Here is a 55,089-nt window from a genome sequence, read left to right as displayed (position 1 = left end):
CGTGGGCGACAATGCCCGGTCACACGGGCATTCAGCCCACGGTGAGCGCGGCCAGGGTCTTCTTCCCCCGCCGGATCACCGCGAAGCGGCCGTGCAGGAGATCGTCCACGACGGCTCCCGCGTCGCCCACGGCGACGTTGTTCACGTAGACCCCGCCCTGCGCGATCGCGCGCCGGGCCTCCCCCGCGCTCGAGACGAGCCCGGTGTCGACGAGGGCCTGGATGACGGTGGTGCCGGCGGCGATGTCGGCCGAGGGGAGCTCGCCCAGCGCCGCACGCAGCGTCGACTCGTCGAGCGCACCGAGCTCCCCCTGGCCGAACAACGCCTGCGACGCGGCGATGGCGGACTCGGTGGCGGCCTGACCGTGCACCAGGGTCGTCACCTCCCACGCCAGCTCGCGCTGGGCCTCGCGCCGGAACGGCTCGGTCTCCACGGCGCGCTCCAGCTCCTCGATGCGCGCACGATCGAGGAACGTGAACACGCGGATCCGGTGGATGACGTCAGCGTCCTCCGTGTTGAGCCAGAACTGGTAGAACGCGTACGGGCTCGTGAGCTCGGGGTCGAGCCAGACGGCGTTGCCCTCGCTCTTCCCGAACTTCGTGCCGTCCGCGTTCGTGATGAGCGGGGTGCCGATGGCGTGCACGGTCGCCCGCTCACTGCGGCGGACGAGGTCCGTCCCGCTGGTGAGGTTGCCCCACTGGTCGCTGCCGCCGGTCTGCAGCACGCACCCGTGCGCGCGGTAGAGCTCGCGGTAGTCGAAGCCCTGCAGGATCTGGTAGCTGAACTCGGTGTAGCTGATGCCCTCGTCGGAGTTCAGGCGCGCGCTCACCGCGTCCTTCTTGAGCATCGTGCCCACGCGGAAGTGCTTGCCCACCTCCCGGAGGAAGTCGATGGCGCTGAGCGGCGCCGTCCAGTCCAGGTTGTTGACGATGCGGACGCCGTTGTCCCCCTCCGGGCTGAGGAACCAGGACACCTGCGCCTGCAGGCGACGCACCCAGTCGGCGACCGTCTCCGGCGAGTTGAGCGTGCGCTCCGCGGTGGGCCTCGGGTCGCCGATGAGGCCCGTCGACCCGCCCACGAGACCGAGCGGACGGTGGCCCGCCAGCTGCAGCCGGCGCATCAGCAGCAGCTGCACGAGGTTGCCGAGGTGCAGGCTCGGCGCCGTGGGATCGAATCCGCAGTAGTACGTGATGGACGGCCCGGTGAGGAGGGACTGGAGCGCCTCCGGGTCCGTCGAGACCTGCACGTACCCCCGCCAGACGATCTCCTCCCACACGTCCGGGAAGGACGGGTCGTTGCGCTGGGCGGAGAGGTGGGAGGGGATGGTGTCAGGCACTCGACCACGGTATCAGCGGGGTCGCGTCCGGATCGGGGACCGCGACGCGCGTCCACGCGATCCGTCCGGCGGCGGGCGGTGGAGGACGTGGCGCGGTGTCGGTGGCGGCCCGGAGGATCATGTCATGGGCCGACCACAGCATCAGGCCCTGAGGCTTGATCGGGGGAGATCAAGTGCTTAGCCTTGACGTGCGCCGGCATCTCCGCCGACGTGGAGGGGGTCCCGTGTTCGCCATCACCGCCGACCAGAAGTCGAGCCGCCGCGACGTCGACCGCGCGGGCACCATGCGCGACGACCTGGCCGAGCGCTACGACGGGAGGCTCGTGCTCCCGGTCGACCGCACGTCCGGCGACGAGGTGCAGGCGCTCGTCGCCGACGCCGCCACCGCGCTCGACATCGTGCTGTCGCTCACGCGGGCCGGGCGCTGGAGCGTGGGGCTCGGCATCGGCGGGGTGCGCACGCCCCTCCCCCGTGCCACGCGCGAGGCCACGGGCCCGGCCTTCATCGCCGCCCGGGCGGCCGTGGTCGCGGCGAAGCGCAGCCCGACCCGGTTCGCGCTCGCGGTGGAGCCGTCCGGCGGCTCCCCCCGTGGAGCCGTCGACGCCGCGCCGGGCGGCAGCGCGACCGTCACCCCGACCGGCGACCTCCCCGGGCCCGACGAGGTCGAGGCGCTCATCACCCTCCTGCTGCTCACCCGCGACCGGCGCACACCCCAGGGCTGGGACGTCGTCGACCGCATGGCGCGCGGCGGCACGCAGCGCGACGTCGCCGCGGCGCTCGGGATCACCCCCCAGGCGGTGAGCACGCGGCTGCGCACCAGCGGGTGGCGCGCCGAACGCGCCGCCGTCCCGGGGCTCGAAGCGCTGCTCGCGCACCTGGACGCGGGCGCGACAGCCGCGGATCCGGGCGCGCCCGTCGCCGGAGGCCGCGCGTGATCCCCGTGGGCTCGCCCGCCGAGGTGACGGCCTGGATCGGCCTCTGCCTGCTCGTCACCGCGAGCCTCGTGCTGGCGATCCTGTCCGCGCGCGCACCGCGCACGGGCCCGGTCGCGGCCTCGGCCGGAGCGCTCGCCGCCGCGCTCGTGCTGGCGCTCGCGCTACTCGGTCCGGCATCGCCGCTCGTCGTGGGCTACCTCGGGATCGCCGCGATCGCGCTCGCGGTGCTGGGCGGCGGAAGCGCGTCGACCGTGGTGCTCGCGCTCGCGACGCGCGGATCCGTGCCGCCGGGCGCGTTCGGCGGGATCCTCGTCGCTCCGCGGGGTCACGAGGACGACCCGTCGGCGCTGCGCCGTCCCACCCGCGAGGTGCTGCGCGGAGGCGCGACCATCGGCATGCTCGAGCGGCTCGCCGTCGTGGTCGTGATCCTCGCGGGCTACCCCGAGGCGCTCGCGGTCGTCATCGCCATCAAGGGGGTCGGCCGGTTCAGCGAGCTGGGCGAGGCGGCGGAGGCGCGCGAGCGCTTCATCATCGGCACGCTCGTCAGCTGGCTGTGGGCGGCGAGCTGCGCGGCCGTCGTGCTCATCGTCCGCTGAGGCGGCCCGCACGGCTCACCGGCGCACCCTCGCCACGTGCGCACGGTACGGCGAGACCGTGGCATCGCCCGGGATCCAGAACCGCCAGGGGAAGAGCTCGCCCGATCCGCCGGGTCCCGACACCCCGACGCGCGGGCCCGAGGCCGGGCGCGCCAGCGGGGCATCGGGGAGGACCAGGGCGTAGGGCGGCGCGTCGAGGGCCGCCCCGTCGTCCGCGAGCGGGATGCCGAGCGCCACCGCCAGACGGGCGGGACCGCGCGCGAGATCGCGGTCGCGGACGGTCGCACCCCGGCGGGTCCGCGCGATTTCCGCGCCCTCGATGATCTCGCCGGCGCGGAGCAGGACGCCCGCGCTGGTGCCCTCGGGCCCGCAGACGACGTTCGCGCACGTGTGCATCCCGTACGTGAAGTACGCGTAGAGCCGGCCCGCCGGACCGAACATCGTCGCGTTCCGGGCCCGCTTCCCCCGGAACGAGTGCGATCCGGGATCCTCGCCGACGCCGCGGTACGCCTCCACCTCGGTGAGGCGGACGGAGACGCGGCCCTCCTCCGAGTCGCGCGACAGCACCGCGCCCAGCAGTCCGGGTGCCACCTCGACCGCATCGCCGGCGAGGAACGCGAGGTCGCTCACGCGCGGATCAGAGCAGCTCGCCGTTGAGGCTCGCGACGACCACGACGAAGACGAGCACCGCGACCGCCACGCCCACCACGAGCGGCAGCAGCCAGCGGTGGCGCGGCTCCGGGCGCTCCGAGCGCCCCGGGCGCCCGCCGTTCGAGAGCGTCATGCGGACGCGCTCCCCGAGGCGGTCGCCCGACGCTCGGCCGCCGCATCCGCACGGGAGCGCAGCTCGGCGACGCGGCGCACCAGCTCGGCGCGCTGCTCGTCGACGCGCACGCGCGCGGTGCCGCCCACGCCGTCGCGGCTCGCCACGGATCCCTCGATGACGAGCACCTCGCGGACCTCGGGCACGAGGTGCGGCGAGACACCCCGCAGGTCGTCGTCGGAGAGCTCCTCCAGGCCGACGCCGCGGGATTCGGCCAGCTTCACGAGCTCGCCCGTGATCTCGTGGGCGTCGCGGAACGCCACGCGGTGCTTGACGAGCCACTCGGCGACGTCGGTCGCGAGCGAGAACCCCTGCGGCGCGAGCTCGGCCATGCGGTCGACATCGAAGCGCAGCGTCGCGATCATGCCGGTGAACGCCGGCAGCAGCACCTCGAGGGTCTGCACCGAGTCGAAGACCGGCTCCTTGTCCTCCTGCAGGTCGCGGTTGTAGGCGAGCGGGAGGCCCTTGAGCGTCGCGAGGAGCCCCGCGAGGTTGCCGATGAGCCGCCCGGACTTGCCGCGCGCGAGCTCGGCGATGTCGGGGTTCTTCTTCTGCGGCATGATCGACGACCCGGTCGAGTACGAGTCGCTCAGGGTGACGAAGCCGAACTCGCGCGTGTTCCAGAGGATGATCTCCTCGCTCAGCCGCGAGAGGTCGATGCCGACCTGGGCCAGCACGAACGCGAACTCGGCCACCACGTCACGGCTGGCCGTGCCGTCGATCGAGTTCTCGGAGCTGCGCGCGAAGCCGAGGTCGCGGGCGACCGCACCGGCGTCGAGACCGAGGGTGCTCCCGGCGAGGGCCCCGGATCCGTAGGGCGACACGTCGGCGCGCGCGTCCCAGTCGGCGAGCCGCTCGAGGTCGCGCACGAGCGGCCAGCAGTGCGCGAGCAGGTGGTGCGCGAGGAGCACGGGCTGCGCGTGCTGCAGGTGCGTGCGGCCGGGCATGATCGCGCCGCCCGCCGCCTCCGCCTGCGCGGCCAGCGCATCCACCAGCTGGACGAGCATCGCGTGGATGGTCGCCGCGTGGTCGCGGAGGTACATGCGCACGAGGGTCGCGATCTGGTCGTTGCGGCTCCGGCCGGCGCGGAGCTTGCCGCCGAGCTCGGGACCGGCGATGTCCATCAGGCCGCGCTCGAGGGCGCCGTGGACGTCCTCATCCGCGTCGGATGCGACGAGCGTCCCCGAGCGCACCCGGTCCTCCAGGGTGTCGAGCGCCTGCAGCATGGCGTGCCGCTCGGCGTCCGACAGGTAGCCGGCCGACGCGAGAGCACGGGCGTGCGCCCGGGACCCGGCGATGTCGTACGGCGCCAGCTGCCAGTCGAAGTGCGTCGACCGGCTGAGCGCGACGAGCTCGGGCGACGGACCGCCGGCGAAGCGACCGCCCCAGAGGGCGCCCGCCTCGCCGGCCCGGGAGGACGGATCCGTGCTCTCGGTCATGCGGCTACTCCGCGGCGGGCGAGGACGAGGATGCCGCGTCGTCGGCGCCCAGCGCCGCCTGCTCCACGGCGAGGTCGCGGCGCGCCGAGATCTTGCTCGGCAGGCTCCACAGCTCGATGAACCCCTTGGACAGCGACTGGTCGAACGTGTCGCCGGTGTCGTACGTCGCGAGGTCGAAGTCGTAGAGGCTCGTCTCGCTGCGACGACCGGTGACGACCGCGCGGCCTCCGCGGAGCGTCATGCGGATGTCGCCCGAGACGTGGCGCTGCGAGTCCTCGATGAACGCGTCGAGCGAGCGCTTGAGGCCGGAGAACCAGAGGCCGTCGTAGACGAGGTTCGCCCAGTCCTTCTCGACGCCGCGCTTGTAGCGGCCGAGGTCGCGCTCGATGGTGAGGGACTCGAGCTCCTCGTGCGCCTCGATGAGCGTCATGGCGGCCGGGGCCTCGTAGACCTCGCGACTCTTGATGCCGACGAGGCGGTCCTCCACCACGTCGATGCGGCCGATGCCGTGGGCGCCAGCGGCCGCATTCAGCTCCTGCACGATGCGCAGCGGCGAGTAGCGCACGCCGTCGATGGCGACGGGGACGCCGGCCTCGAACGTGATGGTGACCTCGGTCGCGTCCCGCAGCACGTCGGGGTCCTGCGTGTACTCGTAGAGGTCCTCGATGGGGCCGTTCCACGGGTCCTCGAGGAAGCCCGTCTCGACCGCGCGGCCCCACACGTTCTTGTCGATCGAGTACGGGCTCTTCTTGCTCTGCTCGATGGGCAGGTCGTGCTCGTTCGCGTAGACGATCGCCTTGTCGCGCGTGAGGGCGAGGTCGCGGACGGGCGCGATGGAGGTGAGGTCGGGCGCGAGCGCGGCGACGGCGGCCTCGAAGCGCACCTGGTCGTTGCCCTTGCCGGTGCAGCCGTGCGCGACGCTGTTCGCGCCGAGCTCGTGCGCCACGCGGGCGAGGTGCTTGGCGATCAGGGGGCGGCTGAGGCCCGAGACCAGCGGGTAGCGCTTCTGGTACAGCGCGTTGGCCTTGAGCGCGGGGACGATGTAGTCGTCCGCGAACTCGTCCTTCGCATCCACGACCACGGCCTCGACCGCGCCGCAGTCGAGGGCGCGCTGCCGGATGACCTCCATGTCCTCGCCGCCCTGGCCGACGTCGACCGCGAGGGCCACGACCTCCTTGCCGGTCGCATCCTTGAGCCAGCCGATGCCGACCGAGGTGTCGAGTCCGCCGGAATATGCCAGTACCACGCGTTCGGCCATGCCGTTCTCCGTTTCCGTTGCTGAGATGTCTGAGGTGTGCGGGCGCTACGCCTGGCGCAGGAGCCAGACGAGCAGGGCCTTCTGGGCGTGGAGGCGGTTCTCCGCCTCGTCCCAGACCACCGAGCGCGGGCCGTCGATGACCTCGGAGGCCACCTCGTACTCGCGGTCGGCGGGCAGGCAGTGCAGGAAGATCGCGTCGTCGACCGCGTGCGCCATCAGCTCGGTCGTGACCTGGTACGCGCCGAGCTCGGCGAGCCGCACGGCCTTCTCCTCCTCGCGGCCCATCGACACCCAGGTGTCGGTGACCACGACGTCGGCGCCCGTGACGGCCTCGACCGGATCCGTGAGGACCCGGACGGAGCCGCCGGTGGACGCGGCGATGCGCTCGGCGTCGGCCACGACGGACTCCGACGGCACGTAGCCGGCTGGCGCCGCGATGCGCACGTGCATGCCCGCGGTGGCGCCCGCGAGGAGGTACGACTGCGCCATGTTGCAGGCGCCGTCGCCGAGGAAGGTGAGGGTCTGGCCGGCGGGGTCGCCGCGGTGCTCCCGGATGGTGAGCAGGTCGGCCAGCAGCTGGCAGGGGTGGAAGTCGTCTGACAGCGCGTTGACGACGGGGACCGTCGTGCCCGCGGCCATCTCCTCGAGGCCCGCCTGGCCGTAGGTGCGCCAGACGATGGCGGCGACCTGGCGCTCGAGCACGCGCGCGGTGTCGCTCGCGGTCTCCTTGCCGCCCAGCTGGCTGTTGGCGGTGCTGATGACGAGCGGGACGCCGCCGAGGTCCGCGATGCCGACGGCGAACGAGACGCGGGTGCGGGTCGAGGACTTGTCGAAGATGACGGCGACCGTCTGCGGACCCGCGAGGGGGCGCTCGGACCAGCGCTCGCGCTTCAGCCGCATCGCCAGATCGAGCACCTCGGCCTGCTCGGCCGGGCTCAGGTCGTCGTCGCGCAGGAAGTGGCGGGTCATCGCATCGCTCGCTCTCGGGGGACTCGGGATCGATCAAGCCTAGGGGACGTGCGGGGGCCGTCCGGTCCGGGAGCGGCCCCGCGCGGGGGCGCCGACGGACCGACGACCAGGGGAGGGATCGGGCCGCCCCGCTCCCCCGCGATCAGCGCAGGTGCGCCAGCGCGCGGCCGAACCGCTCGCGGAAGTCGCGCACCTCCGCGTCGCCGACGATGAGCGGGGGTGCGATGCGCAGGCTGCGCGCGTTGGGGGCGTTGATGATGAGCCCCTCGCCGAGCGCGGCGGCCGCGATGCGCCCGCCGTCGTCGTGGTGGAGGCCCACGCCGATGAGGAGGCCGCGACCGCGGACCTCGGCGATGAGCGGGGAGTCGAGGCCGGTGATGGCCGCGCGGATCTCCTCGCCCCGACGCGCGGCGTTCTCCACGAGCCCGGCGTCCTCGATCTCGGCGAGGACGGCGTCCCCGGCCGCGGTGGCCAGCGGGTTGCCGCCGAACGTGGATCCGTGCTGGCCCTTCTGGAGGAGGTCGGCCGCCGCGTCGAAGGCCACGAGCGCCCCGATGGGGACGCCGCCCGCGATGCCCTTGGCGATGGTGACCGCGTCCGGCCGGACGCCCTCGTGCTCGTAGGCGAACCAGCGGCCGGTGCGGCCGACGCCCGTCTGGATCTCGTCGAGGATGAGCAGCGCGCCGTGCTCGCGCGTGAGCTCCCGGGCGCGGCGGAGGAAGCCCGCAGGCAGGTCGACCACGCCGGCCTCCCCCTGGATCGGCTCGAGGATGAGCGCCTGGACGGTGTCGTCGATCGCGGCCTCGAGCGCCTCGAGGGTCGGTGCGATGTGCTCGACGCCGCCGGGCAGCGGCAGGAACGGCGCCTGCAGCGCGGGCTGTCCGGTGAGCGCGAGCGCGCCCATCGTGCGGCCGTGGAACGAGCCCTGGAGCGTGATGACACGCGTGCGCCGCTCGGATCCGTTGCGGCGCGCCAGCTTGAAGGCCGCCTCGTTCGCCTCGGCACCCGAGTTGCCGAAGTAGACGCGGCCGGTGTCGCCCGCGCCCGTGATCCGGCGGAGGCGTTCGGCGAGCGCGATCTGCGGCGGCGTGGCGAAGTAGTTGGAGACGTGCGCCAGCGTCGAGACCTGCTCGGTGACCGCGCGGATGAGCGCCGGGTGCGCGTGCCCGAGCGAGTTGACGGCGATGCCGGCGAGGAAGTCGAGGTACTCGCGACCGGTCGAGTCCCACACGCGGCAGCCCTCGCCGCGCACGAGCATGGCGAGCGGCGGCGGGGACGAGCGCATCATCGCGGCCTGGAAGCGGTCGGACCACTCGCTCTCGGTCTGCGTGGTGCGCCGCTCGGGCTGGGTCGTGGTCATGCGGGCACGACCTCCGTTCCGATTCCGTTCGTGGTGAAGATCTCGAGGAGCATCGAGTGCGGGATGCGGCCGTCGATGATGGCGGCCTTGGGCACTCCCCCGTCGACCGCCTCGAGGCACGCGGCCATCTTCGGGATCATGCCCGACTCGAGGGAGGGCAGCAGGGCGCGGAGCTCGTCCGCTCGGATGTCGGAGACGAGCGATCCGCGGTCGGGCCAGTCGCGGTAGAGGCCGGCGACGTCGGTGAGGATGACGAGCTTCTCGGCCCCGAGGGCCACGGCGAGCGCGGCGGCGGCGGCGTCCGCGTTGACGTTGAGCGAGACGGCCGGGTCGGACTCGTCGGGCGCGATGGACGAGACGACGGGGATGCGACCGGCGTCGAGCTGCGCGAGCACGGCCGTGGGGTCGACGGAGACGACGTCGCCCACGAGGCCGAGGTCGACCTCGACGCCGTCCACGACCGCACCGCGACGGCGGCCCGTGAACAGGCCCGCGTCCTCGCCGGAGACGGCGGCAGCCAGCGGGCCGTGGGCGTTGATGCCGCGCACGACGTCGCGGCTGACCTGCCCGGTGAGCACCATGCGCACGACCTCGAGCACCTCGGGCGTGGTGACGCGGTAGCCCCCGCGGAACTCGCTCTCGATGCCGAGGCGCGTGAGCATCGCGCTGATCTGCGGGCCGCCGCCGTGCACGACGACCGGCCGGAGCCCGGCGTACCGGAGGTAGACGACGTCCTCCGCGAAGGTGCGCGTGAGCTCCTCGTCGACCATGGCGTTGCCGCCGAACTTCACGACCACGATGCGGTCGTGGAAGCGCTGCAGCCACGACAGCGACTCGATGAGCGTCGCCGCCTTCGACTCGGCCTGCGCCTGGTCGCGCTCCGCGGCGTCCTGCGTGATGGCGGTCACGTCCGTCCTGTCTGCGCCCGCCATCAGCTGGCGTACGCGCTGTTCTCGTGCACGTAGTCGTGCGTGAGGTCGTTGGTGAGGATGGTCGCCGTCGCGTTGCCCGCGTGCAGGTCGATGAGCACGTGCACGGCGCGCGGGTGCAGGTCGACCAGGTCGCGGCTCGCGTGCGGCTCGCCCGCGCGGCACACCTCGACGCCGTTGATGGCGACGTCGATGCCGTAGGGGTCGAATGCGGCGCCCGTGGTGCCGACCGCGGCGAGCACGCGGCCCCAGTTGGGGTCGTTGCCGAAGACGGCGGCCTTGAACAGGTTGCTGCGCGCGACCGCACGGCCGACCTCGACGGCATCGTCGTCGGACGCCGCGTGCACGACCTCGATGGCGATGTCGTGGGACGCGCCCTCGGCATCGGCCTGGAGCTGCTCGGCGAGGTCGGCGCACACGGCCGTGAGGGCGGCCTGGAACTCCGCGATGTCGGGCACGAGGCCGGATGCACCGGATGCCAGGAGCGTGACCTGGTCGTTGGTGGACATGCAGCCGTCCGAGTCGAGCCGGTCGAACGTGACCCGCGTGGCCTCGCGCAGCGCGGCGTCGAGCCGGGCGGCGTCGAGGTCGGCGTCCGTGGTGATGACGACGAGCATCGTCGCGAGGCCCGGTGCGAGCATGCCCGCGCCCTTGGCCATGCCGCCCACGGTCCAGCCGGCGTCGGAGGACCGCGCCGACTGCTTCGGCTTCGTGTCGGTGGTCATGATGGCCCGCGCCGCGTCGTCCCCGCCGCCCGCGCCGAGCGCGACGGCCACGCGGGCCACGCCGTCCTCGAGCTTGTCGAGCGGGAGCTGCTCGCCGATGAGGCCCGTGCTGCAGACCAGCACGTCGCCGCTGGAGACGTCGAGCGCGCGGCCGACCGCCTCGGCGGTCGCGTGCGTGACCTGGAACCCGCGGGACCCGGTGTAGCAGTTGGCGCCGCCGGAGTTGAGCACGACGGCGCTCACCCGGCCGTCGCCGATGACCTGGCGCGACCAGAGGATGGGGTTCGCCTGGCAGCGGTTGCTGGTGAAGACCGCGGCGGCCGCCTGCGACGGGCCGGTGTTGCGGACGAGGGCCACGTCGAGCGCGCCCGTGGACTTGAGGCCGGCCGCGACCCCTGCCGCGACGAAGCCGCGTGCGGCGGTGACGCTCACGGGGCGACCCCGTTCACCGGGAGGCCGAGATGCTCGGGCAGCCCGAGCGCGATGTTGGCCGACTGGATGGCCGCGCCCGCCGTGCCCTTGACCAGGTTGTCGATGGCCGTGACCGTGACGACGCGACCGGCGGCCTCGTCGACCGCGAGGCCCACGAGCGCGGTGTTCGACCCCGTGACGTCGGACACGTTCGGGAACGACCCCTCGGGCAGCAGGTGCACGAACGGCTCGTCGGCGTACGCGCTCTCCCACGCGGCGCGCACGTCGTGCGCGGAGGCGCCGGGCGCGAGGCGCGCGGTGGCCGTGGCGAGGATCCCCCGCGCCATCGGCACGAGCACGGGCGTGAACGAGACGCTCACGTGCCGGCCGCCCGCGGCCTCGAGGTTCTGGCGGATCTCCGGGGTGTGCCGGTGGGTGCCGCCGACCGCGTAGGCGCTCGCGGATCCGAGGATCTCGCTCGCCAGCAGGTTGGTGCGGAGCGAGCGCCCGGCGCCGGAGGGGCCGACCGCGAGGACCGCGACGATGTCCTCGGGCTCGATGACGCCCGCGCGGATGCCGGGCTGGAGCCCGAGCGTGATGGCGGTGACGTTGCAGCCGGGCACCGCGATGCGCTTCACGCCGGAGAGGCGCGTGCGCTGGGTGCCGCCCTCCTCGGCGTGCAGCAGCTCGGGGAGGCCGTAGGGCCAGGCACCCGCGAAGTCGCCGCCGTAGAAGGCGTCCCACGCCGCCTCGTCGACGAGCCGGTGGTCGGCGCCGCAGTCGACCACGAGCGTGGAGTCGTCGAGCTCGGCCGTGATGGCGCCGGACTTGCCGTGCGGCAGCGCGAGGAAGACCACGTCGTGGCCGGCGAGCTGCTCGGCCGTCGTCTCGACGAACGTGCGGTCGGCGTACGAGGTGAGGTGCGGATGCACCTGCCGCAGCCGCTCGCCCGCGTTCTGGAAGGCGGTGAGCGTCGTGACCTCGAGCTGCGGGTGGTCGGCGAGCAGGCGGAGGAGCTCCCCGCCCGCGTAGCCGCTGGCGCCCGCGACGGCGACTGAGAATGACATGCATCAAACCTAGCGCCGGTGCCGGGGGCGCCCTGCCGGGAGACGGGCGCCGGACGCTCGCGCGGGCGGGCCCTCCCTGGGGAGGAGCCCGCCCGCGCGGATCGACGCCGCTGCCGGCCCGCTACTCGCGGAGCGCGGCGCCGAAGCGCTCGGCGGCGAGCCGCACGGCTCCGTCTCGCGCCGCGCTGGCCTCGGCCGCGGTCAGCGTGCGGTCGGGAGCCCGGAAGCGGAGCGCGAACGTGAGCGAGCGGGTGCCCGCGTCCACGCCCGGGCCGCGGTAGTCGTCCACGAGCCGGGCGGTCTCGAGCAGCTCGCCCGCCCCCTCGACCACCGTGCCGAGGATCTCCCCCGCGGGGATCTCGAGCGGCACCACCAGGCTGAGGTCCTGCGTGGCGACGGGCATCGACGTGAGCGGGCGCACCTCGACGGTGCCGCCGGCGAGCGCGACGATCCGGTCGAGGTCGACCTCGGCGAGCGCGACGCGCTCCGGCAGGTCGAGCTCCGCGGCGAGCGCGGGCAGCAACTCCCCCGCGAAGCCGACGATGACGGGCCCGTCGGACGTGACGACCTCGACGGCGGCCGTGCGCCCCGGGTGCAGGGCGATGTGCGCGCCCTGCTCAAAGCGGATCTCGACGCCCGCCGCGTGCGCGAGCTGGCGGACCGCGTCGAGCGCGTCCACGAGGCCGGCGCGCTGCGCGGGCGTGCCCGGCTGCTTCGGCACGGCGTCACCGAGGATCAGCACGCCCACGTGGCGCGGCTGCGGCGGGATTCCCGCGTCGAGCGCGCGGAGCGTCTCCGCGTCGGGGCGGGCGGCGCCGGGCGGCATCTCGGGCGAGCCGTACGCGACGCCCGCCGACGGCAGGAACACGGTGCCGGTCTCGAAGAGCGCGAGGTCGGTGGATCCGCGCGACAGGTTGCGCCGCGCGATGTCGACGAGCCCGGGCAGCAGCGAGCGCCGGAGCAGCGGGAAGGCGACGTCGAGCGGGTTGGCGAGCCGGACCGCGGGGGCGTCGTCGCGGTCCGCGGCGCCGAAGCGCGCGTTCTGCGCCTCGGAGGCGAAGGGCGAGCCCATGACCTCGGTCAGCCCGCTCGCGGCGAGCACGAGGGATGCCTGCCGGCGGAGGCGCTGCGCCGCCGTGAGGCCGCGGCCGGGCGGCGCGACGGGCAGCACGGCCGGGATGCGGTCGTAGCCGACGATGCGCGCGACCTCCTCCACGAGGTCCGCGCGGTGCCGGAGGTCGGGACGCCAGGTCGGCGGCGTGACGAGGAGGACGCCGTCGCGCTCCTCGAGCGCGCAACCGACGTCGGCGAGCGCGTGGCGCACCTCGTCCGCGGTGTAGTCCAAGCCGACGAGCGACGCCGGGTAGCCGAGCGGCAGCTCGACGGCGTCCGGTGCCGTGCTCGTGTCGAGGACCGATCCGAGGCCCTCCGCGTGCCCGCCCGCGAGCTCCTCGAGAAGCTGCACGACGCGCGCCGCGGCAGCCGGCGCGATCGCCGGGTCGACCCCGCGCTCGAAGCGCTTGGACGCCTCGCTCGGCAGCTTGTGCCGGCGGGCCGTGCGCGCGATCGACACCGGCTCGAAGCCGGCCGCCTCGATCAGCACGCGCGTGGTGCCCGCGCCGACCTCGGTGGATGCCCCGCCCATGACGCCCGCGAGCCCGACGGGCCCGGAGTCGTCGGCGATGACGAGGTCCTCGACGTGCAGCGCGCGCTCGCGCCCGTCGAGGGTCACGAGCGTCTCGCCCTCCGCGGCGCGACGCACCACGAGGCCGCCCTGCAGCCGGTCGAGGTCGTAGGCGTGGATCGGCTGGCCGAGCTCGAGCATGACGTAGTTCGTCACGTCGACCGCGAGCGAGATCGACCGGACGCCGGCCAGCGTGAGCCGCGAGACCATCCACGGCGGGGTGGGACGGGAGACGTCGAGGCCGGAGACCACGCGCGTGACGAAGACCTCGGCCCCGACGCGTCCGCGGATCGGGGCGGCGTCGTCGACGCGCACCTCGACGCCCTGGACGGGCGCCTCGGCCGCGAGCAGCGCGAGCGCGTCCGCGGGGTCGGTGAACGCGGCACCCGTGGCGTGCGCGTACTCGCGGGCGATGCCGCGGATCGAGAACGCATACCCGCGGTCGGGCGTGACGTTGACCTCCACCGCGGTGTCGTCGAGATGCAGGAGCGCGAGCGCGTCCGTGCCGACCTCGGGGTCGAGGCCGAGCGAGGACAGGACGAGGATGCCGTCGTGCTCCTCCCCGAGGCCGAGCTCCCGGGACGACGCGATCATGCCGTCGGACACGTGCCCGTACGTCTTCCGCGCGCTGATGGGGAACGGGCCGGGGAGCACCGCGCCCGGCAGGCTCACCACGACCTTGTCGCCGACCACGAAGTTGTGCGCGCCGCAGACGATGCCGCGCACGTCCTCCCCGCCGTCGGCCGCCGTGGCGCCCTCGGGCGCGACGCGCACCTGGCACCAGTTGATGGTCTTGCCGTTGGTCTGGGGCTCGGGGGTCGCCTCGAGCACCTGCCCGACGACGACGGGGCCCGAGATCGAGAACGCGTGCACGTCCTCCTCCTCGAGGCCCACCTTCACGAGCGCCGCGTGGACGTCCTCGGGGACGACCTGCGCGGGGAGCTCGACGTGCTCGCCGAGCCAGCTGATCGGGATCCTCACGACTACACCACCATCCCGAATTGCGCGCCGAATCGGATGTCGCCCTCGACGATGTCGCGCATGTCGGAGAGGTCGTTGCGGAACATGAGGGTGCGCTCGGTGCCCATGCCGAACGCGAAACCCTGGTACTCGTCGGGGTCGATGCCCGCGGAGCGCAGCACGTTCGGGTTCACCATGCCGCAGCCGCCCCACTCGATCCAGCGGGGACCGCCCGCGGCGGCCGGGTGCCAGACGTCCATCTCGGCGCTCGGCTCGGTGAAGGGGAAGTAGTTGGGGCGGAGCCGGATGCGCGCGTCCTCGCCGAACATGGAGCGCGCGAAGTGCTCGAGCGTGCCGCGCAGGTGCGCCATGGTGAGGCCGCGGTCGATGGCGATGCCCTCGATCTGGCGGAACGCGGGCGTGTGCGTCGCGTCGAGCTCGTCGCTGCGGAAGGTGCGGCCCTGCGCGATCGTGTAGACCGGCAGCTCGTCGGCGAGCAGCGTGCGGATCTGCACGGGCGACGTGTGCGTGCGGAGCACCAGGTGCGCGTCGGTCGGATCCACGTAGAAGGAGTCCTGCATCGCGCGCGCCGGGTGGTCGGGCGGGAAGTTGAGCGCGTCGAAGTTGAACCACTCGCTCTCGAGCTCCGGGCCCTCGTTCACCTGCCAGCCCATCCCGACGAAGATGTCGGCGATGCGCTCCTCGAGCATGGTGAGAGGGTGGCGGGCGCCGGCGCGCCAGCGGCTCGGCAGCGCGGTGACGTCGACGGCCTCGGCGACGAGGCGCTCGGCGGCCTCCTGCTCCTGGATCTCGGCCTCGCGGGCCTGGAACGCCTGCGTGACGCGGGCGCGCGACTGGCCGACGAGCTTGCCGGCGTCCTTGCGCTCGGCGGGCGGCAGCGACCGGAGCGACCCGTTCAGCCGGGCGAGCGGGGACGCCTCGCCGATGTGGGCGGAGCGCGCCTGGGCGAGCGACGCGGAGTCGGTGGTGGCGGCGAGCGCGGCCATCGCCTCGTCCACGGCGGAGGCGACGCTCTCCTCGGAGATCTGGGGTTCGGACATGAGGCCCGAGTCTACCGATCGGACGGGGCGCGACCCGCCCTCACGAGGACGCGCGACGGGCCCGCCGCGTGCGTGCGACGGGCCCGTGACGGGAGGCGGGGAGCGCCCCGCGGAGGGCCTACGCCCCCTGCGAGGTCCCGACCGCGACGGTCTTCGCGACACGCGGACCGCGCTTGCGGGCGAGGCGACGCGCGATGGTCGAGACCGTGAGGTTGAGCACGAGGTACATCCCCACCATGACCACGAAGATCGGCAGCGAGTTGTCGCGGCTCGTGGCCTCGAGGATCAGCTCCCCCTGCTTGGTGAGGCCCACGAGGCTCACGATCGTGCCGAGCGCGGTGTCCTTGATGAGCACCACCAGCTGGGCGACGATGATCGGCAGCATCGTGCGGAACGCCTGCGGGAACTCGACGAGCAGGCGGTTCTGCAGCGGACGCAGGCCGATGGCGAGGCCCGCCTCGCGCTGACCGCGCGGGAGGCCGAGGATGCCGGACCGGAGCGCCTCGCCGATGATCGCGCCGTTGTAGAGCGTGAGCGCCGTCACGACCGACCAGTACGGGCCGATCGGGAAGATGAGGTAGATGAACAGCATCATCAGCAGCACGGGCATGCCGCGGAAGAACTCGAGCACCACGGTGACGGCGTAGCGCACGATCCGGTGCTCGCTCATCCGGAGGAGCGCGAGCACCATGCCGAGCAAGATCGCGAGCACCGCGGCGACCGCGGCGGACTGCAGCACCACCCAGAGGCCCTTGAGCAGCAGGCCCCAGACGAGCGGGTCGTTGAGCACGAGCCAGATGTCGGGGCTGAACTGCCCGGCCTGCTGCAGCTTGACGGCGGCGAAGGCCAGGACGGCCACGAGCACGACCCCGGTGACGACGGAGAGGATGCGGGAGCGACGGCGGGCGCGGGGGCCGGGGACGTCGTAGAGGACCTGGCTCATCGGGAGACCGCCACTCGCTTCTCGAGGTGGTCCGCCAGCTGACCGAGCGGGACCGTGATGATGAGGTAGAAGAACGCGACGCCCACGAACACCCAGACGACCGCGTTCCCGTTGGCGTTCGCGACGTCGCGGCCCACGTTGAACAGCTCGTAGATGAAGTAGGCGCCGGCGATCGACGTGTTCTTGGTGAGCGCGATGACCACGTTGATCAGCGGCGGCACGACCGTGCGCAGCGCCTGCGGCAGGATCACGTGCCCGAGCGTCTGCGAGAACGTGAGCCCGATGCTGCGCGCCGCCTCGGCCTGCCCGACCGGCACGCTGTTGATGCCCGAGCGGATCGCCTCGGCGAAGAACGGCGCCGTGTAGAGCGTGAGCGCGAGCACCGCGGCCGTCATGAACGGCAGCGCGCCCGAGATCGACGTGATCACGACGCTGAAGAAGGTGAAGACGAGCAGGAGCGGGGTGTTCCGCAGCAGCTCGACGTACACCGTGGAGGTGGCGCGGAGGCTCGCGACGGGCGAGATCCTCATGGCGGCGATCACGACCCCGAGCGGGAGCGCGAAGAGCACCGTGGTGAGGAGCAGGCGCAGCGTGCCGCCGAACCCCCGGAGGAACACGTCGAGATTGTCGAGGATCACGTCCACGGCACACCTCCTGGATGATGCGTCCGGCGGGCCGGACGGCGGGTGGATCCGGGCGCTCGGGCGCCCGGACGAGGGAGGGCCCCGCGCGCGCGTCGGCGCGCGCGGGGCCCGGTGGGACTAGTAGCGGTCGATCGCCGGGGGCTCCGGCGTGTCGATGACCGTGCCGGCCGTCGCCTCGAACAGGCGCGCCCAGGTGCCGTCGTCGTAGGCCTCCTGCAGCGTGTCGTCGATGAAGGTCCGGAAGGCCTGGTCGTCCTTGGCCACGCCGATGCCGTAGGGCTCCTCCGTGAAGGTCTCGCCGTCGCCGACGAGCTTGAACTCGCCCTCGTTCTGGTCGATGAAGCCGGAGAGGATCACGTTGTCGGTCGTGACCGCGGACACCTGGCCGTTGCGCAGCGGGTCGAGGCACTTGCTGTAGACGTCGGTGGGCACGACGACCGCGCCGAACTTCGCCTCGATGTTCGCGGCGGGCGTGGATCCGGCGACGGAGCAGACCTGCTTGCCGCGGACGTCCTCGGGGGTCGTGATGGTCGTGTCGTCCGCGAGCACCATGAGCGCCTGGCCGGCGACGTAGTACGGTCCCGCGAAGCCCACGACCTCCTTGCGCTTGTCGTTGATCGTGTAGGTCGCGACGACCGCATCGACCGAGCCGTTCTGGATGAAGGGCTCGCGGTTCGCGGACACCGTCTCCGTGAACTTGATGCCGTCGAACGGGATGCCCATCTTGCTGGCGACGAGCGCCGCGATGGCGACGTCGAATCCGGCGGGCTTGCCGTCGAGTCCCGCGAGGCCGAAGAGCGGCTGGTCGTACTTCGTGCCGACCTTCATCTCGCCGGCGGCCGCGAGGCGCGCCATCGTGGTGCCCTCGTCGAACGTGGGGTTCTCCGCGAGCTCGAGCTTGTAGGGGCCGTCGCCGTTCTCGGGCGCGTTCGTGCCGGCGTCGATGCCGCCGTTCGAGGCGCTGCCGGCGGCGCCGCAGCCCGTGAGGGCGACGACGACGATCGCGGCGGCCGCGGCGATGGTCAGTTTCCTGTTCTTCATGGTTCCCGTTTCTCTGCTGGTGAGGTGGATGACGGATGCGACGTGTCGCGCGTGGTGCGGGTCGTGCCGTGGTGCGGGTCGTGCGGGCACCCGGACGCGCCTGCCTCGGCGGCGTCCGGATGCGGCGGGCGGGCGGCTCGGGCGGCCCGCCCGCGCGTCAGTGGGCGAGGATCTTCGAGAGGAAGTCCTGCGCGCGCGGGCTCTGCGGGTCGTCGAAGAACGCCTGCGGGGTGGTGTCCTCCTCGATGGCGCCGTCGGCCATGAAGATCACGCGGTCCGCGGCCTTGCGGGCGAAGCCCATCTCGTGGGTGACGACCACCATCGTCATGCCGTCCTTCGCGAGGCCGACCATGACGTCGAGGACCTCGGTGATCATCTCGGGGTCGAGCGCCGAGGTGGGCTCGTCGAGGAGGATCAGCTTCGGGTCCATCGCGAGCGCGCGCGCGATCGCGACGCGCTGCTGCTGGCCGCCGGAGAGCTGGGCGGGCATCTTCTGCGCCTGGTTGGCGACGCCGACGCGGTCGAGGAGCTCCATCGCCCGCTTCTCCGCCTCGGCCTTGCTCTTCTTGCGGACCTTGATGGGCCCGAGGGTCACGTTCTCGAGGACGGTCTTGTGCGCGAACAGGTTGAACGACTGGAAGACCATGCCCACGTCGGCGCGGAGGCGTGCGAGCTCGGCGCCCTCGGACGGGAGGTCCTGGCCGTCGATGGTGATGGTGCCGTCGTCGATGGTCTCGAGCCGGTTGATCGCGCGGCACAGCGTCGACTTGCCGGAACCGCTGGGGCCGATGACGACGACGACCTCGCCGCGGTTGACCGTGGTCGAGATGTCCTTGAGGACGTGCAGGTCCCCGAAGTGCTTGTTGACGTGGGATACGACGACCAGGGGCTCGCCGACCGCTGCTGCGGCGGGCGAGGCGGGGTCCACCGTCGGGCTCTGCTCCATGCGAACACCATATCCATGACGGTGTTTCGTCCGCGTTTCCCCGGGGCATCGTCACCCCATCGTGACGCGCCGCTCGCGTTTCCGCCGATCAGGCCCGGTGGACCCGCCCGTCGGAGACCTCGCGGCCGTCAGGCGTCCGCGGCACCGACCGTCGGGCCGCCGGCTCAGGCGCGCTGCGCGAACGCCGACTCGTAGAGGCACACGGATGCGGCGGTCGCGAGGTTCATCGACTCGGCCTGGCCGTAGATCGGCACGACGACGGCGCGGTCCGCGAGCGCGAGGTGCTCGTCCTGGAGGCCGCGGGCCTCGTTGCCGAACAGCCACGCGGTGGGCGCGGCGAGGCCGCCCGACGAGCGCTCGGCGAGGAGGTCGTCCCCCTTCACATCGGCGGCGAGGACCTGGAGACCTGCGGCCTTCACGCGCTCGAGCACGGCGTCGAGCTCGGGCATGATCGCGACCGGCAGGTGGAACAGCGATCCCGTCGTGGCGCGCACGACCTTGGGGTTGTAGAGGTCGACCGACCGGCCCGTGAGGATCACGGCGTCGGCTCCGGCGGCGTCGGCGGCGCGGATGATGGTGCCCGCGTTGCCGGGATCGCGCACCTCCTCGAGGATCGCGATGAGGCGCGGCTCGTCGCCGAGGATCTGCTTGAGCGAGGTGGGGAACTGCCGGCACACGCCCACGACGCCCTGCGGCGTGACGGTGTCCGCCATCGACGCGATGACGTCCTCCGTGACGAACTCGACCTCGACGTCCGACTCGCGGACCGCGCGCGCGAGATCCGGGTAGCGGTCGAGCGCCGTGGGCGTCGCGAAGAGCTCCAGGACGAGGTCGGGCCGGAAGGCGAGAGCCTCGGACACGGCCTGCGGACCCTCGAGCAGGAAGAGGCCGGTGTCGGCACGGGCATCCCGCTTCGCGAGCTTGGCGACGCCTCGGACGCGTGGGGAGCGGGGGTTGTCGAGCATGGCCCAAGACTAATGGCGCGCCCCCGAACGGGGACGCGCCATCAGCGGTGGGGCGGGATGCGCTACGCGTTCGCCGCGACCTTGGGGGCCGAGGTGTTCGCGGGCAGGGCGGCCTTGGCCGTCTGCACGAGCGAGGCGAAGGTCGCGGGCTCGTGGACCGCGAGGTCCGCGAGGATGCGACGGTCGACCTGGACGCCGGCGAGCGAGAGGCCCTGGATGAGGCGGTTGTACGTCAGGCCGTTCGCACGGGCGGCGGCGTTGATGCGCTGGATCCAGAGGCGGCGGAACTCGCCCTTCTTGGCGCGGCGGTCGCGGTACGCGTAGACGAGGGAGTGGGTGACCTGCTCCTTGGCCTTGCGGTACAGGCGCGAGCGCTGGCCGCGGTAACCGGCGGCGCGCTCGAGGATGACCCGACGCTTCTTGTGGGCGTTGACGGCCCTCTTGACTCTTGCCATTTCAGTTGTTCCTATTCGAGTTCAGGTGTCGCGGGCGACGAGGGGGTCTAGCGACCGAGGAGCTTCTTGGCGACCTTCATGTCGGCCTTGGCCAGGGGCTGGTCCTGGTTGAGTCGCGCCTTGCGCTTGGAGGACTTGACCTCGAGGTTGTGGCGCATGCCGGCCTGCTGCTTCATGATCTTGCCGCTGCCGGTGACCTTGAAACGCTTCTTGGCACCCGAGTGGGTCTTCTGCTTAGGCATTGTTCTCTTCTCTCGCTTCTCGTGCGCTCGCCTTGTTGGCGTCGCGCTTCGCGTTGGCCTCGGCCTTGGCCTCGGACTTGTTCTTGTGCGGTCCGATGACCATGACCATGTTCCGGCCGTCGATCGTGGGGGTGGACTCGACGCTGCCGAACTCGGCGACGTCCTCCGCGAACATCTTGAGCAGGCGCACGCCCTGGTCGGGACGCGACTGCTCGCGGCCGCGGAACAGGATCATGGCCTTGACCTTGTCGCCGTCCTGGAGGAAGCCCTCGGCGCGCTTGCGCTTGGTCTCGTAGTCGTGCTTGTCGATCTTCAGGCGGAAGCGCACCTCCTTGAGGATGGTGTTCGCCTGGTTGCGGCGTGCTTCCTTGGCCTTCTGCGCGGCCTCGTACTTGAACTTGCCGTAGTCCATGATCTTCGCCACGGGGGGCTTGGAGTTGGGCGCGACCTCGACGAGGTCGAGGTCGGCTTCCTGCGCGAGACGCAGCGCGACGTCGATGGATACGACGCCGACCTGCTCGCCTGCTGGGCCAACGAGGCGAACCTCAGGAACTCGGATTCGATCGTTGGTACGGGGATCGCTGATGGACTGCTCCTATTCGTGTCTTCGGGTGGCCCGGCGGCGTGTGAGCCGCTCGGATTCGAGACGAGGAGAGTTCTTCACCAGGGTGCGACGGATGCGTCGTACTCGGCAACACGCCCTTCCCCGCAGATGCGGGGCTCCCGTCTGCGGGTTCCCCTGCGGGATCCGTTCGGACGGGGGAGCGAAATCGACCCGGTAACCTATGGAGGCGGTCAAGCGCGGGTGGGAGATCAATCCTCTTTCGAACCGGGACTGTGACAGCCCCGGAGCCGTCGATCAGCATAGCAGACACCGGGTCCGTCCCGGAAGGGCGGGGATCGACGCCGCGGCGGGTCACCGCACCGGGCCGCATCCGCTCCCCGCCGCCGCACCGCCCGCACCACCAGCGAAGGACAGACATGACCGACACCCCCCGTCCCGACTCCGCGCCGGACGCGCACGTGCACCGCTTCGAGGAGCCGGACGCCGCGGTCGACGCCGCAGGCCCGGCCGAGGGAGTCGAAGGCGCCGCGGGCGTCGCCGACGAGGACACGGCCGACTTCGTCGCCGACCAGTACGCCCGCGACATCGCCGAGGTCTCCGCCGTTGAGGTCATCACCACCACCGCCGTCCACCTCATGAGCGCCGCCGCCGTCAAGTGCGGGCTCGCCGACGACCCCGCGACGCAGACCGACCTCGCCGAGGCGCGGAAGCTGATCATCTCGCTGGCCGGCCTCGTCACCGCCGCCTCCCCCGAGCTCGGCGACCAGCACGCGCGCAGCCTCCGCGACGGCCTCCGCTCGCTGCAGCTCGCGTTCCGCGAGGCGTCGCCCTACCCCGACGCGATCGGCCAGGGCCCCGGCGAGAAGTACACCGGCCCCGTCTCCTGACGCACGACCCGCGCGGCGTGGCCCGCCCGGGACGCGGGTCCAGCGCACGCGCCGCCCACGAGGCCGAGGACGTCCGAGGCGCTGCCGCGGTCGGCGCTCCCGCGCACCCGGTCAGGCGGCCGAGGTGACGCGGAGCCCCATGCTGTCGACGCGGTCGGCGAGCACGGCGCTCCGCGACCACCGGTCCTGCACCCGCGCGAGGAGGTCGTCCAGCGCCGACCGGTCGAGACCGTCGACGAGCAACAGCGTGATGAGGAGCTCCGGGCCCTCGAGGCGGGCCCGCGGGTCCCCCGACGCCGTGCCGAGCGCCACGACGGCGGGCTCCTCCCGGACGCTCTCCTCGAGCTCCGCGACGACCTCCGGGTCCTCCGGGCTCGGGGTCCACGGCAGCGACCGCGCGACCGCCCAGACGGCGGGACGACGCAGCACGAACTCGGTGTCGGACATCGGGTCGAGGACGACGAGGTCCGTCTCCTCGCTCGCGGCGGCCAGCGCGACCCGCACGGCGTCCGTCGGCACGGGCCGGGCGGCCGGATTCCATCGGCCCATCGCGGCGACGGACGTGAACACCGGCATCACCGTGCGGCCGTCGGGCCCGGCGACCGTGATGATCGACAGCTCGGCGCTCTTGTCGGCCTTCAGGCCGGTCTCGCCCACCCCCTCCTCGCCGAGACGCGCCACCAGCGGGATGAGCAGGCGGGCGTCGCGGAGCGCGTCCACGACCGCGGCCGCCCCCACCTCGCCGCGTCCGTGCCGGGCGAGCGCATCCGCCAGGGCGGGAGGCGCGGATCCGTCGTCGCCCGGGAACGCGGTCGGCTCGAAGGAGCGGCCGGCCCAGGGCGTCCCGGCGGAGTCGGCGTGCGGCGTGGAGCCCGTCATCACTCCCCGGCGACGTCGAGCGCCTGGCCGAGCGTGAACGCGCCCGCGTAGAGCGCCTTGCCGACGATGGCGCCCTCGAGCCCGAGCGGCACGAGCTCACGCAGGGCGGCGATGTCGTCGAGGCTGGAGACCCCGCCGGACGCGACGACCGGGCGCTCGGTGCGCTCGAGCACGTCGCGCAGCAGCTGCAGGTTCGGCCCCTGGAGCGTGCCGTCCTTGGTCACGTCGGTGACGACGTAGCGCGCGCAGCCGGCCTCCTCGAGGCGCTCGAGCACCTCCCAGATGTCGCCGCCGTCCTGGGTCCAGCCGCGGGCCGAGAGGGTGCGGCCGCGAACGTCGAGCCCGACCGCGACGGCATCGCCGTGCTGCGCGATGACGCTGGCCGCCCACTCGGGGTTCTCGAGCGCCGCGGTGCCGAGGTTGATGCGCGTCGCGCCGCTCTCGAGCGCCACGTCGAGCGAGCGGTCGTCGCGGATCCCGCCCGACAGCTCGATCTGCACGCCGTCGATGGCGCGGATCACCCGGGAGATGACGGCGAGGTTGTCGCCGCGGCCGAACGCGGCGTCGAGGTCGACGAGGTGCAGCCACTCGGCGCCCTGCTCGGCCCAGTCGCGGGCCGCGTCGACGGGGTCGCCGTAGCCGGTCTCGGTGCCGGCCGCGCCCTGCGTGAGGCGCACGGCCTGGCCGCCGGCCACGTCGACGGCGGGCAGGAGGGTCAGGCGGGGCGTGCTGGTGAACTCGCTCATGGTCGCTCTCGTTCTGTCGTGCGGGCGGGCGGATGCCGTCGGCGACGGCGGGGCGTTCGGGCCGTCAGGCGGCGCGGAGGGTGCCGAGCCAGTTGGCGAGCAGCCGGATCCCGGCCTCGCCCGACTTCTCGGGGTGGAACTGGGTGGCGGACAGAGGGCCGTTCTCCACGGCGGCGACGAAGCGCTCGCCGTGCGTGGCCCACGTGACGCGCGGCGCCGGCAGCGGAGGAAGCGCGTCGATGCCCCAGGTGCGCGCGGCGTAGGAGTGCACGAAGTAGAAGCGCTCCTCCTCGAGCCCGGCGAACAGCGACGATCCCGACGGGGCGTCGACCGTGTTCCAGCCCATGTGCGGCAGGACGTCCGACTCGAGGCGGTCCACCGTGCCCGGCCACTCCCCCAGCCCGGCGACGTCGACGTCGCGCTCCACGCCCCGGTCGAACATGACCTGCATGCCGACGCAGATCCCGAGCACGGGTCGCCCGCCGGCGAGGCGGCGGTCCACGACGCGGTCGCCGCCGGCCGCCCGGAGCGATGTCATGACCGCGGAGAACGCGCCCACCCCGGGGACCAGGAGCCCGTCGGCCTCGTGGGCCCGTCTCGGGTCGCCCGTGAGCTCGACGTCGGCTCCCGCCAGCTCGAGCGCCTTGACGGCGGAGTGGACGTTGCCGCTTCCGTAGTCGAGGACGACGACGGAGGGCCGCGTCACAGCGCGCCCTTGGTGGACGGGATCCCGGACACCCGCGGGTCGAGCTCCTTCGCCTGGCGGAACGCGCGGGCGAAGGACTTGAACTCGGCTTCGGCGATGTGGTGCGGGTCGCGTCCCCCGAGCACGGTGACGTGCACGGTGAGGCCCGCGTGGAAGGTGATGGCCTCGAAGACGTGACGGACCATGGATCCGGTGAAGTGGCCGCCGATGAGGTGCATCTCGAACCCGGCGGGCTCGCCGGAGTGCACGAGGAACGGGCGACCGGAGATGTCGACGACGGACTGCACGAGCGCCTCGTCGAGCGGCACGAGCGCGTCGCCGAAGCGCGCGATGCCGGCCTTGTCGCCGAGCGCCTGGCGGATGGCCTGGCCGAGGACGATGCCCACGTCCTCCACCGTGTGGTGCACGTCGATGTGCGTGTCGCCCGTGGCGGTGACCTTCAGGTCGGTGAGCGAGTGCTTCGCGAAGGCGGTGAGCATGTGGTCGTAGAACGGGACCGAGGTGCTGATCTCGGAGGCGCCGGTGCCGTCGAGGTCGAGCTCGAGCTCGATGCTGGACTCGCTGGTCTGCCGCGTGACGTGCGCGGTGCGCGCGAGGGTGCTCATGCCCTCCATGCTACCGAGCGGCTCCGACTCCCCCGCTCGCTCCCGGCCGCCACCGGGAGACGAGCGGGCCCCGCCTGCCGTCGCCCGCGTGCGGGGGCGCCAGGAGGGATCAGCGGGCGTACTGCGCCGGCACGGCGAGCTGCTGGCCCGCCGAGACGTCCGACGTGGGCAGCCGGTTGAGGTCGACCAGCGAGGCGATGACATCGCGCGGGTCGGAGGACGGCGCGATCTCCTCGGCGAGGTCCCAGAGGGACTGGCCGCTCGAGACGGTGACGTACTCGAGGGGCGCGGCCGCGGCGTCCTTCGACGCGACGGCGGCGCCGCCGTTGAGGGCCACGAGCCCGACGCCCAGCGCCAGGGGCATGGCGACGAGCGCCGTGAGGACGACGCGGCCTCGACGGGTGATGCGCAGGCGCGTGCGCGGCGCGACGGCGGCCTCCGCGACGGCGATGGATGCGGGTGCGGGTGCGGGTGCGGGTGCGCTGACAGTGGCGGCGGGGGCTGCGGTGTTCATGGTGACCTCTCGTGCGAGACGGTGGGGCGTCGATGCGACGCGCCCGGCGGTGCAGTGCGGTACGGCATGCGATGCGGGTCCGGCAGCTCGCACCCGGCTCTCGGCCGGGAGAGCCGGATGCGAAGCTGTGTTCCGAACATACATTCGAAGACGGCGCTCCGCAAGCCCCCATCGCCCCGATCGTGCATCGTCGGCCGCGACACGCTCGAACAGGTGTTTGTACGAGGTGCCCCGGGTGGATACAGTTTCGAGTGCCTGGTCTCCATTCCACCGGGCACCACCGACATCGCCCTCGCGAGGGCGTCGCCCCGCCGGGTCGACGCGCCGCGGAGGGCGTCGGCGACGAGAGGCGGGCCGTGGCATGACGGACGAGCGAGCGGCGGGCGGCGGCGCGACGAGGCGCCGCAAGAGCCTCAGCGACAAGCAGATCTCGATCCTGGAGTTCATCCAGCGCACCATCGCCGGCCAGGGCTACCCGCCGAGCATGCGCGAGATCGGCGACGCCGTGGGCCTCGCCTCGCTCTCCAGCGTCACCCACCAGCTCAACCAGCTGGAGCTCTCCGGCTACCTCCGGCGCGACCCGAACCGGCCCCGCGCCCTCGAGGTGCTCATCGACCTCCCCGGCAGCGGCGCCGCCGAGAGCGGCGAGCCGTCGACGCCCGTGGGCGACGCGGCCATGGTGCCCATGGTCGGGCGCATCGCGGCCGGCATCCCCATCACCGCCGAGCAGATGGTCGAGGAGGTCTTCCCCCTCCCCCGTCAGCTCGTGGGCAAGGGCGACCTCTTCATGCTGCGCGTCGTCGGCGACTCGATGATCGACGCGGCCATCTGCGACGGCGACTGGGTCGTCGTGCGCCAGCAGAAGACGGCCGAGAACGGGGACATCGTCGCGGCGATGCTCGACGACGAGGCCACCGTCAAGGTGTTCCGCCAGCGCGACGGCCACACGTGGCTGCTGCCCCGCAACAGCGCCTTCGAGCCGATCCTCGGCGACTTCGCCGAGGTCGTCGGCAAGGTCGTGGCGGTCATGCGCTCCGTCTGACGCCCGCACGACGCACGAGAGCGGCCGGTCCCCGAGGGGATCGGCCGCTCTCGTGCGTGCGGGGAGTCGCGGATCAGGCGGTGGGCACCACCGCGTACCGGGCGACCTGCGCCTGCTGCTCCGCCGTGACGAGCGCGCGCACGCGCGTCCCGTCCTCGACGTAGGACGTCTCGAGCACCTTCGCGCCGTCGTGCAGCATCGCCACGACCTCGCCGTGCTCGAACGGCACCAGCAGGTCGACCTCGATGGTCGGCTGCGGCAGCAGCTCGGCGATGCGGCGACGCAGCTCCTCGACGCCCTCGCCCGTGCGGGCGGAGACGAACACGCCCTGCGGGGCGAGCCCGCGGAGGACGACGCGGTCCCCGTCCGACGCGAGGTCGCTCTTGTTGAACACCACGATCTCCGGGATGCCCGACGCGTCGACCTCGGCGATGACCTCGTGCACGGTGGCGAGCTGCGCGGCCGGATCCGGGTGCGACGCATCCACGACGTGCACGAGCACGTCGGAGTCCGCGAGCTCCTCCAGCGTCGAGCGGAAGGCCTCCACCAGCTGATGCGGCAGGTTGCGGACGAAGCCCACCGTGTCGGCCAGCGTGTACAGCTGCCCCTGGTCGGTCTCGGTCTTGCGGACCGTGGCGTCGAGGGTGGCGAACAACGCGTTCTCCACGAGCACGCCCGCCTTCGTCACCCGGTTCAGCAGCGACGACTTGCCGGCGTTCGTGTATCCCACGATGGCCACCGACGGCACGGCGTTGCGGTCGCGGTTGGCGCGCTTCGTGTCGCGCGCGGGCTTCATCCCGGCGATCTGCTTGCGCAGCTTCGCCATGCGCGTGTTGATGCGTCGGCGGTCGAGCTCGATCTTCGTCTCACCCGGACCGCGGGATCCCATGCCCGCGCCCGCGCCGCCGACCTGGCCGCCGGCCTGGCGCGACATCGAGTCACCCCAGCCGCGGAGGCGGGGAAGGAGGTACTGCAGCTGCGCGAGCTCGACCTGCGCCTTGCCCTCGCGGCTCTTGGCGTGCTGGCTGAAGATGTCGAGGATCACGGCGGTGCGGTCGATGACCTTGACCTTCACCACGTCCTCGAGCGCGCGCCGCTGGCTCGGGGCGAGCTCGGTGTCGGCGATGACGGTGTCGGCACCGACCGCGGCGACGAGCGCACGCAGCTCCTCGGCCTTGCCGCTGCCGAAGTAGGTGCTGGGGTCCGGGGTGGGCCGGCGCTGCAGCAGGCCGTCGAGGACCACGGCGCCCGCGGTCTCGGCGAGAGCCGCGAGCTCGCGCATGCTGTTCTCGGCGTCGTCGACGGAGCCCTGCGAGTACACGCCGATCAGCACGACGTTCTCGAGGCGCAGCTGCCGGTACTCGACCTCGGTGACGTCCTGGAGCTCGGTCGACAGGCCGGCGACGCGACGCAGCGCCTGGCGGTCCGCGCGCTCGGACTGGTCGCCGTCGAAGCCCTGCTCGGTGTCGGGGGCCGCGGACAGCGCCTGCGCACCGGATCCGCGGAAGAGGGCGTAGCCGGCGGACCGGTTCTCCGCCCGGGCGAGGACGCGCGCGACGACGTCGTCCCCGGCGGTGCTCTCGGTGGACGTCGTCGTCGGGTCCGCGGGCTGGTCGTGCTCGTCGTGCGTGATCATGTGCTCCCATCGTAGCGTCGGCGTCCGGTATCGTCCCGTTCATGGCCGACGCGCATTACTTCTCCTCGTCGCCGGCCGGCCCCCTGCGCACCCGCACCATCACGGTCGAGCTGGGCGGACGGACGGTCGACCTCGAGACCGCGGGCGGCGTCTTCAGCCCCGAGCACGTCGACCAGGGCACCCTGGTGCTGCTGCGCAACGTCCCGACGCCTCCGGCGGAGGGCCATCTGCTGGACGTGGGCTGCGGCTGGGGGCCGGTGGCGCTCGACCTGGCGATGCGGTCGCCGTCGGCCACGGTGTGGGCGGTCGACGTGAACGAGCGGGCGCTCGAGCTGACGCGGGCGAACGCCCGGTCCCTCGGTCTCGAGAACGTCAACGCGGTGCTGCCCGAGGATGTTCCCGCCGACCTCGCGTTCGCCACGGTGTGGTCGAACCCGCCCATCCGTGTGGGCAAGGAGGCCCTGCACGGGATCCTCACGCACTGGCTGCCTCGGCTCGCGGACGGCGCCGACGCGTGGCTGGTGGTGCAGCGGAACCTGGGATCCGACTCCCTGCAGCGCTGGCTGGTCGATGCTCTGCCCGCGGGGCTCGAGACCACGCGGGCCGCGTCGGACAAGGGCTTCCGCGTGCTGCGCGTCCACCGCGCCGACGACTAGGGCACGGGCCGGCTCTCCGCTCCGACGACGACGGCCGGGCCGCTGCGACGATCAGGCCAGCGCGACGACGCCGTCGAACACCAGCTCCGCGGGACCCGACAGGCCGACGTGCTCGCCGTCCTCCGCCGGGAACATGCGCACTCCGAGCACGCCGCCGGGGACCTGCACCCGCCACTGGTGCGGGGCCGCCGCGCCCGCCCAGTGCCGGGTCGCGAGGGCGGCGGCCACCGCGCCCGTGCCGCAGCTCAGCGTCTCGCCGCTGCCGCGCTCGTGCACGCGCATCGTGATGTGGCCGATGCCGTCGACGACGAGCGGATCCGCGGGGACGACCAGCTCGACGTTCACGCCGCCCGCGGGCTCCGGATCGAGCTGCGGGACGAAGCCCAGGTCGGCCTGCGCGAGCTCGTCCTCGCTGGAGAGCGCGACGACGACGTGCGGGTTCCCGACGTCGATGCCGAGGCCGGGGCGGGCCACCTGCAGGTCCTTGGCGCGCACCAGGGGCTCGCCGCCGGCGAGGGCCCAGCGTCCGAGGTCGACCTGGAAGCCGGATCCGCTGCGCTGCACCTCGCGCACGCCGGCGCGGGTGCCGATGGGGACGGTGCGGCCCGGCGGCAGCTCGATGAGGCCGTTCTCGATGAGGAAGAGCGTGAACACGCGGATGCCGTTGCCGCACATCTCCGCAGGGCTGCCGTCCGCGTTGCGGTAGTCCATGAACCACTCGGCGTCGGGGTCCTCCGCGAGGGCCGCCTGGCCCTCGGGGATCCGGCTCGACAGGACCGCGCGGATCGTGCCGTCGCCGCCGATGCCGAAGTGGCGGTCGCAGAGCGCCTGCACCTGCGTGTCGGTCAGCTGGATCTCGCCCGCGGGATCGGCGTACAGCACGAAGTCGTTGCCCGTGCCCTGTCCCTTGGTGAACTGCAGGTCTGCCATGCCGCCAGCCTACGGGCGCGTCACCGGGAGGGCGTCGAGGGCCTGCGCCAGGAGCTGGTCGTCGCGCGCATCGAGCCGCACCGCCTCGGTGTAGCGGCCGAACCAGGACACCTGTCGTCGGGCGTACCGGCGGGTCAGCGCGCGCGTCTCCTCGACGGCCTCCGCCTCCGTGATCTCGCCCGCGAGCTGCCGCGCCGCCTGCGCGTAGCCGATGGCCCGCGACGCGGTGACGCCGTCGGCGAGACCCGCGGGCAGCAGCCCGGCCACCTCGTCGACGAGGCCGGCGGCCCACATGCCCTCGACGCGCGCGTCGAGCCGCGGGACGAGCTCCTCGCGCGGGAGCGTGAGGGCCAGGATGCGCGCGGGGTGCCAGGCCTGCGGCTCGGCCGTCTCGCGCGCCGGCTGGGCACCGGAGATCTCGGCGACCTCCAGGGCCCGGACCAGCCGTCGGCCGTTGTGGGCGCCGATGCGCTGCGCGGCCGCGGGATCGACCTCGCGGAGCCGACGGTGCAGCATCCCCGGACCGGTCTCGACGAGATCGCGCTCGAGACGCTGCCGGATCTCCGGATCGGTGCCCGGGAAGTCGTAGTCGAACAGCACGGAGGAGACGTAGAGCCCCGAGCCCCCGACGAGGATGGGGACGGCTCCCCGCCCGAGGATCGCGCGCACCGCGGCGCGCGCGTCCTCCTGGTACGCCGCGACGGTGGCCTCGGCCGTCACGTCGAGGACGTCGAGGAGGTGGTGCGGGATGCCGCGGCGCTCCCCCTCCGGGAGCTTGGCGGTGCCGATGTCCATGCCGCGGTAGAGCTGCATGGCGTCCGCGTTCACGATCTCGGCCGCACTCCCCTCGGAGCGGATCCGCTCCGCGATGTCGAGCGAGAGCGCGGACTTGCCGGTGCCCGTGGCGCCGACGACCGCGATGATCGGGGTCACGCCCGGTGGCGCGGGTGCACGGAACCGCCGTCGCCCTGCGCCGCCACGCGGAGCGAGGGCAGGCCGAGCGAGACGCGGGGCGCCCCTCCGGCGCCGGGACCGGTCGTCGGCGCGGCCGGCACACCGCACGAGTCGGCCTGCGCGCGCTCGTATGCGTCGCCCGCACGCGTGCGGCGGATGCGCAGCGGCGCCTGGTCGACGGCATCGGCGATGAGGTGGAAGGGCGCGGCGCGGGTGATCTCCACGGTCACCGCGTCGCCGGGACGCGGCTCGCCGCTCCCCTCGGGCACGTCGAGGTGGACGAGACGCCCGTCCTGGGCACGGCCGGTGACGCGCCGCGTGTCGCCGTCCTTGCGCCCCTCGTGCGCGCTCACGAGCACCTCGACCGTGCGGCCGACCATGCGCTTGTTCTCCTCGTGGCTGATGCGCTCCTGCAGCGCGGTGAGCCGCGCGTAGCGCTCCTTCACCACGTCGGCCGGCACCTGCTCGTCCATCGTCGCCGCGGGGGTGCCCGGCCGGATCGAGTATTGGAAGGTGAATGCGGAGGAGAAGCGCGACGCCCCGACGACCCGCAGCGTCTCCTGGAAGTCCTCCTCGGTCTCGCCGGGGAAGCCGACGATGATGTCGGTAGTGATGGCGGCGTCCGGGATGCGCGTGCGCACCCGGTCGAGGATCCCGAGGAAGCGCTCCGACCGGTACGAGCGGCGCATGGCCTTGAGGACGCGGTCGGAGCCGGACTGGAGCGGCATGTGCAGCTGCGGCATGACGGCGGGCGTCTCGGCCATGGCGTCGATGACGTCGTCGGTGAAGGCGGCCGGATGCGGGCTGGTGAAGCGGATGCGCTCGAGCCCGTCGATGGCGCCGGCCGCGCGGAGCAGCTTGCCGAAGGCGTGTCGGTCGCCGAACTCGACCCCGTAGGAGTTCACGTTCTGGCCGAGCAGCGTGACCTCGACCGCCCCGTCGTCGACGAGCGCCTGGATCTCGGCGAGGATGTCGCCGGGACGCCTGTCCTTCTCCTTGCCGCGGAGCGCGGGCACGATGCAGAACGTGCAGGTGTTGTTGCAGCCCACGGAGATCGACACCCAGCCGCTCGCGATCTCGTCGCGCTTGGTGGGGAGCGTCGAGGGGAACGTCTCGAGGCTCTCGAGGATCTCGAGCTGCGCCTCCCCGTTGTGCCGCGCCCGTTCGAGCAGCGTGGGGAGCGCGCCCATGTTGTGGGTGCCGAACACGACGTCGACCCAGGGGGCCTTCTCGAGGACCGTCGCCCGGTCCTTCTGTGCGAGGCAGCCGCCGACGGCGATCTGCATGCCCTCGTGCCGGCGCTTCACGCTGGCGAGATGACCGAGGTTGCCGTAGAGCTTGTTGTCCGCGTTCTCGCGGACGGCGCACGTGTTGATGACCACGATGTCGGGCTCGGCGCCCTCTGCCGAGACGTAACCGGCCGCCTCGAGCGATCCCGTGAGCCGCTCGGAGTCGTGCACGTTCATCTGGCAGCCGTAGGTGCGGACCTCGTAGGTGCGGGGCCTGACGCCGTCGGTGGGACGGGACGCGCGGACGTGCTCGGCGACGGTGCTCATGATCGTCCAATCCTACGGCCGGGCATCCACCCCACCCGCTGCCGTCGCCTCAGCGGAAGCGCACGCGCGAGGATCCGCGTCGGGTGGCCAGCGCCGCCTTCGCCGCGTCGCGCACGACGCCTCCGCCGTACCCGCGGCGCATGAGGAACGACGTGAGCCGACGCTCCGCCGTCTCGTCGTCGTAGGAGGACAGCTGACCGACCCGCTTCATGGCGACCTCGGTGGCGCGGGCCAGCTCGTCGTCCGGCTGCTCCGCCATGGCCTCCTCGATGACGAGGGGGTCGAGCTTGCGGCGACGCATCTCCATCTCCACGGATCGGCGGCCGAGGCCCTTGCGATCGAGGTGGGTGTGGAGGATCTGCTCGGCCAGCGCGGCCTCGTCGATGTACTGCAGCGAGACGTAGCGGGCGAGCGTCTCCTCGACGATGTCGGGATCGATCTCCGCCCCTGCCAGCACCTCGTGGGCCTCCGCGAGCGACAGCCCGCGGCCGCGGAGGCGGTTGGCGAGCACGTTGTCCGCCCGCCGACGCTGGCGCTCGGGCGTGCGCTCCGCTACCCGCTCGTCCTCCGCCTCGGCTTCGCGACGCTCGTCCTCGACGCGATCCTCCTCCAGCCGGACCATGTCCCGACGGTAGGCCTCATCCTGCTCGGCCTTCTCCCGCGCACGGGCCGCCCGCTGCTCCTCGGCCCGCCACGCCGCCGGGGTCTCCTCGGGCGTCTCGACGGTCTCGGACTGCGCGCCCGGCGCCGGCTCCCGCGAGGGGCCGTCTGCCCCGCGCGCCGCCTGCGCCTCGGCCTCCGCCAGGACGCGTCGCGCCTCCGCGATGCGCTCCTGGGCCGCGAGAGCCCGCCCCGCCTCGGACGCGTCGACCGCCGCGCCGATCGTGACGACGCCGTCCACCTCGCTCACGGTCCGGCCACGTGCGGGGTGCGTGGGCTCCACGCGAGGAGCCGGCGCCTCGACGGCGGGCACCTCCGGCTCGACCCGCGGCCGTGTCGCGGCGCGCCGGGACCGACGGTCGGCGAGCGACGCGACGGGCGCGACCTCGTCGGCACCGGGACCGGTGCCCTGCTCGTTCTCGGAGGGGAATCTGACCATGGTGCGTCCGTCCTCGGGTGGCGCGCGCCCTCGCCTCGCGCGGGCGCGGCGGGTGGCGGGCCGATGTCGTGCAGGAGGGCGGGGCGCATCCGTGCGATGCGCCCCGCCGGGGTGCGCCGGGTCAGGCGCTCTTGCGGGCGGACGCCTTGGGCGCCACGGCGGCGACGGGCGCCGGTGCCGCGTCGGCCGCGGCCTCCACGGCGTTCGGGTCCTTCACGAGGCCGAGCTTGACCTTGATCTTCTGCTCGATCTCGGCGGCGATCTCCGGGTTGTTGAGGAGGTGCTTGCGCGAGTTCTCCTTGCCCTGGCCGAGCTGGTCGCCGTCGTAGGTGTACCAGGCGCCCGACTTGCGGACGATCTCGTGCTCGACGCCGAAGTCGATGAGGCTGCCCTCACGGGAGATGCCCGTGCCGTACAGGATGTCGAACTCCGCCTGCTTGAAGGGCGGCGCCATCTTGTTCTTCACGACCTTGACGCGGGTGCGGTTGCCGACCGCGTCCGTGCCGTCCTTCAGGGTCTCGATGCGGCGGATGTCGAGTCGCACCGACGCGTAGAACTTCAGCGCCTTGCCGCCCGCGGTGGTCTCGGGGCTGCCGAAGAACACGCCGATCTTCTCGCGGAGCTGGTTGATGAAGATCATGGTGGTCTGCGTCTGGTTGAGCCCACCGGTGAGCTTGCGGAGCGCCTGGGACATGAGCCGGGCCTGGAGACCGACGTGCGAGTCGCCCATCTCGCCCTCGATCTCGGCGCGCGGCACGAGCGCCGCCACGGAGTCGATGACGACGAGGTCGATGGACCCCGAGCGCACGAGCATGTCGGCGATCTCGAGGGCCTGCTCGCCCGTGTCGGGCTGGGAGACGAGGAGGGCGTCGATGTCGACGCCGAGCTTCTTGGCGTACTCCGGGTCGAGCGCGTGCTCCGCGTCGATGAAGGCCGCGATGCCGCCGGCGCGCTGGGCGTTGGCGATGGCGTGCAGGGTGAGCGTGGTCTTTCCCGAGGACTCCGGACCGTAGATCTCGACGATGCGGCCGCGCGGGAGCCCGCCGATGCCGAGCGCCACGTCCAGCGCGACGGAGCCGGTGGGGATGACGGCGACGGGCGCGCGCTCGTCGCTGCCCAGGCGCATGACCGAGCCCTTGCCGAACTGACGGTCGATCTGGGCGAGCGCGGTCTCGAGAGACTTCTCGCGATCTGCGGATGATGCCATGGGGTGCTCCTCGTGTCGAAGGTGGGTTGCCTGCAGGCTGTCGCTCCGATGCCGCGGGCTGCGGGATCCGGTGCCGACAAGGCGACGGGTGATCTCCGCGAGGTGCACGTTATGCGGCCCCGCCGACATCGCTGCCGGAGGCGCCTGACCTGTGCAGTCCGCGCTTCGATTCGCTCCTGTGGGGAGACTACGCGCGTTCGAAGGGATATTCGAACGACGCGCCGCGTGTCGCGAGGCGTCGTCCCCGGCACGCCGGGCCGGAACCGCTCAGGAGCGGGGTTCGGGCACGCCGGCGCCGTTCCACCGCGACCGCGGGACGTCCTGCGCGCGACAGAGCGCGAGCCACGCCTCGCGGGCGGGGGTGCCGTCCTTCAGGGCCTGCGCGCACGTGCGTCCGCCGAGCTCCCCGAGCACGAGGTCGGCGACGAGCACCGGTCCGTAGCCGGCGCCGAACTCGTCGGCCACGGCCCGCTGGAACTCGCTCAGTCGCATGCCCTCACGCTACCCGCTGCTCTCCGACCGTCCGCGCGGCGACCGCGTCGAGCGGGCCACCGGACGACGACGCCCCGCCCGTCACGATGACGGGCAGGGCGGGAGGTGGGGAGAGCTGCGGGACTCAGCGCGCGACGAGGTCGCTGTCGAAGCCGGCGACCAGGTCGTCGGGGATCGTGTCCGGGATGGGGTTGAGGCCCTCGATGACGGCGAGACGGTCGCCGACCTCGCGCATGATGACCGAGATGGGCGTGTCGAGCGCGTCGGCGACGGAGGCGAGGATCTCGCTCGACGCCTCCTTCTGGCCCCGCTCGACCTCGCTGAGGTAGCCGAGCGCAACGCTGGCCTTGCTGGCGACCTGGCGGAGCGTGCGCCCCTTCTGCAGGCGGAAGTCCCGAAGGACGTCGCCGATCTCCTGACGGACTAGAACCACGGGACCCTCCTCGTTGCGCCTGGTGCCTGATCGAACCGGAGGTCCGGGGCTGATGCGCGAGCATCTGGCCGAGGACCCAGGCTAAGCAGGGGCACTGGGCGTTGCTTGTGAACCTGCTTACGGCAACGCGGGCCGGCCATCAGATGTTCCCACCGGATCCGAGCGCGTCGGCGAGGGCCCGGAGCGCCTCGTGGACCACGCTCGCACGGACCTGCTGGCGGTCACCGTCGAGGTGCAGGGCGATGGCGCGGGAGTCGCCGTCGAGGGAGAGCCCGACGAAGGCCGTGCCGGGAGCCTGGCCGTCCTGCGGATCGGGACCGGCCGCCCCGGTGGTGGCGACCCCGACGTCGGCGGGGCGCCCGTCGACCTCGCAGGCCTCACGCACGCCGCGCGCCATCTGCCGGGCGACGTCGGGGTGCACGGCGCCGTGCACCGCGAGGATCGACGCCTCGACGCCGAGCAGCGTGCGCTTGAGCGCGGTGTCGTAGGAGACGATGCCGCCGGTCAGCGCCCGCGAGGCGCCGGGGACGCCCACGAGGGCGGCGGTGAGGAGCCCTCCGGTGAGCGACTCGGCCACGGCGAGACGGCGCCCGCTCGCGACCAGCGCGGCGATCACGCGCGCGGCGAGGTCCTCGTCCGTGGCATCCGCGGAGTCCGCGACGCCGAACGCGCCGCTCACGAGGCGCGCTCCGCCTGCAGCGCCTGCCGCATGTAGTCGAGCCCGGAGAGCACCGTGAGGACGAGGGCGATGGACATGAGCACCGTGTTCACGACGTGCATGCCGCCCCCCACGACGTCCCACAGCGGCAGGAGCGCGACGCTGATGGCCACGGCCTGCGCGACGGTCTTCAGCTTGCCGCCGCGGGACGCCGCGACGACGCGGTCCCGCAGCACGGCGAAGCGGTAGGCCGTGATGCCGAGCTCGCGCACGAGGATCACGATGGTGACCCACCACGGGAGCTCGCCGAGCACGGACAGCATCACGAGGGCGGCGCCCGTGAGCACCTTGTCGGCGATGGGGTCGAGGAGCTTGCCCAGGTCGGTCACGAGGTTCCGGCTGCGGGCGATGTGCCCGTCGACGCCGTCGGTCGCGATGGCCACGATGAAGAGCGCCGCGGCGGCGTACCGCAGCGGGCCGTCGGATCCGTCGTCGGCCGCGAGGAGGACGACGAAGACGGGGGCCAGCAGGATCCGCACGATCGTGAGGATGTTGGCGACGTTCCAGGGGCTCGCCGGGGAGTCGCCCGCGCGCCAGACACGCGGTGCCCCGGCGGCACCCGATGCGATGCGATCGGCCACCGGTCAGTCCCTGCCCGTGAGGCCCCAGGCGTCGTCGTCGCCCTCGGCCTCCACCTGCTCGTACGCGTCGAGGTCCTTGTGCAGCGGATCCGACGGGTAGCGGTTCCCGTCGTCCGTCTCGGCGGGAGCGGCGGCCGCGGGGCCGGGCGCGGCTGCCGGGGCGGCGGTCGCGGGTCCCGCGGGCGTCTCCCCGCGCAGCGTCGCGAGGACGCCCGGCAGCTGCTCCGCGGAGACGAGGACGTCGCGCGCCTTGGAGCCCTCGGACGGGCCGACGATCTCGCGGGCCTCGAGGAGGTCCATGAGGCGGCCGGCCTTGGCGAACCCGACGCGCAGCTTCCGCTGGAGCATCGACGTGGATCCGAACTGCGTGCTGACGACGAGCTCGGCGGCCGCGAGGAGCACCTCGAGGTCGTCGCCGATGTCCGCGTCGATCTCCTTCTTCTCGGCGGCGACCGCGACGTCCTGGCGGTACTCGGGCCGGGCCTGGCGCGTGACGTGCTCGACGACCTTCGCGATCTCGGCCTCCTGCACCCACGCGCCCTGCACGCGGACCGCCTTGTTGGCGCCCATGGGGAGGAAGAGGCCGTCGCCCTGGCCGATGAGCTTGTCGGCGCCGGGCTGGTCGAGGATCACGCGGGAGTCGGTCATGCTCGACACCGCGAACGCGAGACGCGACGGCACGTTGGCCTTGATGAGGCCGGTGACCACGTCGACCGACGGGCGCTGCGTCGCGAGCACGAGGTGGATGCCGGCGGCGCGCGCGAGCTGGGTGATGCGGACGATCGAGTCCTCGACGTCGCGCGGCGCGACCATCATGAGATCGGCGAGCTCGTCGACCACCACGAGGAGGTAGGGGTACGGGCGCAGCGTCCGCTCGCTGCCCTCGGGGAGCACGATGGAGCCGCTCGTGACGGCCTTGTTGAAGTCGTCGATGTGGCGGAAGCCGAAGCTGGCGAGGTCGTCGTACCTCATGTCCATCTCCTTCACCACCCACTGCAGCGCCTCGGCCGCCTTCTTCGGGTTGGTGATGATGGGCGTGATGAGGTGCGGCACGCCCGCGTAGATGGTGAGCTCCACGCGCTTCGGGTCGATGAGGACCATGCGCACGTCGCTCGGCTTCGCCCGCATGAGGAGCGAGGTGATCATCGAGTTGACGAAGCTCGACTTGCCGGACCCCGTGGAACCCGCGACCAGGAGGTGGGGCATCTTCGCGAGGTTGGCGATGACGTAGCCGCCCTCGACGTCCTTGCCGACGCCGATGGTCATCGGGTGCGCGCTGCTCGTGGCCGCGGACGAGCGAAGCACGTCGCCGAGGGAGACGATCTCGCGGTCGGTGTTCGGGATCTCGACGCCGATGGCGCTGCGGCCCGGGATGGGCGAGAGGATGCGGACCTCGTTGGACGCGACCGCGTAGCTGATGTTCTTGGCCAGCGCCGTGACGCGCTCGACCTTGACGCCGGGCGCGAGCTCGAGCTCGTAGCGCGTGACCGTCGGGCCGCGCGAGAAGCCGGTGACGGTGGCGTCGACCTGGAAGTTCGTGAGCACCTCGGTGAGCGCGCGCACCACCTCGTCGTTGACCGACGAGCGGGACTTCGCGGGCGTGCCGGGCGAGAGGGTGCTGGCCGCGGGGAGGCGGTACGGCGCCTGCGGCGCGTCGGACTCCCCCGAGACGACGCCCGCGTCGGAGCCGTCGTCCTCGAAGCCGGGCAGGACGGCGGGCTCGTCGTCGTCGCGGATGCCCGTGGGGTGCACCGGGATGGACGGCAGGATCGCGGTCGCCGTCGCGTCGACGGGCGCGTCGAGGTCGATGCGGCGGGTCGCGGCCTCGTCGCCCGCGAAGGCACCGGGCTCGGGGCGGGAGGCATCGGGATCCACCGTGCGGTCGATGACCGTGGTGGGGGCCTCCGCGGCGGTTCTCTCGACGACGTCGTCGGATCCGGCGTGCGGCGCGAGCACCGGGCTGTCGAACGCGGGCGCGTCCTCGCGCTGGCTGCGGTTGCGGCGCCACCACGGGAGGCTGTCGGTGTCGACCGGCCCCTCGTCGTCGAGCCCCTCGAGCTCGACCTGCTCCGTCGCCTGCGCCTTGCGGGCGGCGCGGTCGGCGGCGCGCTGCTCCTCGTCCACCGGCGGGGCGCCGAAGAGGTAGGAGTAGAGCTCGCGGAGTCGCGCACCCACGCGGTTCGGCGGCGTGCGCGTGATGATGAAGAGGGAGAGCAGGAGCAGGATCCCGGCCACGATGCCCGCGCCGATCGGCGTGATGAGCAGCGACAGCGGGGCCGCGAGCACCCAGCCGAGGACGCCGCCGGCCCGGGCCAGCGCGAGCATACCGTCGCGGGGATCCGGGGCGCCGGTGAGGATGTGGCACAGCGCGGCGATCGAGACCAGGAAGAGCGAGACGCCGATGCCGATGCGTCCGTTGTCGCTGACGGACGCCGGGTGCCGGAAGAGCCAGAGGGCGAGGAGCACCATCACGATGGGCAGCGCGAACGCGACCCGGCCGAAGAGGCCGCCGAACGTGTACGCGTCGAAGGCCATGGCCACGTCGTTGAGGGGGTTGAACCACTCGACGACGACGCCGGCGATCGCGAGCACCACGAGGAGGAAGGGGATGCCGTCGCGGCGCTCCTCCTTCGCGAGCTTCTCGGGGCCGAGGGCCCGGAAGAGCGCGCCCGTGGCGTGGGCGAGGCCCATCCACACGGCGACGAGGGGGCCGCGCCCCTCGGGCTGCACGGGGTAGGCCACGGTCTGCTGCTTCGTCTCGGTGGCGCGCCCCTTCCGCGGGGGCGTGGCGCGCGGCGCGCCCGAGGAGGTCTTCCCGGCGCGGCTGGTCGACCTGGTGCTCGTAGCCATGCGACCCACGTTATCCCGCGCCGCCGTCGCCGAGGGGACGCCTGGCCGGGCGGGACGCGTGCCGCCCGGGCGGGCATCGGCAGCGGATCGCGTCCACGACGGGCACGCGCACCGCGACCCGGGCGGGGAGCGGGCCCGCCACGGCGCCCATGAGGAGCGCGGCGCCCCGTCCCCGGGGGCCGCCGAGAGCGGCGGAGGCGGGGCTCCGCGACGCCCGCCCCGTGCGCCGCCCTACGCCTCGATGACCACCGGGATGATCATCGGGCGGCGGCGGTGCGACGAGTTGACCCAGCGGCCGACCGTGCGGCGGACGACCTGCGAGTACGCGTGCGTGTCGCGCGTGCCGTTGGCCGCCGCCTCCGCGAGCGCCCGGACGACGAGCGGCTTGACGCTGTCGAACACGCGGCTGTCCTCGGCGAACCCGCGCGCCTCGATCTCCGGGCCGACGATGGCCTTGCCGGTCTGCGGCTCGACCACCACGAAGATCGTGACGAAGCCCTCCTCGGAGAGGATGCGGCGGTCCTTGAGGTCGGCGTCGGTGATCTCGCCCACCGTGGACCCGTCGACGTAGACGTACCCGACGTCGAGCTGGCCCGTGACGCGCACGTGCCCCTCCTTCATGTCGAGGACGGTGCCGTCCTCCGCGAGGAACGTGTTGCGCTCCGGCACGCCCGTCTGGATGGCCAGCTGCTGGTTCGCGACCAGGTGCCGGTACTCGCCGTGCACCGGCAGGACGTTCCGGGGCCGGAGGATGTTGTAGCAGTAGAGCAGCTCGCCGGCGGCCGCGTGGCCCGAGACGTGGACCTTCGCGTTGGCCTTGTGCACGACCTTCGCGCCCAGCTTGGTCAGCCCGTTGATCACGCGGTACACCGCGTTCTCGTTGCCCGGGATGAGGCTCGACGCGAGGATGACGGTGTCGTCCTGGCCGATCTCGATCTGGTGCTCGAGGTTCGCCATGCGGCTGAGCACGGCCATCGGCTCGCCCTGCGACCCGGTGCTCATGTAGACGATCTCGTCGTCGCGCAGGGCCACCGCCTTCTTCGCGTCGATGAGGATGCCGTCCGGCACCTTGAGGTAGCCGAGCTCGGCGGCGATGGTCATGTTCCGGATCATCGAGCGGCCGATGAACGCGACGCGGCGCCCGTTCGCGGCCGCCGCGTCGAGCACCTGCTGCACCCGGTGCACGTGGCTCGAGAAGCTCGCGACGATGACCCGACGCGGCGCCTTCGAGATGACGGCCTCGAGCACCGGCCCGATGGAGCGCTCCGTGGGGGTGAAGCCCGGCACGTCGGCGTTCGTCGAGTCGGACATGAAGAGGTCGATGCCGGCCTCCCCCAGGCGCGCGAAGGCGCGCAGGTCGGTGATCCGGCCGTCGAGCGGCAGCTGGTCCATCTTGAAGTCGCCCGTGTGCAGCACCCGGCCGGCCGAGGTCGTGATGGCGACGGCGAGCGCATCCGGGATGGAGTGGTTGACGGCCACGAACTCGAGCTCGAACGGGCCCAGGCGCTCGCGGTCGCCCTCCTTCACCTGGAACGTGTACGGCGTGATCCGGTGCTCCTTGAGCTTCGCCTCGATGAGCGCGAGCGTGAGGCCGGAGCCGATCAGCGGGATGTCCCGCTTGAGCCTCAGCAGGTACGGGACCGCGCCGATGTGGTCCTCGTGGCCGTGGGTGAGGACGATGCCGACCACGTCGTCGAGGCGGTCCGCGATGGAGGAGAAGTCGGGGAGGATCAGGTCGACGCCCGGCTGGTGCTCCTCGGGGAAGAGCACGCCGCAGTCGACGACGAGGATCTTGCCGTCGATCTCGAACGTGGTCATGTTCCGGCCGATCTCGCCGAGGCCGCCGATCGGGGTGATGCGGAGGATGCCGGGCTTCAGCTCGGGCGGATCGTAGACGGCCTGGGCCATGGGTCTCCTCTGGTGGCGGTGCGGCGCGACGGCCGGCGACGGGAAGCTCGGGCGCGGCTCAGCGCGTGGTGCCGGCGACCTGCGGCAGGGCACCACCGGCGGCGGCGTTGCGGTCGGGGCGGAAGTTGCGGAAGTCGACGCCGGGGACGTCGCGGACGAGGTCGATCTCGTCCTCGATCTGCGCGGCCTCCCACTCCTCCGGTCCCACGAGGGGCAGGCGCACGCGCGGGCTGCCGATGCGGCCGAGGCCGTGGAGGATGTACTTCGCCGCGACCGTGCCGGGCACGTGCGTCATGACGGCGCGGACGAGCGGCTCGAGCTGCTGGTGCGCATGCGTGGCGGCGCTCAGGTCGCCCGCGTTCACCGCGTCGACCATGGTGCGGTACGGCGTGGCCGTGATGTTCGCGGTGACGCCGATGAGGCCCGTGCCGCCGATCGCGAGCGTCGGCAGCGCGTTGGCGTCGTCGCCCGCGAAGTACATGAGGCTCGTCTGGTTGAGCACGCGGCTCGCCTGCGCGAGGTCGCCCTTGGCGTCCTTCACCGCGAGGATGTTCGGGTGCTTGGCGGCGCGGAGGATGGTCTCGTACTGGATGGGGATGCCCGTGCGGCCGGGGATGTCGTAGAGGATGACCGGCAGGTCCGTGGCGTCCGCGATCATCCGGAAGTGCGTGAGCACGCCCGCCTGCGTGGGCTTGTTGTAGTACGGCGTGACGATCATGTTGCCGTCGGCGCCGGCCTTCTCGCTCTGCCGCGCGAGCTGCATGGCGTGCGCGGTCTCGTTCGAGCCGCCGCCCGTGATGATCTTCGCCCGGCCCGCGCTCACGGAGCGGCCGACCTCGACGAGCTTGATCTTCTCCGGGTCGGTCAGCGTGCTCGTCTCGCCGGTGGTGCCGGTGACGACGATGCCGTCCGCGCCCGCGGTGATGACGTCGTCGATGTGCTTCTCGACGCCCGGCCAGTCCACCTCGCCGTCGGCCGTGAAGGGGGTGACGAGCGCCACCAGGACCTGACCGAAGGGATTCTCAGACGACACGGCTCCCATGGTAACGGTCGGCGGGCGGGCCGCTCCGGTGCGCTACGGCGCGACCCGGCCGTTCTTCTGGAAGGCCGCGTGCGTGAGGGGCATGAGGCGCTCGAACTCGGTCTCCATCTTCTCCGCGCACATCTCGATCTCGCGCTGCGGGAAGCTCGGGAACGTCGAGTCCTCGTGCTTGGTGCGCAGCGACAGGAAGTTCATCAGCGCGCGGGCGTTGAGGGTCACGTACATCGACGAGTAGATGTTGAGCGGGAGCACGATGCGGGCGACCTCGCGGGCCACGCCCTGCTCGAGCATCCGCTGGTACGAGGCGTACGCCTCCTCCGAGGTGCGTCGCGTCTCCGCCTGCACCAGCTGGGTCTGCTCGGGGGTGCCCGCGTGGAACTCGTAGGCGCCGGGCTTGCCGACCTGCACGAGGTTGCGCTCGGGGCCGGGCACGTAGAACACCGCGTCGAGCTCCTTGTAGCGGCCCGACTCCTCGTTGTACGAGGCCATGCGGTGGCGCATGAACTCGCGGAACACGAAGATCGGCGCCTGCACGTAGAAGGTCATCGAGTTGTGCTCGAACGGGGAGCCGTGGCGGTCGCGCATGAGGTAGTTGATGAGGCCGCGGTCGCGCTTGACGCGCTTCTCCTCGGCCTCGGTGTCGACGTCGCCCTCGAGGGCGCGGTCCTGGCCGTCGGGCTCGTCGAGCGCGCGCTCGAGGGTCTTCTCGCCGGCGGTGGAGACGCGGGCCGCGAAGATCACGTCGGAGTCGTGGGCGCTGGAGCGGACGAGCTCCACGGTCATGTCGGATCTGAAGGCGATGTCGTGGGGCACGACGTCACTGTACGCGACCGCCGTCACGCGGGACGCCGGCTGGGAGGGCCGCGCGCGCACCTCCGTCGACGAGCCGCGCACGCCCTGCGCCCGGCCCGCGGGCGGTGGCGCGTCCTAGGCTGTGGGGCACCGACGAAGGGCGCCACCATGGCCGACAGCACCGCATCCCCCGCCCCGCTCACCGTCCTCATCTCGGGCGCCGGCGGCACCATCGGCACCGAGCTGCAGGCGCAGCTCCACGACGCGGGCCACCGGGTCCGGAAGCTCGTCCGCCACGCGCCCTCCTCCCCCGACGAGCGCGAGTGGCAGCCCGCCGAGGGGCGGCTCGATCCCGCCGCGCTCGACGGGGTGGACGCCGTCGTCAACCTCTCGGGCGCGTCGATCAGCCGTCTGCCGTGGACGAAGCCGTACCAGGAGGAGATCCGCTCGTCCCGTGTGCAGGCGACGCGCACCATCGTCGGCGCCATGTCCGCCGCCGCGACGCCGCCCGCGGTGCTGCTGAACGGATCCGCCGTCGGCTTCTACGGCGACCGCCCGCAGCAGCGGCTCACCGAGGACTCGCCGCGCGGCGCCGGCTTCCTCGCGGAGGTCGTGGAGGCGTGGGAGGCGGAGGCGCACGAGGCGCCCGCCGGCGTGCGCGTCGCGACCCTGCGCACCGGCCTCGTGCTGGCCCAGGCCGGCGCGCTCGCGCCGCTCCGGCTGCTCACGAACCTCGGGCTCGCCGGCAAGCTCGGCACCGGCGGGCAGGTGTGGCCGTGGATCTCCCTGCGCGACGAGGCCGCCGCCATCGTGCACCTGCTGACGTCGTCGATCTCCGGACCCGTGAACCTCACCGGGCCCGAGCCCGTGATGGCGGACCGGCTCATGCGCCACCTCGCGAAGCGGATGCACCGCCCCTACCTGATCCCCGCGCCCGAGGCCCTCATCCGGCTGGCGCTGCGGGACGCGGGCCAGGAGCTGCTGCTCTCCAGCCAGCCCGCCCGCCCGGAGAAGCTGCTCGCCGACGGCTTCGTCTTCCGGGACCCGACCGTCGAGCTCGCGATCGACCGGCTGCTCGCGAAGGGCTAGCCGGGGCGGCCCGCCCGGCGCCCACGGCTCAGGCGGCGGGTTCGCGCGTGCCGTGCAGCGAGATCGCGCGCCGGATCGCGCCGCGGGCGCGACGGCGGTCGCCGCTCGCGTCGTAGGCGAGCCCGAGGCGGAACCAGGCCCGCCAGCTCGAGGGCGCGTCCTCGACCTCGGCCTGGTAGACGGGGAACGACGCGTCGGCCGCGTCGCGCAGGGGCCGACCGCTCGCGCGCGTCGGCAGGTCGTCGACCGGCAGGCCGCCCTCCTCCTCGAGGATCCGCGCGAGCCTGCCGCTGCGCACCCCGAACGCCAGCTCGCGCACCAGCGCCCACGCACCCACGAGCGACAGCAGCACGAGGCCGATCCCGAGCAGGATGCCGACGGGCTGGCCCGACAGCACGAGCAGGACGGCGAACTGACCGGCGACCGCGAGGTACAGCACCATGAGCACGGCCATGAGGCCGACGCCGATGCGCGTGCCCATCAGGAGCTCGTGACGGTGGCGGCCTGGCCGCTCGGGCCGCCGTCGTCCACCGGTCCGGTCGTGGACGCGGCGTCGGCGGCGCGGGCCGCGCGCTCGCGCGAGCCGTCCAGGTCGATGAGGCGGTCGAGCCCGACGCTCACGCCGCGCGCGCTGCGGGTGGCACGGAGCGCGAGCAGGATGCCGGCCTCGTAGGCGCTCGGGGCGAGCGTGTCGTGGCTGATCGTGAGGACCTCGCCGTTGCCGCCGAACAGCACGTCCTGCTTGGCGACGATGCCCTGCATCCGGAGGCTGTGCACCGGGATGCTGGCGACCTGCTGGCCGCGCGCGCGCTGATCCGTGTGCGGCGCCTGCACCGGGCCCCGATCGCCGCGGGCCTGGGACATGAGCTCCGCGGTGCGCACCGCCGTGCCGGACGGCGAGTCGATCTTGCTGGAACGATGTCCCTCGACGATCTCGATGGAGTCGTAGAACCGGGCGGCCATCTGCGCGAACGAGGTCGCGAGCACGCTGCCGATGGAGAAGTTCGGGATGATGACGACGCCCACGGCGAGGTTGCCGGTGATGCGGCGCTCGAGGCCCTGGATGCGCTCGGCCGTCCAGCCGCTCGTGCCCACGAGCACGTTCATGCCGTGCGCGATCGCGTACTCGACGACGCCCTGGCTGACCGCGGGGAGCGTGACGTCGACCGCGATGTCGGCGCCGAGCATGTCCGACAGCTCGTCCGTCGAGCGGAGGCTGGCGACGAGCTCGAACTCCTCGCTCGCCTCGACGATCTGCGTGATCAGCTGGCCCATGCGTCCCGTTGCGCCGACGACGGCGACCGTGGTTGTCATCCGGCCAGCGTACCGGGGCCGCCGCCGCGGGCGCCCGGGCCGGCGCCCTCCCTCGGGATGGCGATCCGCGAGGAAGCAGCGCCGCGCCGCTAGTAGGGCTGCTGCTCCGGCAGGCCCGTGCGCAGCTCGACCGGCAGGTGGCCGAGGTCGTTGTGCACGACGAGCACGGGCGGCTTCGCCGAGCGCACGCGGATGATGGTGAGGCCGCAGTTGGCCTGGTTGATGCCCATCCAGCGCCACTCCGGCGCGTCGAACACGTGCCGCACGAACCACGCGATGACGAAGTTGTGCGTGATGAGCAGGTCGTGCCGGTCGCCGCGCGCGGGCGCGAGGAACTCGCTCACCGCGTCGGCCATCTGGGCGCTGCCCGCGTCGATCTCCTCCTCGGTGATCCCGCCGAAGAACGACTCGAAGGCGTGCGGCATGTCGGGCACCGGGCCGGAGGGGATGCAGTCGAACAGGAGCGACGACGGCTCGGGCTCCATGGCGGGCATCCGCTCCGCCATGATGGCGGCCGTCTCCTCCGCGCGGGCCAGCGGCGAGTGCCGGACCGACGTGAACGGCACGCCGCTCAGGCGATCCGCGATGCAGTGCGCCTGGCGCTTGCCGCGTCCGGAGAGCGGACCGTCGGGGAGGCCGTGCTCGGCGTCCTGCTGCTCGCCGTGGCGGACGAGGTAGATGTAGTGGGACACGGTTCCTCCTAGAGGAGCGAGGGGGTCGCGAGCAGCGGGGCGAACGCGTCGGCACCGACGGTGCCCACGGCGGCGATGGACAGCGGACGGGACGCGAGATCGGCGGCGAGGGCGCGCACGTCCTCCGCGGTGACGCGGGACAGCCGCACCAGCGTCTCGTCGAGGTCGACGAACTCGCCGGTGGTGATCTCGGATCGGCCGAGTCGCGACATGCGCGTGTCCGAGTCCTCGAGCGCGAGCGCGGACTGGCCGGAGAGCTGACCGAACGCGCGGGTCAGCTCCTCGTCGGTCACGTGCTCGTCGGCGAGGCGGCGGAACTCGTCGAGCATGAGGCGCGAGACCTGCGCGGTCTTGGCGGCCGTGCATCCGGCGTAGAGCCCGAAGACCCCGGCGTCGGAGTACGAGGCGCCGAACGAGTAGACGGAGTACGCGAGGCCGCGCTTCTCGCGCACCTCCTGGAAGAGGCGCGACGACATGCCGCCGCCGAGCACGCTGTTCAGCATGGCGAGGGCCGGCCGGCGGCCGTCGGACGCCGCGAGGCCCGGGACGCCGAGCAGGATGTTGGTCTGCTCGATGGGACGGTCGACCACGACCAGCTCGCTGCCGCGGGTGATGGTCGGCGCGGCTCCCGTGCGACGGGCGACGGGGGCGGCCTGGACGGAGAGGTCCCAGCCCGCGCGCTCGAGGCCGGCGGTGACCCGCGCGACGAGGGCGTCGTGGTCGACGGCGCCGGCGGCGGTGACGACGAGGTCCTGCGGGCGGTAGTTGCGTCGGTAGTGCGCCACGACCGCGTCGCGCTCGGCCGCCTCGATGTCCTCGGGGCTTCCGCCGATGGGACGGCCGAGCGGGTGATCCCCGAGGACGGCCTCGAAGAAGCGCTCGCTCGTGACGTCGCCCGGGTCGTCGTCCGCCATGGCGAGCTCCTCGAGGATGACCCCGCGCTCGGTCTCGAACTCCTCGGCGTCGATGAGGCTCGAGGTGACCATGTCGGCCAGCACGTCGACGGCCATGCCGAGGTCGCGATCCCGGACCTTGGCGTAGTAGCAGGTGTACTCCTTGGCCGTGACCGCGTTGTGCTCGCCGCCGACCGCGTCGAACGCCACGGCGATGTCGAGCGCCGACCGCGACGCCGTGCCCTTGAAGAGGAGGTGCTCGAGGAAGTGGGTGGACCCGAGGTCTCCCGGCTGTTCGTCGCGCGAGCCCACGGCCACCCACATGCCGATGGTGGCGCTGCTGCTGCCGGGGACGTCCTCGCTGAGGATGCGGACGCCGGACGGGAGGACGCTGCGTCGGACCAGTGACCCGCCCGCCGCGCGGATGGTGAGCTCGGGCTGGTCGAGGGGGAGTTCTACGGGGCGCGACATCATCGTCACCCTACGCCACGGGTCTGACGCCGGATCGGTGGCCGCGGGGGCCGCCGCCGCGCGTGGATCAGCATCCGGGCCCGGCGTCCCGCGCCCCGCACGCGCCGCCGACCAGGACAGTGGACCCCTGCAGCACGTGGATCGTGACCGGCCCGACGGTGACCGGCAGGGTGCCCGGGATCTGCTGCCACGCCCCGCCGTCGAAGCGGTAGGACGGCGAGTACGCGATGGTGAGCGAGACCCGCCGGTCCCCCATCCGCCCGTATACGTGGCTGGTGGGTGTGGTCGTGAACTCCTGCTGGCGGAGATCCCGCCATGAGGCCCCGGGACCCTGCACGGTGGTGGTCGTCCCGACCCCGTGATCCCAGGTGAAGGACACGGGCACGAACCGCACCTGCGCCGGCCGCCCGAGGAGCGTCCCGCCCACGACCTGCGCTCCGGCGTCGGTGAGGAGGTTGACCGGCGATCCGACCAGCGCCCACCCGTTGGGCTGCGACCGGATGGACGCGTCGCGCGGCACGAAGCCGGCGACGTCGTCGAGCGTCACGCCCGGTGCCGCGGGCGCTGCGGGAGCCGGGTCGGCCGGCTTCGCGGGCGCCTGGGCGGGCGGCAGGAATACGTGGTGCCCGTCTGCGCACGACCCGGCGCCTGGCGTGCAGGGCGTGTCCGTGTCGGCGGCGAGGCGCCCGCGGGGTACCGGGGGTGGGGCTTGAGGCGTTACCTGCGGCTCAGAACGATCGACAATTGGATTGATTGTGTTTGGTGCCGGCTGTTGCGATGGAGAAGTGGAGGTCCCGTGGACTATGACTCCACCTGGCCCGATTTCGGCGCCCACACACGAGGTACTCCCCAAACCCCGGCGCGCGCATGCTGCGTCTTCAGCCTGTGCCTGCGGCGCGACTATTAGAAGAAGAGTCACGGACAACAAGCAAACTACCGCCGCCCTCAATCGCATGCTCGAACCTTATCGTTTGGAACAAGGTCACTGATGCGCCACGCATTATTCTCGTTAAACACGGCTTTTAACTGAAGTGAGATTGTCGAATCACGCTTAGGGGTGACATCTCGCTTTTCAGCATCGAGCACCCTGGTGCCACTGACATCTAAACAAACTTGCGCAACCATGTAATTCGATCCACGATCGGTCACTCGAAAATTATAATACGTGTCTTTGCCGACAACAGTTTGCTGTGATGATTGGTATTGAGAAATTTCTCGCTGTTCATTTGTTAGGGCATCTCCTACCAGGAAGGGCCGCAAGTCATCCTGTGTCTCTCCCTCAAAAGGCAGCGCGAGGAAGCCGGACAACACATCCTCGAACGCCGCATCATCCTGCTGCTCCTGCGTCAACGAGGGCGCGGGCGCCGGCGTGGGGTCCGGGGTCTCGGACGGGGCGCACCCGCCGAGCGCGGTGACTGACAGCGCCACCAGCAGGGCGGCAGCGGCAGCTCGGCGTCGGCGCGGCGCATCGCTCGGTCGTTCGTGCAAGGTCGTCTCCCCCGGGGCGTCGGATGCCGCGCGCGGACATGGACGCGGAGGGCGTCGGCGTCGCGGTGGGGGAAAGGTAGCCGGGCGGGCATGACGGGACGCGGCTCGATCCACATCCCGGGGACGGTGGACGAGGCCCGCGCCTGTGAGCGGACTACTCCGAGGCGCGGTCGAGACGTGTGACGTCGTGCCGCGACAGCTGCACATGCGCCGCGTGGACCAGGTCGTGCACCTGCTCCGGCCGGCTCGCGCTCGCCACCGGCGCGACGACGCTGGGCTTAGCCAGCAGCCATGCCAGCGCGACCGTCGCGACGCTCGTGGAATGCTGCTCCGCGATCTCGTCGAGCGCCGTGAGCACGCGCAGCCCGCGCCGGTTGAGGTACTTCGCCGCCCGCTGCCCCCGCGCGCCCTCGCGCACGGAGTCCCGCGTGCGGTACTTGCCGGTGAGGAAGCCGTTCGCGAGCGCGAAGTAGGGCATCACGGAGAGCTGCTGGCCGCGCACGACATCGAGGTAGTCCGACTCGTAGGGCGCCCGGTTGACGAGGTTGTAGTGGGTCTGCAGCGCGACGAATCGGGGCGCGTCGTACAGCCCGCCCAGGATCCGCGCGTGCAGCAGCCGCTCCGCCGCGTAGTTCGACGCCGCGAGGTAGCGCACCTTGCCGGACGCGATGAGGCGCCCGGCGGCGGAGAGGCTCTCCTCGAGCGGCACGTCGAGGTCGTCCCAGTGGAAGTAGAGGAGGTCGATCGTGTCGGTGCCGAGCCGGGACAGGCTCGCGTCCACGGCGCGCTCGATGCGGGAGGAGCCGAGGCCCGGGAAGTCCTCGCTCTTGCCGATCTTGGTGGCGACGACCATCGAGTCGCGGTTGCGCCGCTCGCGCATCCACGAACCGATCATGTGCTCGCTGCGGCCGCTGGCGTAGGAGTCGGCGGTGTCGAGGAAGTTGCCGCCGGCCTCCTGGTAGCGGTCGAGGATGGCTGCCGTGTCCTCGGCGCCCGCGGTCCAGCCGAAGACGTTGCCGCCGAGGGCGAGGGGGAAGACGCGGAGGTCGGTGTCGCCGATCGCGCGACGCCGCGCGGGATGCGGGATGCTGCCGCCGGCCAGGAGGCCCGGCTCGGCGACGGCCTCGAGGACGAGGGCGCCCGCGGCCTGGACGGTCGTGTCGGCGAGGGTCGACGACGTCGTCGCCTGCTCCGTCGACGCGCTGCCTCGTCCGCCCGTCGCGGCGCTACCCCGGCGTCGCGGGATCGAACCGGGCGCGACCGTCGGGGAGGTGGGAGGGGACGACGTCACGCTCCCGATCGTACCGCCCAGCAGGCGAAAGGTTTGCGTACCAACGGATCGGGGTGACGTGCCTTCGCCCCGTGGACACGCTCCGACCATGACCGCCTCGTGCGGACCGGCGGGACGTCGCACGCGGTCGGGGCGCACGGCCCCGAGGTGCGGCCGACCGGAAGGGGTGCCGTGGATCCCCCGATCCCGGCACCCCTCGGCGGCCTGCATCCCCCGATGCGTCCCCCGGAGGCGGGTGGCTCCTCGGCCGATCCCGCATCGACAACGCTAGCGAGCCCCCGGCGACGCGACCCAGCCCCTCTTCGGGGGCCTGCCAGGCTGCTCGTCATCTCTCCCGGACTTCCGACCCTCGCATCGCCCGTCCCCCGTGCCCCGCTGCGGGACCGCGCTCGCGTCCCGAGGGCGATGCCGGTCCTGGGGCGGATCCCGACCGACGACGATGCCACCGTGCGAGGCTGGTCGGGTCAGGACCACCGAGAGGACCCCCATGACCAACGACCCGCTGCACCGCCTGCCGGATGCCGCCCCCTTCCACCTCACCAGCCCCGGCTTCGCCGACGGGGCGCCTCTGCCGCTCGCCGCGCGCGGCGCCTCGCAGGGCGGCGCGGACCGCTCCCCCGCCCTCGCCTGGACGGGCGCGGCGTCCGAGACGCGGAGCTACGTCGTCACGTGCTACGACCCCGACGCCCCCACCGGCAGCGGCTACTGGCACTGGGCCGTCAAGGACATCCCCGCGTCGACGACGTCGCTCCCCGAGGGCGCGGGCGACCCGGACGCGGGCCTCCTGCCCGAGGGGGCGATCACCATCCACAACGAGTCGCGCGAGAAGCGGTTCGCGGGGGCGACTCCTCCCGAGGGCCACGGCACGCACCGCTACTTCTTCACCGTGACGGCCCTGGACGTGGAGTCGCTGGACGTGCCCGAGGGCGCGACCCCCGCGGTCCTCGGCTTCCTGATGCTCCCGCACGTCGTCGGCCGGGCCCAGCTAGTGGGCACCGCCATCACCGTCGCGGACTGAGCGGACGAGGCGGACGTGACCGGGGACGCCGAGGGCGCGGGTTCGGGCGACGACGCCCGTCCCGTCCGGCCCCGCACGCGCGCGCTGATCGCGCTCGCGGCGGTGCTCGTCGTGGTCGCCGCGATCGTCGCCGCCGTCGCGATCGCGTGGAGCGGTGGAGGACCGGGCGCGCCCGTCCCCGCCACGGTCGCGCCGAGCACGTCACCGGGCGAGGGCACGGACCCGGGCGGGGGCACGACCGTGCCGACCGCGGATCCCCCGGGCGCCCCGACCCCGGATCCGGCGCCGGCCCCCAGCCCGCCCGGGAGCACGAGCCCGGAACCGGAGCCGTCCTTCTCGGTCGGCCCGGCGCCCTCCGTGCCCTACCCGGGCGACCCGAACGACGGCAAGTGAGCATCTCGGCCGCCACCGCCCGAACGGCGGCGACCGGAGACGACGGATGCCCGCCCCACCGAGGTGGGACGGGCATCCGCTTCGTTCAGCGTGCGTCGGGGACTAGCCCTCTGCCGGCTCGTCGGTGCCGTGGCTGGCGGCGTCGCGGCCCTCCTGATCGGCGGCCTCCTCCAGCACGGGAGCGAGCGAGAGCTTGCCGCGGTCGTCGATCTTGGTGATCTCCACCAGGATCTTCTGGCCGACGCCGAGCACGTCCTCGACGTTCTCGACGCGCTTGCCGCCGGCGAGCTTGCGGACCTCGCTGATGTGCAGCAGGCCGTCCTTGCCGGGGAGCAGCGAGACGAACGCGCCGAACGTCGCGATCTTGACGACGGTGCCGAGGAAGGACTCGCCGACCTCGGGGTTCGTCGGGTTCGCGATGGCGTTGACCTGCGCACGCGCGGCCTCCGCCGACGGGCCGTCGACGGCGCCGATGTAGACGGTGCCGTCCTCCTCGATGGAGATGTCGGCGCCGGTCTCGTCCTGGATGGCGTTGATCGTCTTGCCCTTCGGGCCGATCAGCTCGCCGATCTTGTCGACGGGGATGTTGACCGAGATCACGCGGGGCGCGGTCGGGGCCATCTCGTCGGGGGCGTCGATGGCCTGGTTCAGCACGCCGAGGATGGCCGTGCGGGCCTCCTTCGCCTGCTTGAGCGCGCCGTCGAGGACCGACGTGGGGATGCCGTCGAGCTTCGTGTCGAGCTGGATGGCCGTGACGAACTCCGACGTGCCGGCGACCTTGAAGTCCATGTCGCCGAGCGCGTCCTCCGCACCGAGGATGTCGGTCAGGGCCGCGTAGCGCACCTGGCCGTCGACGGTGTCGGAGACGAGGCCCATGGCGATGCCCGCGACGGGCGCGCGCAGCGGCACACCCGCGTTCAGCAGCGACAGGGTCGAGGCGCAGACGGAGCCCATCGACGTGGAGCCATTGGACCCGAGGGCCTCGGACACCTGGCGGATCGCGTAGGGGAACTCCTCGCGGCTCGGCAGGACGGGGACGAGCGCGCGCTCGGCGAGGAAGCCGTGCCCGATCTCGCGGCGCTTCGGCGAGCCCACGCGACCGGTGTCGCCGGTGCCGTAGGGCGGGAAGTTGTAGTGGTGCAGGTAGCGCTTCTTCGTGATGGGCGACAGCGAGTCGATCTGCTGCTCCATCTTCAGCATGTTCAGCGTGGTGACGCCCAGGATCTGGGTCTCGCCGCGCTGGAAGATGGCCGAGCCGTGGACGCGCGGGATGACCTGCACCTCGGCGTCGAGCGGACGGATGTCGGCGAGGCCGCGGCCGTCCATGCGGATGCCGTCGCGGAGGATCCGGCCGCGGACGACCGTCTTCGTGACGGACTTGTACGCCGCGGAGAACTCGGTGAGCGCCGACTGGGGCAGCTCGCCGGCCTCGACCTTGGCGGCCACGGCCTCCTTGGTGCGGGTCTTGAGGGCGTCGTCGGCGTCCTGGCGCTCGATCTTGTCGGCGATCTGGTACACGCCGCCGAGGTCGGAGAGCGCGAGCTCGCTGACCGCGTCGTAGGTCTCCTGCGCGTACGGCAGGAAGACGGGGTAGTCGACCGTGGGCTTCGCGGCCTGCTGCGCGAGCGAGGCCTGCGCGGCGACGAGCTGCTGGATGAACGGCTTCGCGGCCTCGAGGCCCTGCGCGACGACGGCCTCGTCGGGCTTCGTGGCGCCTGCCTGGATGAGGTCCCAGGAGCCCTCGGTGGCCTCGGCCTCGACCATCATGATCGCGACGTCCTCGTTGCCCTCGGAGTCGGTGACGACGCGGCCGGCGACGGTGATGTCGAAGACGGCCTCCTTGAGCTGCGAGTGCTTCGGGAAGGCGACCCACTGGTCGCCGATGAGCGCGAGGCGCACACCCGCGATGGGGCCGGAGAACGGGATGCCCGAGAGCATGCTCGAGGCGCTCGCCGCGTTGATGGCGAGGCTGTCGTAGAACTCGTCCGGCGCGATGCTGAGGACGGTGATGACGACCTGGACCTCGTTGCGGAGGCCCGTGATGAACGACGGGCGCAGCGGCCGGTCGATGAGGCGGCAGACGAGGATCGCCTCGGTGGAGGGGCGGCCCTCGCGGCGGAAGAACGAGCCGGGGATCTTGCCCGCGGCGTAGCTGCGCTCCTCGACGTCGATGGTCAGGGGGAAGAAGTCGAAGTTGTCCTTCGGGTGCTTGCCCACCGAGGTGGCGGACAGCAGCATGGTGTCCTCGTCGAGGTACGCGGCGACCGCGCCCTGCGCCTGCTGCGCGAGGCGGCCGGCCTCGAACCGGACCGTGCGCGTTCCGTACTTGCCGTTGTCGAGGACTGCCTCGGCGAACTTGATCTCTGGACCTTCCATTGAGGTCTCTCTCCTTCGTGTTGCGCCTCTCGGCGACGCCCGTCGGGCGCTCGTCCTGCATCCCGTGTGGATGCGGACCTCCTACGACAGAGGAGGAGCGGGCGAGGCGACACGTCGGGGTCCGCCTGATGCGGGTCCCGGGTGCACGTGCGCGGCTGGTTCCGCTCGTCGGCCGGTGGCCGACGGCGGCGGGCGCATGTCTGGCCATCAGTGGGAATGCTCCGAGCGACTCGGAATACCACCACCAACGACCAGCTCCTGCCGGCCAGCTCCATCTGTCGTGATCGCATCGTGACGCTGGGCGTCCGCTGGATCACTCCGGCCATGGTAGCACCCGGCCCCTCGCCGGCCCGGGAGGACGGGGGCGCCCGGGTGTCGGGCGGATGACGCACCTCTTAACGGGAACGAGCCGCCACCCCGGAGGGTGACGGCTCGGCCGGTTCGCACGTGTGCGATCAGCGACGCGTGGTGCGTGTC

Annotated in this window: 56 protein-coding genes (1 of these 56 running past the window's edge); 8 read left to right on the top strand and 48 right to left on the bottom strand. The window is 72.6% G+C overall.

The genetic code is table 11. From position 1 onward, the window contains the following. Window positions 1-31 precede the first annotated feature (31 nt). A complete protein-coding gene (tyrS, locus tag PED38_RS10560) occupies window positions 32-1,336 on the bottom strand; it encodes a tyrosine--tRNA ligase (protein WP_270981160.1) in 1,305 nt (434 codons plus the stop codon). 224 nt (window positions 1,337-1,560) lie between these two features. Here tyrS and PED38_RS10555 point away from each other — a divergent pair, with 224 nt between their 5' ends. Both PED38_RS10555 and PED38_RS10550 read left to right on the top strand, forming a co-directional pair. Continuing rightward, window positions 1,561-2,271: a DNA-binding protein gene (locus PED38_RS10555; protein ID WP_270981159.1), complete on the top strand. Its 711-nt coding sequence runs from the start codon at window positions 1,561-1,563 to the stop codon at window positions 2,269-2,271. Continuing rightward, the gene (locus tag PED38_RS10550) at window positions 2,268-2,867 is read left to right on the top strand and encodes a hypothetical protein (RefSeq protein WP_270981158.1); all 600 of its coding nucleotides are present in this window, start codon (window positions 2,268-2,270) and stop codon (window positions 2,865-2,867) included. The genes PED38_RS10555 and PED38_RS10550 overlap by 4 nt, the downstream gene beginning before the upstream one ends. Before the next feature lie 15 nt (window positions 2,868-2,882). Here the strand turns inward: PED38_RS10550 and PED38_RS10545 are convergent, their stop codons facing one another. The 19 genes from PED38_RS10545 to infC all read right to left on the bottom strand — a co-directional run bounded on the left by PED38_RS10545 (window position 2,883) and on the right by infC (window position 21,375). Then, window positions 2,883-3,497: a DNA-3-methyladenine glycosylase gene (locus PED38_RS10545; protein WP_063070516.1), complete on the bottom strand. Its 615-nt coding sequence runs from the start codon at window positions 3,495-3,497 to the stop codon at window positions 2,883-2,885. A gap of 7 nt (window positions 3,498-3,504) precedes the next feature. Next, window positions 3,505-3,651: a hypothetical protein gene (locus PED38_RS10540; protein ID WP_175345449.1), complete on the bottom strand. Its 147-nt coding sequence runs from the start codon at window positions 3,649-3,651 to the stop codon at window positions 3,505-3,507. Further along, a complete protein-coding gene (gene argH, locus PED38_RS10535) occupies window positions 3,648-5,129 on the bottom strand; it encodes an argininosuccinate lyase (protein ID WP_063070517.1) in 1,482 nt (493 codons plus the stop codon). The genes PED38_RS10540 and argH overlap by 4 nt, the downstream gene beginning before the upstream one ends. 4 nt (window positions 5,130-5,133) lie before the next feature. Beyond that, window positions 5,134-6,387 carry an argininosuccinate synthase gene (locus tag PED38_RS10530; RefSeq protein WP_063070518.1) on the bottom strand — a complete coding sequence of 418 codons (1,254 nt, stop codon included), beginning with the start codon at window positions 6,385-6,387 and terminating at the stop codon, window positions 5,134-5,136. Between the two features lie 45 nt (window positions 6,388-6,432). Next, window positions 6,433-7,356: an ornithine carbamoyltransferase gene (gene argF, locus PED38_RS10525; protein WP_270981157.1), complete on the bottom strand. Its 924-nt coding sequence runs from the start codon at window positions 7,354-7,356 to the stop codon at window positions 6,433-6,435. A 142-nt stretch (window positions 7,357-7,498) separates the two neighbouring features. Then, complete coding sequence (locus tag PED38_RS10520) at window positions 7,499-8,716, bottom strand: acetylornithine transaminase (RefSeq protein WP_270981155.1); 1,218 nt, start codon at window positions 8,714-8,716, stop codon at window positions 7,499-7,501. Further along, window positions 8,713-9,624 (bottom strand): acetylglutamate kinase, encoded by a 912-nt coding sequence (argB, locus tag PED38_RS10515; RefSeq protein ID WP_175345450.1) that lies wholly within the window; start codon window positions 9,622-9,624, stop codon window positions 8,713-8,715. Before argB ends, PED38_RS10520 begins: the two co-directional genes overlap by 4 nt. 23 nt (window positions 9,625-9,647) lie before the next feature. Next, window positions 9,648-10,802 (bottom strand): bifunctional glutamate N-acetyltransferase/amino-acid acetyltransferase ArgJ, encoded by a 1,155-nt coding sequence (gene argJ / locus PED38_RS10510; RefSeq protein ID WP_063070522.1) that lies wholly within the window; start codon window positions 10,800-10,802, stop codon window positions 9,648-9,650. Further along, a complete protein-coding gene (gene argC, locus PED38_RS10505) occupies window positions 10,799-11,848 on the bottom strand; it encodes an N-acetyl-gamma-glutamyl-phosphate reductase (RefSeq protein WP_063070523.1) in 1,050 nt (349 codons plus the stop codon). Before argC ends, argJ begins: the two co-directional genes overlap by 4 nt. A gap of 121 nt (window positions 11,849-11,969) precedes the next feature. Then, window positions 11,970-14,513: a phenylalanine--tRNA ligase subunit beta gene (gene pheT / locus PED38_RS10500; protein ID WP_270981154.1), complete on the bottom strand. Its 2,544-nt coding sequence runs from the start codon at window positions 14,511-14,513 to the stop codon at window positions 11,970-11,972. 2 nt (window positions 14,514-14,515) lie between these two features. Continuing rightward, window positions 14,516-15,553, bottom strand: coding sequence for a phenylalanine--tRNA ligase subunit alpha (gene pheS, locus PED38_RS10495; RefSeq protein WP_043584844.1), 1,038 nt, complete (start codon window positions 15,551-15,553; stop codon window positions 14,516-14,518). Between the two features lie 118 nt (window positions 15,554-15,671). Then, a complete protein-coding gene (locus PED38_RS10490) occupies window positions 15,672-16,496 on the bottom strand; it encodes an amino acid ABC transporter permease (protein WP_063070525.1) in 825 nt (274 codons plus the stop codon). Continuing rightward, window positions 16,493-17,140 (bottom strand): amino acid ABC transporter permease, encoded by a 648-nt coding sequence (locus PED38_RS10485; RefSeq protein ID WP_270981152.1) that lies wholly within the window; start codon window positions 17,138-17,140, stop codon window positions 16,493-16,495. Before PED38_RS10485 ends, PED38_RS10490 begins: the two co-directional genes overlap by 4 nt. A gap of 117 nt (window positions 17,141-17,257) precedes the next feature. Then, window positions 17,258-18,181: a glutamate ABC transporter substrate-binding protein gene (locus tag PED38_RS10480; protein ID WP_270981150.1), complete on the bottom strand. Its 924-nt coding sequence runs from the start codon at window positions 18,179-18,181 to the stop codon at window positions 17,258-17,260. Window positions 18,182-18,338: 157 nt separating this feature from the next. Continuing rightward, a complete protein-coding gene (locus PED38_RS10475) occupies window positions 18,339-19,127 on the bottom strand; it encodes an amino acid ABC transporter ATP-binding protein (protein WP_063070528.1) in 789 nt (262 codons plus the stop codon). A 164-nt stretch (window positions 19,128-19,291) separates the two neighbouring features. Continuing rightward, window positions 19,292-20,092, bottom strand: coding sequence for a TrmH family RNA methyltransferase (locus PED38_RS10470; protein ID WP_270981149.1), 801 nt, complete (start codon window positions 20,090-20,092; stop codon window positions 19,292-19,294). Between the two features lie 62 nt (window positions 20,093-20,154). Further along, window positions 20,155-20,547, bottom strand: coding sequence for a 50S ribosomal protein L20 (gene rplT / locus PED38_RS10465; protein WP_063070530.1), 393 nt, complete (start codon window positions 20,545-20,547; stop codon window positions 20,155-20,157). 47 nt (window positions 20,548-20,594) lie between these two features. Next, window positions 20,595-20,789: a 50S ribosomal protein L35 gene (rpmI, locus tag PED38_RS10460; protein WP_012298616.1), complete on the bottom strand. Its 195-nt coding sequence runs from the start codon at window positions 20,787-20,789 to the stop codon at window positions 20,595-20,597. After that, the gene (gene infC, locus PED38_RS10455; protein ID WP_081234801.1) at window positions 20,782-21,375 is read right to left on the bottom strand and encodes a translation initiation factor IF-3; all 594 of its coding nucleotides are present in this window, start codon (window positions 21,373-21,375) and stop codon (window positions 20,782-20,784) included. Before infC ends, rpmI begins: the two co-directional genes overlap by 8 nt. Before the next feature lie 395 nt (window positions 21,376-21,770). On the opposite strand from infC, the gene PED38_RS10450 reads away from it, so the two are divergent. Beyond that, the gene (locus PED38_RS10450; protein ID WP_063070532.1) at window positions 21,771-22,241 is read left to right on the top strand and encodes a DUF1844 domain-containing protein; all 471 of its coding nucleotides are present in this window, start codon (window positions 21,771-21,773) and stop codon (window positions 22,239-22,241) included. A gap of 111 nt (window positions 22,242-22,352) precedes the next feature. Here the strand turns inward: PED38_RS10450 and PED38_RS10445 are convergent, their stop codons facing one another. The 5 genes from PED38_RS10445 to PED38_RS10425 all read right to left on the bottom strand — a co-directional run bounded on the left by PED38_RS10445 (window position 22,353) and on the right by PED38_RS10425 (window position 25,691). Continuing rightward, window positions 22,353-23,120, bottom strand: coding sequence for an SseB family protein (locus PED38_RS10445; RefSeq protein ID WP_270981146.1), 768 nt, complete (start codon window positions 23,118-23,120; stop codon window positions 22,353-22,355). Then, window positions 23,120-23,866 (bottom strand): bifunctional 1-(5-phosphoribosyl)-5-((5-phosphoribosylamino)methylideneamino)imidazole-4-carboxamide isomerase/phosphoribosylanthranilate isomerase PriA, encoded by a 747-nt coding sequence (gene priA, locus PED38_RS10440; RefSeq protein WP_063070534.1) that lies wholly within the window; start codon window positions 23,864-23,866, stop codon window positions 23,120-23,122. The genes PED38_RS10445 and priA overlap by 1 nt, the downstream gene beginning before the upstream one ends. A gap of 64 nt (window positions 23,867-23,930) precedes the next feature. After that, on the bottom strand, window positions 23,931-24,572 hold the full coding sequence (gene hisH / locus PED38_RS10435; protein WP_063070535.1) for an imidazole glycerol phosphate synthase subunit HisH: 642 nt from the start codon (window positions 24,570-24,572) through the stop codon (window positions 23,931-23,933). Further along, complete coding sequence (hisB, locus tag PED38_RS10430; protein ID WP_063070691.1) at window positions 24,569-25,177, bottom strand: imidazoleglycerol-phosphate dehydratase HisB; 609 nt, start codon at window positions 25,175-25,177, stop codon at window positions 24,569-24,571. Before hisB ends, hisH begins: the two co-directional genes overlap by 4 nt. 109 nt (window positions 25,178-25,286) lie before the next feature. Further along, window positions 25,287-25,691, bottom strand: coding sequence for a hypothetical protein (locus tag PED38_RS10425; protein WP_270981144.1), 405 nt, complete (start codon window positions 25,689-25,691; stop codon window positions 25,287-25,289). Window positions 25,692-26,052: 361 nt separating this feature from the next. Between PED38_RS10425 and lexA the strand changes: the two genes are divergently transcribed. Continuing rightward, window positions 26,053-26,733, top strand: a complete 681-nt coding sequence (lexA, locus tag PED38_RS10420; RefSeq protein ID WP_012038705.1) for a transcriptional repressor LexA — start codon at window positions 26,053-26,055, stop codon at window positions 26,731-26,733. A 73-nt stretch (window positions 26,734-26,806) separates the two neighbouring features. Here the strand turns inward: lexA and hflX are convergent, their stop codons facing one another. After that, complete coding sequence (gene hflX / locus PED38_RS10415; RefSeq protein WP_063070536.1) at window positions 26,807-28,369, bottom strand: GTPase HflX; 1,563 nt, start codon at window positions 28,367-28,369, stop codon at window positions 26,807-26,809. A 41-nt stretch (window positions 28,370-28,410) separates the two neighbouring features. Here hflX and PED38_RS10410 point away from each other — a divergent pair, with 41 nt between their 5' ends. Continuing rightward, window positions 28,411-29,025, top strand: coding sequence for a class I SAM-dependent methyltransferase (locus PED38_RS10410; protein ID WP_063070537.1), 615 nt, complete (start codon window positions 28,411-28,413; stop codon window positions 29,023-29,025). A 51-nt stretch (window positions 29,026-29,076) separates the two neighbouring features. Here PED38_RS10410 and dapF read toward each other — a convergent pair whose 3' ends face one another. The 13 genes from dapF to thyX all read right to left on the bottom strand — a co-directional run bounded on the left by dapF (window position 29,077) and on the right by thyX (window position 43,578). After that, window positions 29,077-29,955, bottom strand: a complete 879-nt coding sequence (gene dapF / locus PED38_RS10405) for a diaminopimelate epimerase (RefSeq protein ID WP_063070538.1) — start codon at window positions 29,953-29,955, stop codon at window positions 29,077-29,079. A gap of 9 nt (window positions 29,956-29,964) precedes the next feature. Then, complete coding sequence (miaA, locus tag PED38_RS10400) at window positions 29,965-30,888, bottom strand: tRNA (adenosine(37)-N6)-dimethylallyltransferase MiaA (RefSeq protein WP_270981140.1); 924 nt, start codon at window positions 30,886-30,888, stop codon at window positions 29,965-29,967. Beyond that, window positions 30,885-32,465 carry a tRNA (N6-isopentenyl adenosine(37)-C2)-methylthiotransferase MiaB gene (miaB, locus tag PED38_RS10395; RefSeq protein ID WP_270981139.1) on the bottom strand — a complete coding sequence of 527 codons (1,581 nt, stop codon included), beginning with the start codon at window positions 32,463-32,465 and terminating at the stop codon, window positions 30,885-30,887. Before miaB ends, miaA begins: the two co-directional genes overlap by 4 nt. A gap of 49 nt (window positions 32,466-32,514) precedes the next feature. Beyond that, entirely contained in the window at window positions 32,515-33,564 is a 1,050-nt protein-coding gene (locus PED38_RS10390; RefSeq protein ID WP_270981138.1) for a RecX family transcriptional regulator, read from the bottom strand. A 121-nt stretch (window positions 33,565-33,685) separates the two neighbouring features. Continuing rightward, the gene (gene recA / locus PED38_RS10385) at window positions 33,686-34,771 is read right to left on the bottom strand and encodes a recombinase RecA (RefSeq protein WP_063070541.1); all 1,086 of its coding nucleotides are present in this window, start codon (window positions 34,769-34,771) and stop codon (window positions 33,686-33,688) included. A 267-nt stretch (window positions 34,772-35,038) separates the two neighbouring features. Further along, window positions 35,039-35,263, bottom strand: a complete 225-nt coding sequence (locus tag PED38_RS10380) for a DUF3046 domain-containing protein (RefSeq protein ID WP_063070542.1) — start codon at window positions 35,261-35,263, stop codon at window positions 35,039-35,041. A 124-nt stretch (window positions 35,264-35,387) separates the two neighbouring features. Continuing rightward, window positions 35,388-35,696 (bottom strand): helix-turn-helix domain-containing protein, encoded by a 309-nt coding sequence (locus PED38_RS10375; protein ID WP_012298599.1) that lies wholly within the window; start codon window positions 35,694-35,696, stop codon window positions 35,388-35,390. A gap of 139 nt (window positions 35,697-35,835) precedes the next feature. Beyond that, window positions 35,836-36,375, bottom strand: coding sequence for a CinA family protein (locus PED38_RS10370; RefSeq protein WP_081234803.1), 540 nt, complete (start codon window positions 36,373-36,375; stop codon window positions 35,836-35,838). Beyond that, window positions 36,372-36,995 (bottom strand): CDP-diacylglycerol--glycerol-3-phosphate 3-phosphatidyltransferase, encoded by a 624-nt coding sequence (gene pgsA, locus PED38_RS10365; RefSeq protein WP_270981135.1) that lies wholly within the window; start codon window positions 36,993-36,995, stop codon window positions 36,372-36,374. Before pgsA ends, PED38_RS10370 begins: the two co-directional genes overlap by 4 nt. 3 nt (window positions 36,996-36,998) lie before the next feature. After that, complete coding sequence (locus PED38_RS10360) at window positions 36,999-39,845, bottom strand: FtsK/SpoIIIE family DNA translocase (protein ID WP_270981133.1); 2,847 nt, start codon at window positions 39,843-39,845, stop codon at window positions 36,999-37,001. A gap of 231 nt (window positions 39,846-40,076) precedes the next feature. Continuing rightward, entirely contained in the window at window positions 40,077-41,753 is a 1,677-nt protein-coding gene (locus PED38_RS10355; RefSeq protein WP_063070545.1) for a ribonuclease J, read from the bottom strand. A 58-nt stretch (window positions 41,754-41,811) separates the two neighbouring features. Next, on the bottom strand, window positions 41,812-42,795 hold the full coding sequence (gene dapA / locus PED38_RS10350; RefSeq protein WP_063070546.1) for a 4-hydroxy-tetrahydrodipicolinate synthase: 984 nt from the start codon (window positions 42,793-42,795) through the stop codon (window positions 41,812-41,814). A 33-nt stretch (window positions 42,796-42,828) separates the two neighbouring features. Then, entirely contained in the window at window positions 42,829-43,578 is a 750-nt protein-coding gene (gene thyX, locus PED38_RS10345; RefSeq protein WP_270981162.1) for an FAD-dependent thymidylate synthase, read from the bottom strand. Window positions 43,579-43,755: 177 nt separating this feature from the next. On the opposite strand from thyX, the gene PED38_RS10340 reads away from it, so the two are divergent. Continuing rightward, window positions 43,756-44,676: a TIGR01777 family oxidoreductase gene (locus PED38_RS10340; RefSeq protein WP_270981131.1), complete on the top strand. Its 921-nt coding sequence runs from the start codon at window positions 43,756-43,758 to the stop codon at window positions 44,674-44,676. A 28-nt stretch (window positions 44,677-44,704) separates the two neighbouring features. Here the strand turns inward: PED38_RS10340 and PED38_RS10335 are convergent, their stop codons facing one another. The 7 genes from PED38_RS10335 to PED38_RS10305 form a co-directional block, all read right to left on the bottom strand. Then, the gene (locus tag PED38_RS10335) at window positions 44,705-45,157 is read right to left on the bottom strand and encodes a hypothetical protein (protein ID WP_270981130.1); all 453 of its coding nucleotides are present in this window, start codon (window positions 45,155-45,157) and stop codon (window positions 44,705-44,707) included. Continuing rightward, window positions 45,157-45,990: a 4-hydroxy-tetrahydrodipicolinate reductase gene (gene dapB / locus PED38_RS10330; protein ID WP_270981128.1), complete on the bottom strand. Its 834-nt coding sequence runs from the start codon at window positions 45,988-45,990 to the stop codon at window positions 45,157-45,159. Before dapB ends, PED38_RS10335 begins: the two co-directional genes overlap by 1 nt. Window positions 45,991-46,079: 89 nt before the next feature. Further along, a complete protein-coding gene (locus tag PED38_RS10325; RefSeq protein WP_063070550.1) occupies window positions 46,080-46,682 on the bottom strand; it encodes a histidine phosphatase family protein in 603 nt (200 codons plus the stop codon). Window positions 46,683-46,690: 8 nt separating this feature from the next. Then, window positions 46,691-48,046: a M16 family metallopeptidase gene (locus tag PED38_RS10320; protein WP_270981127.1), complete on the bottom strand. Its 1,356-nt coding sequence runs from the start codon at window positions 48,044-48,046 to the stop codon at window positions 46,691-46,693. A 67-nt stretch (window positions 48,047-48,113) separates the two neighbouring features. Then, window positions 48,114-48,593 carry a hypothetical protein gene (locus PED38_RS10315; RefSeq protein ID WP_270981125.1) on the bottom strand — a complete coding sequence of 160 codons (480 nt, stop codon included), beginning with the start codon at window positions 48,591-48,593 and terminating at the stop codon, window positions 48,114-48,116. A gap of 398 nt (window positions 48,594-48,991) precedes the next feature. Further along, window positions 48,992-49,534: a hypothetical protein gene (locus PED38_RS10310; protein ID WP_081234805.1), complete on the bottom strand. Its 543-nt coding sequence runs from the start codon at window positions 49,532-49,534 to the stop codon at window positions 48,992-48,994. A gap of 154 nt (window positions 49,535-49,688) precedes the next feature. After that, window positions 49,689-50,825: an aldo/keto reductase gene (locus tag PED38_RS10305; RefSeq protein ID WP_270981123.1), complete on the bottom strand. Its 1,137-nt coding sequence runs from the start codon at window positions 50,823-50,825 to the stop codon at window positions 49,689-49,691. Window positions 50,826-51,312: 487 nt separating this feature from the next. Here PED38_RS10305 and PED38_RS10300 point away from each other — a divergent pair, with 487 nt between their 5' ends. Together PED38_RS10300 and PED38_RS10295 are read left to right on the top strand one after the other, a co-directional pair. Then, complete coding sequence (locus PED38_RS10300; RefSeq protein ID WP_063070553.1) at window positions 51,313-51,843, top strand: YbhB/YbcL family Raf kinase inhibitor-like protein; 531 nt, start codon at window positions 51,313-51,315, stop codon at window positions 51,841-51,843. 15 nt (window positions 51,844-51,858) lie between these two features. Further along, window positions 51,859-52,236 carry a hypothetical protein gene (locus tag PED38_RS10295; protein WP_270981121.1) on the top strand — a complete coding sequence of 126 codons (378 nt, stop codon included), beginning with the start codon at window positions 51,859-51,861 and terminating at the stop codon, window positions 52,234-52,236. Window positions 52,237-52,338: 102 nt separating this feature from the next. On the opposite strand, the gene PED38_RS10290 is transcribed toward PED38_RS10295, so the two are convergent. Both PED38_RS10290 and rpsO read right to left on the bottom strand, forming a co-directional pair. After that, a complete protein-coding gene (locus PED38_RS10290) occupies window positions 52,339-54,612 on the bottom strand; it encodes a polyribonucleotide nucleotidyltransferase (protein ID WP_270981120.1) in 2,274 nt (757 codons plus the stop codon). 475 nt (window positions 54,613-55,087) lie between these two features. Further along, window positions 55,088-55,089, bottom strand: a 2-nt sliver of a protein-coding gene (gene rpsO, locus PED38_RS10285; RefSeq protein WP_012038735.1) for a 30S ribosomal protein S15. Its footprint extends 268 nt past the window's final position; just 2 of its 270 coding nucleotides fall inside the window; its start codon lies off the right edge, out of view; only part of the stop codon is in view: it crosses the right edge, with 2 bases visible at window positions 55,088-55,089.

It is taken from the genome of Clavibacter sp. CT19, from assembly GCF_027858075.1.
GTDB classification, from domain to species: domain Bacteria; phylum Actinomycetota; class Actinomycetes; order Actinomycetales; family Microbacteriaceae; genus Clavibacter; species Clavibacter tessellarius_A.
This window is presented reverse-complemented; position numbering and strand designations above follow the sequence as displayed.

Coding starts and splice junctions, on each gene's coding strand:
- PED38_RS10300 (WP_063070553.1), top strand. CDS start 51,313: ATGACCAACGACCCGCTGCACCGCCTGCCGGATGCCGCCCCCTTCCAC.
- thyX (WP_270981162.1), bottom strand. CDS start 43,578: ATGACCGTGGAGCTCGTCCGCTCCAGCGCCCACGACTCCGACGTGATC.
- PED38_RS10490 (WP_063070525.1), bottom strand. CDS start 16,496: ATGAGCCAGGTCCTCTACGACGTCCCCGGCCCCCGCGCCCGCCGTCGC.
- PED38_RS10475 (WP_063070528.1), bottom strand. CDS start 19,127: ATGGAGCAGAGCCCGACGGTGGACCCCGCCTCGCCCGCCGCAGCAGCG.
- priA (WP_063070534.1), bottom strand. CDS start 23,866: ATGAGCGAGTTCACCAGCACGCCCCGCCTGACCCTCCTGCCCGCCGTC.
- recA (WP_063070541.1), bottom strand. CDS start 34,771: ATGGCATCATCCGCAGATCGCGAGAAGTCTCTCGAGACCGCGCTCGCC.
- PED38_RS10290 (WP_270981120.1), bottom strand. CDS start 54,612: ATGGAAGGTCCAGAGATCAAGTTCGCCGAGGCAGTCCTCGACAACGGC.
- rpmI (WP_012298616.1), bottom strand. CDS start 20,789: ATGCCTAAGCAGAAGACCCACTCGGGTGCCAAGAAGCGTTTCAAGGTC.
- argF (WP_270981157.1), bottom strand. CDS start 7,356: ATGACCCGCCACTTCCTGCGCGACGACGACCTGAGCCCGGCCGAGCAG.
- PED38_RS10355 (WP_063070545.1), bottom strand. CDS start 41,753: ATGGCCCAGGCCGTCTACGATCCGCCCGAGCTGAAGCCCGGCATCCTC.
- PED38_RS10360 (WP_270981133.1), bottom strand. CDS start 39,845: ATGGCTACGAGCACCAGGTCGACCAGCCGCGCCGGGAAGACCTCCTCG.
- PED38_RS10450 (WP_063070532.1), top strand. CDS start 21,771: ATGACCGACACCCCCCGTCCCGACTCCGCGCCGGACGCGCACGTGCAC.
- PED38_RS10410 (WP_063070537.1), top strand. CDS start 28,411: ATGGCCGACGCGCATTACTTCTCCTCGTCGCCGGCCGGCCCCCTGCGC.
- PED38_RS10425 (WP_270981144.1), bottom strand. CDS start 25,691: ATGAACACCGCAGCCCCCGCCGCCACTGTCAGCGCACCCGCACCCGCA.
- lexA (WP_012038705.1), top strand. CDS start 26,053: ATGACGGACGAGCGAGCGGCGGGCGGCGGCGCGACGAGGCGCCGCAAG.
- dapA (WP_063070546.1), bottom strand. CDS start 42,795: ATGGGAGCCGTGTCGTCTGAGAATCCCTTCGGTCAGGTCCTGGTGGCG.
- PED38_RS10470 (WP_270981149.1), bottom strand. CDS start 20,092: ATGCTCGACAACCCCCGCTCCCCACGCGTCCGAGGCGTCGCCAAGCTC.
- PED38_RS10390 (WP_270981138.1), bottom strand. CDS start 33,564: ATGGTCAGATTCCCCTCCGAGAACGAGCAGGGCACCGGTCCCGGTGCC.
- PED38_RS10520 (WP_270981155.1), bottom strand. CDS start 8,716: ATGACCACGACCCAGCCCGAGCGGCGCACCACGCAGACCGAGAGCGAG.
- miaB (WP_270981139.1), bottom strand. CDS start 32,465: ATGAGCACCGTCGCCGAGCACGTCCGCGCGTCCCGTCCCACCGACGGC.
- PED38_RS10380 (WP_063070542.1), bottom strand. CDS start 35,263: ATGCGACTGAGCGAGTTCCAGCGGGCCGTGGCCGACGAGTTCGGCGCC.
- PED38_RS10335 (WP_270981130.1), bottom strand. CDS start 45,157: ATGGGCACGCGCATCGGCGTCGGCCTCATGGCCGTGCTCATGGTGCTG.
- hisB (WP_063070691.1), bottom strand. CDS start 25,177: ATGAGCACCCTCGCGCGCACCGCGCACGTCACGCGGCAGACCAGCGAG.
- PED38_RS10540 (WP_175345449.1), bottom strand. CDS start 3,651: ATGACGCTCTCGAACGGCGGGCGCCCGGGGCGCTCGGAGCGCCCGGAG.
- PED38_RS10445 (WP_270981146.1), bottom strand. CDS start 23,120: ATGACGGGCTCCACGCCGCACGCCGACTCCGCCGGGACGCCCTGGGCC.
- PED38_RS10480 (WP_270981150.1), bottom strand. CDS start 18,181: ATGAAGAACAGGAAACTGACCATCGCCGCGGCCGCCGCGATCGTCGTC.
- pheS (WP_043584844.1), bottom strand. CDS start 15,553: ATGTCCGAACCCCAGATCTCCGAGGAGAGCGTCGCCTCCGCCGTGGAC.
- argC (WP_063070523.1), bottom strand. CDS start 11,848: ATGTCATTCTCAGTCGCCGTCGCGGGCGCCAGCGGCTACGCGGGCGGG.
- dapF (WP_063070538.1), bottom strand. CDS start 29,955: ATGGCAGACCTGCAGTTCACCAAGGGACAGGGCACGGGCAACGACTTC.
- dapB (WP_270981128.1), bottom strand. CDS start 45,990: ATGACAACCACGGTCGCCGTCGTCGGCGCAACGGGACGCATGGGCCAG.
- argH (WP_063070517.1), bottom strand. CDS start 5,129: ATGACCGAGAGCACGGATCCGTCCTCCCGGGCCGGCGAGGCGGGCGCC.
- hflX (WP_063070536.1), bottom strand. CDS start 28,369: ATGATCACGCACGACGAGCACGACCAGCCCGCGGACCCGACGACGACG.
- PED38_RS10340 (WP_270981131.1), top strand. CDS start 43,756: ATGGCCGACAGCACCGCATCCCCCGCCCCGCTCACCGTCCTCATCTCG.
- rplT (WP_063070530.1), bottom strand. CDS start 20,547: ATGGCAAGAGTCAAGAGGGCCGTCAACGCCCACAAGAAGCGTCGGGTC.
- PED38_RS10530 (WP_063070518.1), bottom strand. CDS start 6,387: ATGGCCGAACGCGTGGTACTGGCATATTCCGGCGGACTCGACACCTCG.
- PED38_RS10320 (WP_270981127.1), bottom strand. CDS start 48,046: ATGTCGCGCCCCGTAGAACTCCCCCTCGACCAGCCCGAGCTCACCATC.